48 protein-coding genes (1 of these 48 running past the window's edge) are annotated in these 57,671 nt (G+C 56.6%); 32 read left to right on the forward strand and 16 right to left on the reverse strand.

All coding sequences use genetic code 11. The features are described 5' to 3' along the window. Positions 1–75: 75 nt before the first annotated feature. The 4 genes from moaC (at position 76) to GS12_RS06055 (ending at position 2,464) form a co-directional block, all read left to right on the forward strand. The gene (gene moaC / locus GS12_RS06040; RefSeq protein ID WP_034913529.1) at positions 76–561 is read left to right on the forward strand and encodes a cyclic pyranopterin monophosphate synthase MoaC; all 486 of its coding nucleotides are present in this window, start codon (positions 76–78) and stop codon (positions 559–561) included. Next, the gene (moaD, locus tag GS12_RS06045) at positions 554–799 is read left to right on the forward strand and encodes a molybdopterin synthase sulfur carrier subunit (protein WP_034913531.1); all 246 of its coding nucleotides are present in this window, start codon (positions 554–556) and stop codon (positions 797–799) included. The genes moaC and moaD overlap by 8 nt, the downstream gene beginning before the upstream one ends. A 1-nt stretch (position 800) precedes the next feature. Then, a complete protein-coding gene (gene moaE, locus GS12_RS06050; protein WP_034944879.1) occupies positions 801–1,274 on the forward strand; it encodes a molybdopterin synthase catalytic subunit MoaE in 474 nt (157 codons plus the stop codon). An 83-nt stretch (positions 1,275–1,357) separates the two neighbouring features. Next, entirely contained in the window at positions 1,358–2,464 is a 1,107-nt protein-coding gene (locus tag GS12_RS06055) for a DUF1615 domain-containing protein (RefSeq protein WP_034944989.1), read from the forward strand. Between the two features lie 8 nt (positions 2,465–2,472). On the opposite strand, the gene GS12_RS06060 is transcribed toward GS12_RS06055, so the two are convergent. Next, positions 2,473–4,410: a methyl-accepting chemotaxis protein gene (locus tag GS12_RS06060; protein ID WP_034944881.1), complete on the reverse strand. Its 1,938-nt coding sequence runs from the start codon at positions 4,408–4,410 to the stop codon at positions 2,473–2,475. Positions 4,411–4,618: 208 nt separating this feature from the next. Here GS12_RS06060 and GS12_RS06065 point away from each other — a divergent pair, with 208 nt between their 5' ends. Further along, the gene (locus tag GS12_RS06065) at positions 4,619–5,323 is read left to right on the forward strand and encodes a Bax inhibitor-1/YccA family protein (RefSeq protein WP_034919015.1); all 705 of its coding nucleotides are present in this window, start codon (positions 4,619–4,621) and stop codon (positions 5,321–5,323) included. A gap of 52 nt (positions 5,324–5,375) precedes the next feature. On the opposite strand, the gene GS12_RS06070 is transcribed toward GS12_RS06065, so the two are convergent. Genes GS12_RS06070 through GS12_RS06080 form a run of 3 tightly spaced genes read right to left on the reverse strand, consistent with a single transcriptional unit; the run spans position 5,376 to position 8,346 of the window. After that, on the reverse strand, positions 5,376–6,344 hold the full coding sequence (locus tag GS12_RS06070; protein ID WP_152601362.1) for a lysylphosphatidylglycerol synthase domain-containing protein: 969 nt from the start codon (positions 6,342–6,344) through the stop codon (positions 5,376–5,378). Then, positions 6,341–7,588: a cardiolipin synthase ClsB gene (gene clsB / locus GS12_RS06075; RefSeq protein ID WP_034944885.1), complete on the reverse strand. Its 1,248-nt coding sequence runs from the start codon at positions 7,586–7,588 to the stop codon at positions 6,341–6,343. Before clsB ends, GS12_RS06070 begins: the two co-directional genes overlap by 4 nt. Continuing rightward, on the reverse strand, positions 7,585–8,346 hold the full coding sequence (locus tag GS12_RS06080) for an endonuclease/exonuclease/phosphatase family protein (protein WP_034944887.1): 762 nt from the start codon (positions 8,344–8,346) through the stop codon (positions 7,585–7,587). The genes clsB and GS12_RS06080 overlap by 4 nt, the downstream gene beginning before the upstream one ends. 181 nt (positions 8,347–8,527) lie before the next feature. Here GS12_RS06080 and GS12_RS06085 point away from each other — a divergent pair, with 181 nt between their 5' ends. From GS12_RS06085 to dusC, 3 genes are all read left to right on the forward strand, one after another. Beyond that, positions 8,528–8,917: a YbhQ family protein gene (locus GS12_RS06085; RefSeq protein ID WP_034944888.1), complete on the forward strand. Its 390-nt coding sequence runs from the start codon at positions 8,528–8,530 to the stop codon at positions 8,915–8,917. A 204-nt stretch (positions 8,918–9,121) separates the two neighbouring features. Next, positions 9,122–10,513, forward strand: a complete 1,392-nt coding sequence (gene rhlE, locus GS12_RS06090; RefSeq protein ID WP_034944894.1) for an ATP-dependent RNA helicase RhlE — start codon at positions 9,122–9,124, stop codon at positions 10,511–10,513. 59 nt (positions 10,514–10,572) lie between these two features. Beyond that, positions 10,573–11,520: a tRNA dihydrouridine(16) synthase DusC gene (gene dusC, locus GS12_RS06095; RefSeq protein WP_034944896.1), complete on the forward strand. Its 948-nt coding sequence runs from the start codon at positions 10,573–10,575 to the stop codon at positions 11,518–11,520. A gap of 11 nt (positions 11,521–11,531) precedes the next feature. Here dusC and GS12_RS06100 read toward each other — a convergent pair whose 3' ends face one another. Continuing rightward, positions 11,532–13,133 carry an inorganic phosphate transporter gene (locus GS12_RS06100; RefSeq protein ID WP_034944898.1) on the reverse strand — a complete coding sequence of 534 codons (1,602 nt, stop codon included), beginning with the start codon at positions 13,131–13,133 and terminating at the stop codon, positions 11,532–11,534. 230 nt (positions 13,134–13,363) lie between these two features. On the opposite strand from GS12_RS06100, the gene GS12_RS06105 reads away from it, so the two are divergent. Next, complete coding sequence (locus GS12_RS06105) at positions 13,364–15,025, forward strand: methyl-accepting chemotaxis protein (RefSeq protein ID WP_034944900.1); 1,662 nt, start codon at positions 13,364–13,366, stop codon at positions 15,023–15,025. Positions 15,026–15,144: 119 nt separating this feature from the next. On the opposite strand, the gene GS12_RS06110 is transcribed toward GS12_RS06105, so the two are convergent. Both GS12_RS06110 and GS12_RS06115 read right to left on the reverse strand, forming a co-directional pair. Continuing rightward, positions 15,145–16,380 carry a L,D-transpeptidase family protein gene (locus tag GS12_RS06110; protein ID WP_034944901.1) on the reverse strand — a complete coding sequence of 412 codons (1,236 nt, stop codon included), beginning with the start codon at positions 16,378–16,380 and terminating at the stop codon, positions 15,145–15,147. 200 nt (positions 16,381–16,580) lie between these two features. After that, the gene (locus tag GS12_RS06115; RefSeq protein WP_034944903.1) at positions 16,581–18,395 is read right to left on the reverse strand and encodes a glycoside hydrolase family 15 protein; all 1,815 of its coding nucleotides are present in this window, start codon (positions 18,393–18,395) and stop codon (positions 16,581–16,583) included. Between the two features lie 122 nt (positions 18,396–18,517). On the opposite strand from GS12_RS06115, the gene GS12_RS06120 reads away from it, so the two are divergent. After that, positions 18,518–19,300 carry an SDR family oxidoreductase gene (locus GS12_RS06120; protein ID WP_034913563.1) on the forward strand — a complete coding sequence of 261 codons (783 nt, stop codon included), beginning with the start codon at positions 18,518–18,520 and terminating at the stop codon, positions 19,298–19,300. A gap of 14 nt (positions 19,301–19,314) precedes the next feature. Here GS12_RS06120 and GS12_RS06125 read toward each other — a convergent pair whose 3' ends face one another. Further along, a complete protein-coding gene (locus GS12_RS06125) occupies positions 19,315–19,902 on the reverse strand; it encodes a DedA family protein (protein ID WP_034944905.1) in 588 nt (195 codons plus the stop codon). 205 nt (positions 19,903–20,107) lie between these two features. On the opposite strand from GS12_RS06125, the gene GS12_RS06130 reads away from it, so the two are divergent. From GS12_RS06130 to GS12_RS06140, 3 genes are all read left to right on the forward strand, one after another. Continuing rightward, positions 20,108–20,695 (forward strand): Yip1 family protein, encoded by a 588-nt coding sequence (locus GS12_RS06130; RefSeq protein WP_034944907.1) that lies wholly within the window; start codon positions 20,108–20,110, stop codon positions 20,693–20,695. A gap of 172 nt (positions 20,696–20,867) precedes the next feature. Continuing rightward, the gene (gene pbpG, locus GS12_RS06135; RefSeq protein ID WP_407637851.1) at positions 20,868–21,812 is read left to right on the forward strand and encodes a D-alanyl-D-alanine endopeptidase; all 945 of its coding nucleotides are present in this window, start codon (positions 20,868–20,870) and stop codon (positions 21,810–21,812) included. Positions 21,813–21,852: 40 nt separating this feature from the next. After that, complete coding sequence (locus GS12_RS06140; protein WP_034944911.1) at positions 21,853–24,282, forward strand: DUF3772 domain-containing protein; 2,430 nt, start codon at positions 21,853–21,855, stop codon at positions 24,280–24,282. Positions 24,283–24,320: 38 nt separating this feature from the next. On the opposite strand, the gene dld is transcribed toward GS12_RS06140, so the two are convergent. Then, positions 24,321–26,036 (reverse strand): D-lactate dehydrogenase, encoded by a 1,716-nt coding sequence (dld, locus tag GS12_RS06145; protein WP_152601363.1) that lies wholly within the window; start codon positions 26,034–26,036, stop codon positions 24,321–24,323. Between the two features lie 191 nt (positions 26,037–26,227). Here dld and bglX point away from each other — a divergent pair, with 191 nt between their 5' ends. From bglX to GS12_RS06180, 7 genes are all read left to right on the forward strand, one after another. Next, on the forward strand, positions 26,228–28,525 hold the full coding sequence (gene bglX, locus GS12_RS06150) for a beta-glucosidase BglX (RefSeq protein ID WP_034944914.1): 2,298 nt from the start codon (positions 26,228–26,230) through the stop codon (positions 28,523–28,525). Between the two features lie 4 nt (positions 28,526–28,529). Next, positions 28,530–29,396, forward strand: coding sequence for an oxygenase MpaB family protein (locus GS12_RS06155; protein ID WP_034944916.1), 867 nt, complete (start codon positions 28,530–28,532; stop codon positions 29,394–29,396). Positions 29,397–30,121: 725 nt separating this feature from the next. Beyond that, positions 30,122–31,405, forward strand: a complete 1,284-nt coding sequence (locus GS12_RS06160) for an HAAAP family serine/threonine permease (protein ID WP_034944918.1) — start codon at positions 30,122–30,124, stop codon at positions 31,403–31,405. Positions 31,406–31,464: 59 nt separating this feature from the next. Then, positions 31,465–32,832: an L-serine ammonia-lyase gene (locus GS12_RS06165; protein WP_034944920.1), complete on the forward strand. Its 1,368-nt coding sequence runs from the start codon at positions 31,465–31,467 to the stop codon at positions 32,830–32,832. Between the two features lie 497 nt (positions 32,833–33,329). After that, positions 33,330–34,394: a mechanosensitive ion channel family protein gene (locus GS12_RS06170; RefSeq protein WP_034944921.1), complete on the forward strand. Its 1,065-nt coding sequence runs from the start codon at positions 33,330–33,332 to the stop codon at positions 34,392–34,394. A gap of 172 nt (positions 34,395–34,566) precedes the next feature. Further along, positions 34,567–35,595 (forward strand): LLM class flavin-dependent oxidoreductase, encoded by a 1,029-nt coding sequence (locus GS12_RS06175; RefSeq protein WP_034944923.1) that lies wholly within the window; start codon positions 34,567–34,569, stop codon positions 35,593–35,595. Positions 35,596–35,797: 202 nt separating this feature from the next. After that, entirely contained in the window at positions 35,798–36,043 is a 246-nt protein-coding gene (locus GS12_RS06180) for a YmjA family protein (RefSeq protein WP_034944925.1), read from the forward strand. A 118-nt stretch (positions 36,044–36,161) separates the two neighbouring features. Here GS12_RS06180 and GS12_RS06185 read toward each other — a convergent pair whose 3' ends face one another. Further along, the gene (locus GS12_RS06185; protein ID WP_034913594.1) at positions 36,162–36,602 is read right to left on the reverse strand and encodes a helix-turn-helix domain-containing protein; all 441 of its coding nucleotides are present in this window, start codon (positions 36,600–36,602) and stop codon (positions 36,162–36,164) included. A gap of 287 nt (positions 36,603–36,889) precedes the next feature. Between GS12_RS06185 and GS12_RS06190 the strand changes: the two genes are divergently transcribed. Both GS12_RS06190 and GS12_RS06195 read left to right on the forward strand, forming a co-directional pair. Continuing rightward, positions 36,890–38,017, forward strand: a complete 1,128-nt coding sequence (locus GS12_RS06190) for a suppressor of fused domain protein (RefSeq protein ID WP_034944927.1) — start codon at positions 36,890–36,892, stop codon at positions 38,015–38,017. Positions 38,018–38,111: 94 nt separating this feature from the next. Then, positions 38,112–40,004, forward strand: a complete 1,893-nt coding sequence (locus tag GS12_RS06195; RefSeq protein WP_034944930.1) for a methyl-accepting chemotaxis protein — start codon at positions 38,112–38,114, stop codon at positions 40,002–40,004. A 76-nt stretch (positions 40,005–40,080) separates the two neighbouring features. Here GS12_RS06195 and GS12_RS06200 read toward each other — a convergent pair whose 3' ends face one another. Further along, positions 40,081–41,550, reverse strand: coding sequence for an MFS transporter (locus GS12_RS06200; protein WP_034944932.1), 1,470 nt, complete (start codon positions 41,548–41,550; stop codon positions 40,081–40,083). 217 nt (positions 41,551–41,767) lie between these two features. On the opposite strand from GS12_RS06200, the gene osmF reads away from it, so the two are divergent. The 4 genes from osmF to GS12_RS06220 all read left to right on the forward strand — a co-directional run bounded on the left by osmF (position 41,768) and on the right by GS12_RS06220 (position 45,550). Continuing rightward, entirely contained in the window at positions 41,768–42,688 is a 921-nt protein-coding gene (gene osmF, locus GS12_RS06205) for a glycine betaine ABC transporter substrate-binding protein OsmF (protein WP_034944992.1), read from the forward strand. 94 nt (positions 42,689–42,782) lie between these two features. After that, on the forward strand, positions 42,783–43,892 hold the full coding sequence (locus GS12_RS06210; RefSeq protein ID WP_052118366.1) for an ABC transporter permease: 1,110 nt from the start codon (positions 42,783–42,785) through the stop codon (positions 43,890–43,892). Next, positions 43,889–44,821: an ABC transporter ATP-binding protein gene (locus GS12_RS06215; protein WP_034944939.1), complete on the forward strand. Its 933-nt coding sequence runs from the start codon at positions 43,889–43,891 to the stop codon at positions 44,819–44,821. The genes GS12_RS06210 and GS12_RS06215 overlap by 4 nt, the downstream gene beginning before the upstream one ends. A 3-nt stretch (positions 44,822–44,824) precedes the next feature. Continuing rightward, entirely contained in the window at positions 44,825–45,550 is a 726-nt protein-coding gene (locus tag GS12_RS06220) for an ABC transporter permease (protein WP_034913605.1), read from the forward strand. On the opposite strand, the gene GS12_RS24240 is transcribed toward GS12_RS06220, so the two are convergent. Both GS12_RS24240 and GS12_RS06230 read right to left on the reverse strand, forming a co-directional pair. Further along, positions 45,537–45,641: a protein YohO gene (locus GS12_RS24240; protein ID WP_034944941.1), complete on the reverse strand. Its 105-nt coding sequence runs from the start codon at positions 45,639–45,641 to the stop codon at positions 45,537–45,539. The two genes, GS12_RS06220 and GS12_RS24240, sit on opposite strands and share 14 nt — an antisense overlap. Before the next feature lie 108 nt (positions 45,642–45,749). After that, positions 45,750–46,499: a MerR family transcriptional regulator gene (locus GS12_RS06230; RefSeq protein ID WP_034913607.1), complete on the reverse strand. Its 750-nt coding sequence runs from the start codon at positions 46,497–46,499 to the stop codon at positions 45,750–45,752. A gap of 485 nt (positions 46,500–46,984) precedes the next feature. On the opposite strand from GS12_RS06230, the gene GS12_RS06235 reads away from it, so the two are divergent. The 5 genes from GS12_RS06235 to ybiB all read left to right on the forward strand — a co-directional run bounded on the left by GS12_RS06235 (position 46,985) and on the right by ybiB (position 52,506). After that, entirely contained in the window at positions 46,985–47,467 is a 483-nt protein-coding gene (locus GS12_RS06235) for an Ail/Lom family outer membrane beta-barrel protein (protein ID WP_034913609.1), read from the forward strand. Positions 47,468–47,644: 177 nt separating this feature from the next. Continuing rightward, positions 47,645–48,442, forward strand: coding sequence for a DUF3750 domain-containing protein (locus tag GS12_RS06240; protein WP_051937053.1), 798 nt, complete (start codon positions 47,645–47,647; stop codon positions 48,440–48,442). A gap of 279 nt (positions 48,443–48,721) precedes the next feature. Further along, complete coding sequence (locus GS12_RS06245; RefSeq protein ID WP_034944995.1) at positions 48,722–49,204, forward strand: Ail/Lom family outer membrane beta-barrel protein; 483 nt, start codon at positions 48,722–48,724, stop codon at positions 49,202–49,204. A 147-nt stretch (positions 49,205–49,351) separates the two neighbouring features. Next, positions 49,352–51,514, forward strand: a complete 2,163-nt coding sequence (gene dinG / locus GS12_RS06250; protein ID WP_034944942.1) for an ATP-dependent DNA helicase DinG — start codon at positions 49,352–49,354, stop codon at positions 51,512–51,514. A 17-nt stretch (positions 51,515–51,531) separates the two neighbouring features. Beyond that, complete coding sequence (ybiB, locus tag GS12_RS06255) at positions 51,532–52,506, forward strand: DNA-binding protein YbiB (RefSeq protein ID WP_034944944.1); 975 nt, start codon at positions 51,532–51,534, stop codon at positions 52,504–52,506. Positions 52,507–52,509: 3 nt separating this feature from the next. On the opposite strand, the gene GS12_RS06260 is transcribed toward ybiB, so the two are convergent. The 3 genes from GS12_RS06260 to hutH form a co-directional block, all read right to left on the reverse strand. Then, positions 52,510–53,664, reverse strand: a complete 1,155-nt coding sequence (locus tag GS12_RS06260; RefSeq protein ID WP_034944945.1) for a M20 aminoacylase family protein — start codon at positions 53,662–53,664, stop codon at positions 52,510–52,512. Between the two features lie 124 nt (positions 53,665–53,788). Next, a complete protein-coding gene (gene hutU, locus GS12_RS06265; RefSeq protein ID WP_034944947.1) occupies positions 53,789–55,474 on the reverse strand; it encodes a urocanate hydratase in 1,686 nt (561 codons plus the stop codon). 27 nt (positions 55,475–55,501) lie between these two features. Next, a complete protein-coding gene (hutH, locus tag GS12_RS06270) occupies positions 55,502–57,046 on the reverse strand; it encodes a histidine ammonia-lyase (protein WP_034944950.1) in 1,545 nt (514 codons plus the stop codon). A 354-nt stretch (positions 57,047–57,400) separates the two neighbouring features. Here hutH and hutC point away from each other — a divergent pair, with 354 nt between their 5' ends. Further along, positions 57,401–57,671 carry the 5' end (the start) of a histidine utilization repressor gene (gene hutC, locus GS12_RS06275; protein WP_034944953.1) on the forward strand. The gene runs 485 nt beyond the window's last position, so 271 of the gene's 756 nt are visible here — the first part of the coding sequence; its start codon is at positions 57,401–57,403; its stop codon lies off the right edge, out of view.

The raw sequence follows: 57,671 nt of genomic DNA on the forward strand, positions 1-57,671 counted from the left end.
AGATCATCATGCAGCAGCTCGACGCGCGCACCCGCCCGTGTAACTTTGTCGCTCATCTGAAGAAGCCGTAACGCTATGTCACACCTTACCCATATCAACGCCGCAGGCGAAGCGCACATGGTGGACGTTTCCGCCAAAACCGAGACGGTGCGTGAAGCGCGTGCCGAAGCCTTTGTGGTCATGAACGCCGACACGTTGCAAATGATTATCGACGGCAGCCACCACAAGGGCGATGTCTTTGCTACCGCGCGCATTGCCGGTATTCAGGCCGCCAAGCGAACCTGGGAGCTCATCCCACTTTGTCATCCGCTGCTGCTCAGCAAGGTTGAAGTCACGCTGGAAGCAGAGCCGCAACACGGCCGGGTGCGCATAGAATCCCTCTGCCGCCTGACGGGTAAAACCGGCGTGGAGATGGAGGCGCTCACCGCCGCGTCGGTGGCGGCGCTGACCATTTACGATATGTGTAAAGCGGTACAGAAAGATATTTCAATCGAGCGCTGTCGGCTTTTAAGCAAAAGCGGCGGCAAATCCGGGGATTTTCAGGCGGTAAGCAATGATTAACGTGCTGTTTTTTGCGCAGGTGCGCGAGCTGGTTGGCACCGCCAGCCTGGCGATCGAGGATGAGTTTTCCACGGTGGAGGCGCTGCGGGCGGCGCTGGCGGCGAAGGGCGACCGCTGGGCGCTGGCGCTGGAGTCGGGCAGGCTGCTCTCTGCGGTCAACCAGACGCTGGTTTCCCCACAGCATCCGCTGAGGGCAGGGGATGAAGTGGCCTTTTTCCCGCCGGTGACCGGAGGCTGACATGGAAACGCGCATTCGGGTCGGTCAGGCTCCTTTTGATATGGCTGAAGAGTACCGCTGGCTGGCCGCCTGCGATGAAGACGGCGCGGTGGTCACCTTCACCGGTAAGGTGCGAAATCACAACCTTGGCGATAACGTCTCTGCGCTGACGCTGGAACACTATCCCGGCATGACCGAAAAGGCGCTGGAGGAGATCGTTACTGAGGCGCGGACGCGCTGGCCGATGCAGCGTGCTACGGTCATTCACCGTATTGGTGAGCTGTTTCCCGGCGACGAGATTGTGATGGTCGGCGTCAGTGGCGCGCATCGCGGTAGCGCTTTTGCCGCTGCGGAATTTATTATGGATCACCTGAAAACCCGCGCGCCCTTCTGGAAGCGCGAGGCGACGCCGGAGGGCGAGCGCTGGGTTGAATCGCGCGACAGCGACCGTGATGCGGCCTCGCGCTGGCAGCAGGCGAAAAATGTAGCGAAATGAACCGCGCGGCAGGGGATTTTTATTGGATAAAAGCCGCCTCGCTGTGTAACCTCAGCGCTTTCCTCAAAAATTCAGGGAACGCGATGATTTCCTCCGCGATTCGACGTGTGTCGCTACTGGCGCTGCTGGTGTTGGCAGGCTGTAGCAGCGAACCAAAAAAAACGCAGCCTGAACGCCAGCCTGCCGACGTGAAAGCGCAGATTGTGGCGCTGCTTCCGCCGCAGGCGAGCGATCGCCAGGGCTGGGCAAACGATATCTTTGCCGCCTTTAACAGTCAGCAGTTGGATCCGACCAGCGCCAACCTCTGTTCGGTGATCGCCGTCACCGGACAGGAGTCCAACTTCAGCGCGGATGCCAACGTGGCCGGCCTGCCGAAAATCGCCTGGGGCGAAATTGATCGCCGCGCGGGAAAGCTGCACATCCCTGCTTTCGTGGTGCGTACCGCCCTGATGATTAAATCGCCGAACGGCAAAAGCTACACAGACCGCCTCGACAACGTGCGCAGCGAAAAAGAGCTGAGCGCCATTTTTGATGACTTCATCAACATGGTGCCGATGGGCCAGACGCTGTTCGGCAATCTTAACCCGATCCATACCGGCGGCCCGATGCAGGTCAGCATCGCCTTTGCCGAAGCGCATGCCAGGGGCTATCCGTATCCGGTTGACGGATCCATTCGCCGGGAGGTGTTCAGCCGACGCGGCGGGATCTGGTTCGGCACGCTTCATCTGCTGGGTTATCCGGTTAGCTATACCCGACAGATTTATCGCTTTGCGGATTTCAATGCCGGCTGGTACGCCAGCCGAAATGCGGCGTTTCAGGCGGCAGTCTCGCGCCTCAGCGGTATTAAACTGGCGCTGGACGGCGATCTGATTGTTTATGGTTCCGACACTGCCGGATCGACCGAGCTGGCGGTGCGAACCCTCGGTAAACGCCTGGATATGAGCGAACGGGCGATCCGCAGCGCGCTGGAGAAGGGTGACAGCGAGGCGTTTGAAAAAACCGATCTGTGGGAGAAGGTGTTTGCGCTGGCGGACAAAAACGGCGGCGCGCGGCAGCCGCGCGAAAGGCTGCCCGGCATTACCCTGAGCAGCCCGAAGATCACCCGCAATCTGACGACGGCGTGGTTTGCGCAGCGGGTTGAAAGCCGCTACCAGCGCTGTATGTCGCAGGCCAGCGCAGCGCAAAAGTAAACCGGGCCTCAGGCGGCGTTGAGCCTGAACAGCTGAACGGTCTGGGCCAGCTGCTGCGCCTGGTCTTCCAGCGAGGCCGCCGCGGCGGACATCTGCTGTACCAGCGCGGAGTTCTGCTGCGTGGTGCCGTCCATCTGATTCACCGCGATGGTGACCTGGCCGATACCCTGCGACTGCTCGTCTGAAGCGTTTACGATTTCATTGATAATGGTTTTCACTGAGCTGACCGCGCCGCTCATCTCCTGCATGGTTTTCCCGGCATCCTGCACCAGCGTGACGCCCTGATCGACGCGCTGGGTCGATTCGTCAATCAACGCGGAAATATCTTTTACCGCGTTGGCGCTGCGCTGCGCCAGGCTGCGCACCTCTGAGGCGACCACCGCAAAACCGCGCCCCTGTTCTCCTGCGCGCGCCGCTTCTACCGCAGCGTTAAGCGCCAGAATATTGGTCTGAAACGCGATGCCGTTGATAATGCTGGTAATGGCGCCTATTTTCCGCGAACTCTCATCGATTTGTTGCATAATCTGCACAACCTGCTGCACCAGATCTTCACCGCGTTTGGCGATATCGGTGGCGGTATTGGTCAGTTTGGTGGCGTGATGGGCGTTGTCGGCGTTGTGTTTAACCGTTGCCGTCAACTGTTCCATGCTGGCGGCAGTCTCTTCCAGCGCGGCGGCCTGCTGTTCAGTACGCGAGGCAAGATCAAGATTGCTGGCGGCGATTTCACCTGCGCCCTGGCGAACGGAGTCGCTGGCGGAGATGATTTCACCCACCATGGTACGAAGCTGATGCTGCATGGTTTGCATGGCGTAAAAGATGCTCTGACGATCGCGGCCTTCAACCGGAATGGTGGCGGTCAGGTTGCCTTCCGCCACGCCAAGCGCAATTTCAGCCGCCTGAGACGGCTCGCCGCCGATTGGTTTTGCAATCTTGCGGTTAAAGATCACGCCCAATACCGTGCAGACCAGAACGATACTGATAACCATCATGATCAGCGCATGCATCAGTTGGCGGTTCGCCACCGCCATCACTGCGCTCACCGGCGCGACCACACCGAGATACCAGGGACGATCGCTGGTGCCAACCAGCACAGGACGCCACATTTCCAGCACGTCTTCACCCAGCGACGCGTCAAAATGCTGGACTGCTTTGGTGGAGAAATTATTGGTTTCACCCTTATAGGCTTTGCCCGCCTGCGCTTTGTCAGGGCTGGAGAACACCAGGCCGGTATTAGAAAGCAGCAACGCATAGCCGCTGCCCTGCCAGGGTTTAATCGCACCAACGGTTTTTTGCAGCGAGGCGAGAGAAATATCCGAGGTGATCACTGCCTTCAGCTTACCGTCGTCAATCACCACCGCCGCCACCGAGGTCAGCAGGGTCGGCACGCCGTTATAGGCGTAGCTGTAAGGTTCGATCAGCACGTCTTTTTGCAGCTTCTGCGGGATCAGATAGTAATCGCCCTGGCCCGGCGTCAGAAAGGAGTCGAGATTGTGCAGGGCGAATTTACCGGCGCTGTCGCGATCGACAAAACGGGCAAAACGCCCTTCCGGTGCCGAGTCGGAAAGTTTAGCAAACTCAGCATCTTTACCATCAAACGCATTTTGCTCAAAAATCACCGACATGGAGAGGTAGTCCGGGTTCTGCTTGAGTGAGTATTTCATCAGCTCTTCGCCCACTTTGCGATCGGTGATCCCGCTGCCGGGCAGGGCGATCAGGCTCTGACCAAGATCCTTCGCCACCGTACGCGCATATTCCAGATCTTTCTGCACGCTCAGCGCGTTGCTTTCGGCGATCTGTCCGAGATAGTCTTCGGCGAGCGCGCGCTGCTGCTGGCTGGACTGCCAACTGAGCAGACCGATAGTGACGGTAAAGCCAAGGGTGATTGTTAAGGCGCCCGTCAGCAGCATCATGGTACGGGTGCTCATTTTCTTTTTTTGACTGTTCATGGAAGTTCCCCGGTAAAAGAAGGCTAAGTTAATGGACTTCCTGTACAGCGATCTCACTGTATCTGATTTATCGGCATTTGACCACGCACCTTTAATTGCGGCGCGTGACCGTTTGCGCGCTGCGCTGAAAAAACAGCCGGACAGGCTGGCAAGCTCGCGGGACTGTGCCAGACTTGCGGAGAGCTTAATTCTGGAAATGGAGACAACCATGGCACTGCGTCCCAACGACACACTTGTTTCTTCGGCCCGTACCGGCCTGCAAACCTACATGGCACAGGTCTATGGCTGGATGACCTGCGGCCTGCTGCTGACCGCGTTTGTTTCGTGGTTCGCCGCCAATACGCCCGCCGTGATGGAACTGGTTTTCGCCAACCGCATTACCTTTTATGGCCTGATTATTGTCCAGCTTGGCCTGGTGTTTGTGCTGTCTGGCATGGTGCATAAGCTGAGCGGTGCGGCGGCGACCGGGCTGTTTATGCTCTATTCGGCGCTGACCGGCCTGACCATGGCCAGTATTTTCCTGATGTATACCTATTCGTCCATTGCCAGCACTTTTCTGGTGACCGGCGGCATGTTCGGCGCGATGAGCTTCTGGGGTTACACCACAAAGCGCGATCTGAGCGGCATGGGCAGCATGCTGTTTATGGGGCTGATTGGCATCGTGCTGGCGTCGCTGGTGAATATCTGGCTGAAGAGCACCGCGCTGATGTGGGCGGTGACTTATATCGGCGTGGTGGTGTTTGTTGGCCTGACGGCTTATGACACGCAGAAGCTGAAAAATATCGGGGAAGGGATTAACGTTGACGATAAAGAGAACCTGCGCCGCTACTCCATCATGGGCGCGCTAACGCTTTATCTGGACTTTATCAACCTGTTCCTGATGCTGTTGCGTATTTTCGGCAACCGTCGTTAATGTCGCCGATACACATTAAAACCCCGGCCTGTAACCGGGGTTTTTGTCTCTGTCAGACGGACTTTTCCATCTCCTGCACGTTCTTTTGCCTGAGCGACTTCGCCTTGCTTTCCAGCAGCAGATAGAGCACCAGCGCCAGCAGCAGCGGGGCAATAAAGTAGAGAACACGGTAGGCCAGCAGCGCGGCAATGATCGCGCCGTGAGAAACGTGTTCGCCGCCCAGCAGCGCCAGGAACACCGCCTCCAGCACGCCGATCCCGGCCGGAATATGAATAATCACCCCGGCAATACTGCTGATCAGCAGCACGCCCAGCACCTGGGGATAATCCACTTTCTCTGCCAATAGCAGCCAGATAATCATTCCCATCACCAGCCAGTTGGCGCTGGAGACGACGAACTGAATCCCCGCCATGCGCAGTGAGGGAAGCGCCAGCGTATGGCCCTTCACCGTCCAGCGGCGACGTTTTGAAAACGCGCAAAAGGCAAGATAGACCACCACAAACGCCAGCAGGCCAATGCCGATAGCCCGCAGGGTGCCTTCACCAACAAACCAGCCGGGGGGGATTTCCACCATTCCGGCGCTGAACACCACGCCGGACACCAGCACGTAGCCCAGCCAGTTGGTGGCGATGCTCAGCGAAAAGATGCGTGTAATAGTGCTGCCGTCGAGGCCGAGGCGCGAGTAGAGACGATAGCGCATCGCCACGCCGCCAACCCAGGTGCTGAGCGTCAGGTTAAAGGCATAGCAGATAAACGACACCAGCATCACCTGTCGCTTCTGCAATTTGTGTCCGCAGTAGGATTGCCCGATCAGATCGTAAATGCCATAGGTGAGGTAACTGATCACCACCAGCGCCACCGAGGCGAGGATCGCCAGTCGGTTGTAGTTGACCACCACTTCAATCACGTCGTGCCAGTTAACTTTGCGGGCGTAGAGCACCAGCAGCACGATAACGGCAATGAAAAACAGCCAGGTGAGGATTTTCTTCGCCAGCTTCCAGCGTGGATGATCGGCCATCAGGATTTCACCCTCTCATTATCGTTTTTCACGCGATCCTGCGTTTCCATTTCGGGATGCACCGGCGGCGAAATCTGTGCCAGCTTTGGCGTGTGCGCGGGTAACCAGCCGGCAATGGCCGGGAAGTGGCGCAAAAAGTGGAAAACCACCACGCTTTTACTTAACTGCCACCAGTTTTGTTTTGGCAACTGGTTCTCCTCAACGCGCTGACAGTCTTCCGTCAGCAGACGGTTGAGATTGTCACGCAGCGTCTGGTTAAAGGCGCGATCGTGCACGATCAGGTTGGCTTCCAGGTTTAATGACAGGCTCAACGGGTCAAGGTTGCTGGAGCCTACCGTCGACCAGTAGTTGTCCTGTACCGCGATTTTGGCATGCAGCGGGCGGCGGATGTATTCATAAACCTCAACGCCGCCGCCCACCAGATAGTTGTAAAGCAGTTCGGCGCCCACTTTCACAATCGGCATATCCGGTTCGCCCTGCACGATCAGCTTTACCCTGACGCCGCGCTGGGCCGCGCTGCGCATTTCGCGCAGCAGCCGGTAGCCGGGGAAAAAGTAGGCGTTGGCAATGATCACTTCCTCTTTTGCTTCATGCAGCATGTCCATATAGTGCTGCTCAATATCGTCGCGGTGCTCGTCGTTGTCGCGCCGGACAAACAGCACCTGCGCATCGCCAGGCGTTGCGTTTCGCGCCATGCGATGTGAACGCTGATTCCACCAGTGACGCCGCACCGGCTGCTCGCTGTTGATTGCCTGCTGAACAAAGCGGGTGATGTCGTCAACAACCGGGCCTTTCACCTCCACGGCATAGTCCTGCTTGGCCTGGGGGCCGTAGCTGCTGTTATGCTCGGAAGAGAAGTTGATGCCGCCGACAAAGGCAATCTCGCCATCACACACCACGATTTTGCGGTGCAGGCGACGGAAGATATTGGTACGCATACCGAAAACCAGCGGGCGCGGATCGTAATAGATGAAGCGCACGCCTGCCGTGATCAGGCTGTGGACAAACGTCTCTGAGAGATCGTTTGATCCGTAGCCATCAACCATGATTTCAACCTTGACGCCGCGTCGTGCCGCTTCAAGGATCACGGTATGCAGTTCATTGCCAACATCATCCTCAAAAAGGATAAAGGTTTCCAGCAGCACGTTCGCCTGCGCGCGGCGTATCGCTTCAAAAACCCGAGGGAAAAAGGCTTCGCCGTTTTCCAGCAGGCGCAGGTGGTTACCATTGCGCCATTCCATATTCATAGGTGGATCTCCACCGCCAGCGGCGCGTGATCGGATAAGTGGGACCAGGGCCGCAGCGGGATAGTCTGCGGATGGCTGGCGCCTGCATTTTTAACATAAATGCGATCGAGACGCAGCAGCGGAAAACGCGCCGGGAAAGTGCGTGCCGGGCGTCCGCTATGCTGGCTAAAGACTTCTGTCATACCGGCTTCATTTTGTAAAATCGCGTTCGCCTTTTGTTGCCAGTCGTTGAAGTCGCCAGCCACCACGACGGGCGCATCGGCCGGCAGACTGTTCACCAGTTCACTCAGCATCTTAAGCTGCGCGTGACGGTGCGCGTCACGCAGGCCGAGATGCACGCAGATAGCATGAAGCGTGACGTCGTGATGGGGCAGGGTGAGCCGACAGTGCAGCAGCCCGCGCTTTTCGGTTCCTTCCACGGAAATGTCGCGGTTCTCATATTCTGCAATCGGAAAACGAGACATGACGGCATTGCCGTGGTGGCCTTCCGGGTAAACCGCGTTGCGGCCGTAAGCAAAATCGTTCCACATGGTATCAGCTAAAAATTCGTAATGAGGTGTGTCCGGCCAGTTCTCAACCTTAAGTTGATTCACATCGTGGCTGCCCATTACCTCCTGTAAAAACACAATATCCGCCGAGGTTGCGCGAACGGCATCACGCAGTTCAGGCAGGATGAATCGGCGATTAAAGGCGTTAAAACCCTTATGGGTATTGATTGTCAGGACTTTTAATGAAAATTTCCCCGGGTTTTGTGACATACTGTGCGCGCTCTCCTTTTCGGCGAGAAAAGGTAAAGTGTAGTCTTTGTCACAAAAGAGTGCTTTGAACCTGCGAAGGTTGCGGCATTATTCGACAACTGCGTTAGTCTGAGGAAATTCGTTAATACGTTTCGTGTTAACAAAGCTGGGCGACCTCTGTTGGGTCTGCCAGGAGAAGAAAATGAAATGGTCTAATCGTATCCAGATTGTCACCGGACAAACCTGCGTACACATCATGCTCCACCTGCTGCTTCTGGCCGCACTGGTGTGGGGATGGAAGCATCAAGCCTTGCTACAGGTCAGCACGGTGCTACTGGCAATGTACGCCAGCATCTTTGCCGCCATGCTGCTGACCCAGCGCCTGCCTCGCTTACGCCGCGTTGGCGACTTCTTTGAAGACGTGACCACCACGTACTACTTCGGCGCTGCCATGCTGGTGCTCTATCTGCTCTCCCGCGTGATCCACAACAACCTGCTTTTGGGCTGTGTTGGCGTGCTGATGCTTACCGGACCCGCCGTGGTCTCGCTGCTGGTGAAAGAAGCGCCGCGCGCGCGTCACCGCCATCGCTGATGCACCACAGGCCACCCGCGTGGCCTGTTTCTTTTCCTTACTAAAAATAGCCCCTTAACCGCATCACTTCTGTTATAATCCGCCGCTTACGCACCGTGGTTTGTGCTCCCTTTCAAACGTCAGGCGAAGCCTGGCGTCATATTTCTCCCCCCGGAAACTACATCGCTGAGCGCGATCGGGGCGGATCTGGAGTCAGTCAACTTTATGTCATTCGATTCTCTCGGCCTGAATGCCGATATTTTGCGCGCGGTAACCGAACAGGGCTACAGCGAGCCTACGCCTGTCCAACGTCAGGCGATCCCCGTGGTACTGGCAGGTCGCGACCTGATGGCCAGCGCCCAGACCGGCACCGGTAAAACCGCCGGTTTTACGCTGCCTCTTCTGCAAAAATTAAGCAGCAGCGACACGAATCCAAAAGGACGTCGTCCGGTGCGCGCCCTGATTTTAACGCCGACCCGTGAGCTTGCGGCGCAGGTTGCGGAAAACGTGCGTGATTACAGTAAATACCTGAATATCCGCTCACTGGTGGTCTTCGGCGGCGTCAGCATTAATCCACAGATGATGAAGCTGCGCAGCGGCGTCGACGTGCTGATCGCCACGCCGGGTCGCCTGCTTGATCTGGAACATCAGAACGCGGTAGACCTTTCTCAGGTAGAAATTCTGGTACTGGATGAAGCCGACCGCATGCTGGACATGGGCTTTATTCATGACATCCGCCGCGTGCTGGCTAAGCTGCCGGCCAAACGTCAGAATCTGCTCTTTTCCGCCACGTTTTCTGATGAAATCAGAGGGCTTGCCAGCAAGCTGCTGCACAATCCTGAAGAGGTTTCCGTGGCGCGTCGCAATACCGCGTCAGAGCAGATTGCCCAGCACGTGCACTTTGTTGATAAGAAACGTAAGCGGGAACTGCTGTCGTTTTTGATTGGCCGCGACAACTGGCAGCAGGTGCTGGTTTTCACCCGCACCAAGCACGGCGCCAACCATCTGACCGAGCAGCTGAGTAAAGACGGCATCACCGCCGCTGCTATTCACGGCAACAAAAGTCAGGGCGCGCGCACCCGCGCGTTGAGCGACTTCAAAGAAGGCAAGATCCGCGTGCTGGTGGCGACGGATATCGCCGCGCGCGGTATTGATATTTCCGAGCTACCGCACGTAGTGAACTATGAGCTGCCTAACGTGCCGGAAGATTACGTTCACCGCATTGGCCGTACCGGACGCGCGGCCGCAACCGGCGAAGCGCTGTCGCTGGTTTGTGTCGATGAGCACAAGCTGCTGCGCGATATCGAACGCCTGCTGAAGCGTGAGATCCCACGCATTGCTGTGGATGGCTACGAGCCGGACCCGACCATTAAGGCCGAACCGATCATCAACGGTCGTCAGCAGCGTGGCGGCGGCGGACGCGGCGCGCCTCAGGGCAACCGCGGCGGCGGTCAGGGCAACAGCCGCGGCGGCGAGCGTAGCAACGCCAGCGGCGAACGCAGCCAGAGCACCGGCCAGCGTCGTCCGTCGGCAGGCGCAGGACGTGGCGCAAAACCAGAAGGCGCCGGTGGCGCAGCGCGTAATAAAACCCGCCAGCGCCGTTCTAATCCGGCGTAAACAGGTTATCATTCAGGGGCCATTCGGCCCCTTTTTCAACGCTTCGAACAGGTTGCATCATGCGCGTTATACTGGCCCCGATGGAGGGCGTCCTTGATTCTCTCGTGCGAGAGCTGCTGACCAGCGTCAACGATTACGATCTCTGCATCACTGAATTCCTGCGCGTTGTCGACCAGCTTCTGCCGGTTAAATCCTTTTATCGCCTTTGCCCTGAACTTCGCCATGCCAGCCGCACGCCTTCCGGCACGCTGGTGCGCGTGCAGCTTCTCGGCCAGCATCCTGACTGGCTGGCGGAGAACGCCGCGCGCGCGGTGGAACTGGGTTCTTATGGCGTCGATCTGAACTGCGGCTGCCCGTCGAAAACGGTTAACGGCAGCGGCGGCGGCGCCACCCTTCTGAAAGATCCTGAACTGATTTATCGCGCCACCAAAGCGCTACGCGAGGCAGTGCCCGCTGCGCTGCCGGTGACGGTGAAGGTGCGTCTCGGCTGGAACTCAGGCGAGCGTCAGTTTGACATTGCCGATGCGGTGCAGCAGGGCGGCGCCAGTGAGCTGGCGGTGCACGGTCGCACCAAAGAGGAGGGTTATCGTGCCGAGTGCATCAACTGGCAGGCGATTGGCGAGATCCGCCAGCGTCTGCGCATTCCGGTCATCGCCAACGGCGAAATTTGGGACTGGCAGAGCGCGCAGCGCTGCCTGGCGGTAACCGGTTGCGATGCGGTGATGATCGGTCGCGGCGCGCTGAACGTGCCTAACCTGAGTCGGGTGATTAAACAGAACGCGCCGCGCATGCCGTGGCCGGGAGTGGTAGCGCTGCTGCGTCGCTACACGCAGTTGGAGAAACAGGGCGATACCGGCCACTATCACGTGGCGCGCATCAAACAGTGGCTCGGCTATCTGCGCAAGGAGTATGAAGAAGCGTCCCAGCTTTTTGCGGAAGTGCGCGCGCTGAAGAAATCGCAGGAGATTGCTCAGGCCATTGAGCGCATCAGCTACACGCTGGCTTAATCCGCTCGTCGTTAAAAATGCGTGAACAGCCAGTAAAGTGACGCAGAGAGTAGAATCGATATTGGCAGCGTCAATATCCATGCCATCAGTAAATTACGTACCGTAGCCATTTGCAGACCTGACCGGTTTGCCGCCATGGTGCCCGCCACGCCGGAAGAGAGGACGTGCGTGGTGGAAACCGGCAGACCGAAACCGTCAGCGGCACCGATGGTCACCATTGCCACCAGCTCTGCGCTGGCGCCCTGAGCGTAAGTCAGGTGCGATTTACCGATTTTTTCGCCAACCGTGACCACTATCCGCCGCCATCCCGCCATCGTGCCTGCACCCAGCGCAACAGCGACCACCACTTTTACCCACCAGGGAATGAAGCGTGTCGCATTATCCAGCTCGGCTTTGAGCGCGTCGAGATCCTGCTGCGTCTGTGCAGGCAGCTTCAACTGCTTCTCGTTTTTCAACTGCTGGATGGTTTCGGAAACCAGATACATCGAGTTGCGGGTATTGGTTACTGCCTGCGCCGGGATTTTTTCCACCGTACCATACTGTCGGATCTGCTCGCCAATGGCGCCGCTGATCTGTGCCAGCGCGGGCAACACCGACGGCGTCAGCGTACTGGTACGCACATAGGTGGTCAGCGTGTTGTAAGAGGAGGCGGGCGGTGCGGCGTTGTTCGATTCTTCTGTCAGCGCCTGCTGTGTAACCGTTGCCAGCGCGGCAACGCGAGGGCTCTGCTCCTGCGGGATAGACCGGTTCAGCGCATAAGCCATGGGCATCGTGCCGACCAGAATCAGCATAATCAGCCCCATTCCTTTCTGGCCGTCGTTGGAGCCGTGGGCGAAAGAGACGCCGGTGCAGGTGAGGATCAGCAGGCCGCGGATCCACACCGGAGGCTGGTTTTTACCGTCCGGCGCGCGATAAAGCGTACGGTTCTTCACAACGCGTCGCATCACCAGCAGCAGCCCCGCTGCGCAGACAAAGCCGATGACAGGGGAAAGCAGCAGCGCGTAACCGACTTTCAGCGCCTGATCCCAGTCGACGCCGCTGGTGCCGGTACGGCCATGAATGAGCGCATTTGCCACCCCAACGCCAATAATAGATCCAATTAGCGTATGAGAAGAAGATGCGGGCAGGCCAAACCACCAGGTACCAAGATTCCAGATAATCGCTGAGAACAGCAGCGCATAAATCATGGCAAAACCGCCGCCGGTGCCAGCCTGGAGAATCAGCTCAACGGGCAGCAGGGAGATAATGCCAAACGCCACCACACCCGATGAAAGAAGCACACCTAAGAAATTAAAAAAGCCGGACCAGATAACCGCCACCGTTGGCGTCAGGGAGTGGGTGTAGATAACGGTGGCAACGGCATTGGCCGTGTCGTGAAAACCGTTTACGAATTCAAACCCCAGAGCAATCAGTAGCGCCATCGCCAGTAACAGGAACGGTACATAGCGCGTGAGGTCACCGCCCGCGTTGCTGACATCCCGGAACAGGTTAATACCGGCAAAGGCAATGCCCAGAACGATGAGAAGAATGAACAGCGTCACGGAGAGGCGGCTGTTCTTTTTATAGAGCGGAAGATGGCTGGGGCTCTGTTGAATCGCGCTGTCAGGGCTCATAAAACCTCTTTATCTCGTCGGGTGCGATTTTCGCAGTGTCAGGACGGTGATACTCAGGTTTAATGACAGAAAGATGACGCCTCAAATCCTTCACAGCTCGGCTCACGTTAAAAAGAGTTAAATAATTTCACTCCGACATTATCCTTTTGTACAGGTAGTGATTCTTGTTCCTTTGCCGATAAACAGTACAAATAAAAGAAACAATAACGTTGTCGGGCTGGAGAAAAATGATGAAAATACTGAAAAATTATACGATCCGCGCTGTCATGCTGTGGATATTGAGCCTGTTCTGTTTACTTCTGTGCGGCGTGGTTTTTTACAGCGTGAATTCACTGAATAAAATGAGCAGCGCTAATGAAAAGGGCAATATGCTGGTTAGCGAGATGACCACGCTCAGCCAGGGGAACGAACAATATTTTCGTTTTGTTTTGCGTCTCTATCGCGTGGTCAATCAGCGCGAGCAGGGCACGCAGCCGCCGCAGGCGGAAGTTGACCTGGTCAAAAAGGCGCTGGATGGGCTTCAGACGCGGCTTAATGAATTTAAAGCGTATCCCGCAACAACCTTGGATCCTGACCTCAAACAGGCCGTAACGGCGAGTTGGGAAACGCTGATCCAGCAGGGCATTCAGCCACAGTTTCGGCTGGCCCAGGCAGCGGATTTGACCGCCTATCATCATCAGGCGAACCTGGTGACGCCGCCTTTGAGTCGTGACTTCGGAGCAAAAATTGAACACTTTAATCAGGCTGCCAATGCCGCGCTTCAGGCTGCACGGAGTGACGTTGTGCAGCGCAGCGCATGGACAAAGCGTGCTCTGATTGCTGCGGTGATTGTCGGCGCATTAATTCTGCTTTTCACCGATCGCTATCTGGTCGTTATGGTGGTGCGTCCGCTGGATAAAATCCGTCTTTATTTTAATCAGATTGCTGCGGGCGATTTATCACAGCCCTTCGAAGACATTGGCAAAAACTGCGTTGGCAGGCTGATACCGCTGCTGTGCGCAATGCAGGATAGCCTGCGTGGTGCGGTCAGCTCGATTCGTCACGCCAGTGAAAAGATCCATCACGATGCGGGGCAGATCTCCGGGCGCAATAACGACCTTTCCGCCCGTACGGAACAGCAGGCGGCAGCGCTTGAACAGACGGCGGCGAGTATGGAGCAGTTATCCTCTACCGTGAAGTTAAACGCTGAGAATGCACAGCAGGCCAGCCAGCTGGCCGAGGCAGCCTCGGTGACGGCCAGTAAAGGCGGGCAGCTTGTTCAGCACGTGGTGGTCACCATGAAAGGTATCGCAGAGAGTTCTCACAAAATTGCGGATATCACCAGCGTCATTAACAGCATTGCTTTTCAGACCAATATTCTGGCGCTGAACGCCTCGGTGGAAGCGGCCAGAGCGGGTGAGCAGGGGCGGGGTTTCGCGGTGGTTGCCAGCGAGGTACGCAATCTTGCACAGCGTAGCGCGAATGCCGCAAGAGAGATTGAAGCGTTGATTGCCGAATCGGTCAGTCGGGTGGATAGCGGCACGCAGCAGGTCAACAGCGCGGGCAGCACCATGAGCGAAATGCTGGCGTCGGTAGAGGCCGTGACCGATTTGATGAAGCAGATTGCGGGCGCCACCGAGGAGCAGAGTAAAGGGATTAATCAGGTCGGGCTGGCGATGACTGAAATGGACAGCGTGACGCAGCGTAATGCGTCGCTGGTCTCTGACATGGCGGCGGCGGCCGGCGCGCTGGAGCATCAGACCAATGAGTTGACGCATTCCGTGGCGCATTTTCGGCTTGAAGAGCAGGCTTCTGGCCCGTCGGTGAGAGTTACTACACCGCGTTCGCCGGTGGTAAAACCGGATGCCCGCGCACGCAAAGGAGCAGCGTCAGAAGAGTGGGTTGCGTTTTAAACACGTACAGGCAACGCCATTCACAAAATCTCTGTTTACTGTCACTTCCATAAAAAAAAGCCATTCGCCTGCGCGAATGGCTTTTCTGCCGATATCCTTCAGCTTTTCAAGCAAACAGCTTAGTTTGCCGCCGTTTTTATGCGTGCGGCTGAGGTCGTGTTCTCATAAACCGGGCCCGGCTGGGAAGGCACGACGAAGGTGCTGTCACCGTTCTCTTCTGACGGCGCCTGAACCGGTGCCGGCGCGGCTTCCGCTGGCGCATCGCCGGTGGTATCGCCCTCAACAGGCGCAGAATTATCAACCGGCGCCGGTTCGGTGCTCTGGCTGGCGTCATGCGCGCCCTGCGGCGTGGCTGGCGTCATCGGCTGCTCGTTCGGCATGTTGCCATCGGTGGCCGGTGCAGCGATCGGGGCGGCTGGCGTATTGTTTGCCTCACCGTTCACTTTGATCGGCATACCAGAGCGGGTTTTCATTGCCGCATCAACCGCAGCAGGGTCGACGCTGGCATCGCCAATCACTTTGTTTACGACGGAAGTGATGGTCAGCGGCACCGGCTCGCGTGAGTTGAACTGCTCTTCGGTCTGCGACAGCGGATTATGCACTTCCATCAGGCGCGAACCGTCCGGCTCAACGCTGGCTTTCACCGGCTGATCGATAAACTGTACGCGCGTGCCCACCGGCACGTTATCGAACAGCCATTTAATATCTTCCGTACGCAGACGCACGCAGCCGTGGCTTACGCGCAGGCCAATACCGAAGTTGGCGTTGGTGCCGTGAATAGCATACAGGCGGCCAATATAGAGCGCGTAAAGACCCATTGGGTTATCGGGGCCGGCAGGAAAGACCTCGGGCAAATTCTCGCCGCGCGCAGTGTACTCTTCGTGCATCTTCCTGGTGGGCGTCCAGGTCGGGCCGTCTTTCTTGCGCTCAACGCTGGTCGTCCAGTTAATCGGCGTATCTTTACCCAGCTCACCGATGCCAATCGGCAGCACCACAACGGTTTTTGTGCCTTTAGGATAATAATAAAGGCGCATCTCCGCGCTGTTAATCACAATGCCTTCACGCGGCGCGTCAGGCAGCAGCAGCTGCTGAGGAATAATCAGCTTACTGCCGGGCTTAGGCAGGTAGACGTCCACGCCCGGATTAGCTTCCAGCACGTTGCTCAGGCCCATTTGATACTGAGCGGCAAAGGCTTCCAGCGGGAGCGTACTGTTGGCGGGTACGGTGATTTCAAGATTCTCACCCACCAGGCGGCTGTTAGCGGCCGGAAGGGAATAAACCACGGCAGAAGCGGAGTGGCTGTATGCTGTGATGGCCAGAACTAAGGTTGCTAACGCGCGAATGCTTATTTTCATATTGTTAAGGTAAAGCGCCAGATTAGGGGTGGATAAACAACTCAGAGCCTGAGCAAACCGGCTCAAAAGCCGCTCCGTTGTGAGCGGCTGCACATTATATGGTCATTTGCGAGCCGGAATAAACCAGCATTTATAACAATCGAACTAATTTTACGTAAAGTTGTCGTCAAAAATTAACGCTGGCTTAAAAAAGAACACATTCAGGGCTGCCAGAGCGGATCATCGCCGCTGAGTTTGCGGTTGAGAAAAAATGCCGCGCTGATTAAGGCCAGATGGCTTAACGCCTGCGGTGTATTCCCCAACGCGCGGCCCTGTTTATCAAACTCTTCCGCGTACAGCCCCAGCGGATTGGCATAGCTTAACAGCTTTTCAAACTCAAAATGCGCTTCGCTTACCCGTCCCGCGCGGGCCAGACATTCCACGTACCAGAAGGAACAGGCCACAAAGGCGCCTTCTTCGCCTTCAAGCCCGTCGGAAGGCGTCTCAGCAATGTTATAGCGCTTCACCAGACCATCCGTCACCAGCTTCTCTTTGATGGTATCCAGCGTTGCCAGCCAGTCGGGGTCCGTCGCACCGACGAAACGCACCAGCGGCATCAGCAGCATCGAGGCATCGACAAAATCGCCGTGGCGGGTGGCGACAAAATGGCCGCGATCGGCATTCCAGAAGTTTTGCCAGATATCGTCACGAATAGCATCTCTGGCCTTGCCCCAGCGCTCCCAGTTGACCGACAGCGAGCGCTTATCACCGAGGCGCAGCGCACGATCCAGGGCTACCCAGCACATCAGCCGCGAATGAAGAAAGTGTTGCGGTTCGCCGCGCATCTCCCAGATGCCGGCATCAGGCTGATTCCAGTTATCGCAAACGTAGTCAATCATTTTACTGACGTGAAGCCAGCCGCGATGCGAAATCGCTTCACCATATTTATTGGCTAAATAAACGGCATCCATCAGTTCGCCATAAATATCCAGCTGGGTCTGATTCCAGGCGTCGTTACCAATCCTGACCGGCGTCGAGTCAGCATAGCCGGACAGGTTCAACAGCTCGGTTTCATGCAGCTCGGTGCCGCTGTCCAGACGGTACATCACCTGAAGCTTTTCAACATCGTGATGGCTGTTCTCCACGCAGCGACCCACCCAATGGGTGAAATGCTTTGCCTCTTCGATGTAGCCCAAACGCATCAGCGCATAAACGCTGAAGGAAGCATCGCGCAGCCAGGTGGCGCGATAATCCCAGTTACGCTCGCCGCCCGGCTCTTCCGGCAGGCCGAACGTTGCCGCTGCCGCGATAGAGCCATGTTTCCACGAGGTCAGCAGCTTCAGCGTCAGCGCCGAACGGTTAACCATCTCCTGCCAGCGGCCTTTGTAATTGCTTTTGGCGCTCCAGTTGCGCCAGTAATTGAGCGTCTCTTGAAAGCAGCGTTCGGTCACCTCTTCATCAAGATGCTTATCGTCGGCGCATCCAAATATAAACTCACGGTGCTCGCCGTTTTTGAGCGTGAAGCGCGCTTCCGCAGCGTTGCCGTTAAGGGTGAACGCCACATTGCCGCACAGTCGCAGCGTCGGTTGATCTTCGGCGCTGAACAGCACGCTGCCCTCTTTTTGGCTGGCCTGCGTGTTGGCGCGCGCATAGTCATGTACCGGTGCGCAGCGCAGGGTGAAACTCGCTTCGCCATGCACCATTTTTATGCGGCGAATAATACGCGGCCGATCGTCCTCCTGGTGGCAAATCGGCATGTAGTCGGTGATTTCCGCCACGCCGTCATCGCCAAGCCAGCGGGTTTGCAGCAGCGTGGTATCGGGCAGGTAAAGCTGTTGTCGACGCGCGTCCGGCCAGTCTGGCGCGATGCTGAAAATACCGGCTTCATCGCCGTCAAGCAGCGCGGTAAACACGGAAGGACTGTCGAGATCGGGCCAGCAAAAATAATCAATGGTGCCGTCGTTGGCGATAAGTGCGCAGGTTTGCAAATCGCCTATTACGCCGTGGTCTTCAATCTTACGTTTTATTTCACTCATGCTTTTCCCCGGTTACGGCAATAGTTAAGGCGGCAGCAGTAACTATAGTCACTGCCGCTGGGGCTGGCGTAATGACGCGATCATCTATACTCACTGGCTTACCACTGAATAAGGAGACACCCATGAGCACGACAGCTAACAGAGTGGCCATCGTGACCGCTTCAGATTCGGGCATTGGCCAGGCCTGCGCCATCATGCTGGCAGAGCAGGGGTTTGACGTTGGCATCACCTGGCGCTCTGACGAAAAGGGCGCACAGCAAACGGCGGAAGCGGTGCGCAAGCACGGTAAAAAGGCGGAGGTTGCCAGGCTTGACCTTGCCGATCCGCAGAAGGGCGGCGAAATGCTGGAGGCGCTGATTGCCCGCTTTGGCCGCATCGATGCGCTGGTGAATAACGCCGGCACGAATGTTAAGGCCGATTTTCTGGAAACCACCTTTGAGGACTGGCGCAAAGTGTTTTCCGTCGACGTGGATGGCGCATTTATTTGCGGGCAGATCGCCGCGCGCCACATGGTTAAGCAGGACGAAGGCGGCAGAATTATCAACATCACCTCCGTTCATGAACACACGCCGCTGCCGGGCTCGGTTGCCTATACCGCTGCCAAACATGCCATGGGCGGTCTGACAAAATCGATGGCGCTGAGCCTGCTGCCGCACAAGATCCTCGTTAATGCCGTGGCGCCTGGCGCGATTGCCACGCCCATGAATGAGATGAGCAATGACGATGCTCACAACATCAGCATGCCGGAGATCCCGGCGGGACGGCCTGGCGATACGCGTGAAATCGCCAGCATGGTGGCCTGGCTGTGCTCACAGTGGTCGAGCTATACCACCGGCCAGTCGTTTGTGATCGACGGCGGTTTCACGCTGGCGAACCCGCAGTTTTTTATGCAAAAAGCGAAGTGACGCCGGGGGGAGCGTTACTCGCTCCCTTCCTCTTTCTCACGCTCTGCACGGCGCTTCAGCCAGAGCCGCACGCTCCATACCAGCAGCAGGATCAACGCCAGCCAGACGAGATATTTCAAATGGTGATTCAGCGCATGCAGCCACGGCGCGACGATCTGGCCGCCCATGTAGCCCAGCGAAACGAAAATGAGCGCCCAGGCGATGGCGCCTGCCACGTTAAGCAAAAGAAACTTCTGCGGCTTCAGCTTGCTGGCCCCGATGATCACCGGCCCGACAATGCGCAGGCCATACATAAATCGCACGCCAATCACAAACAGCACCGGCCGCCTGCGGATCATACGGTTTGCTTTTGCGATCTGCTTCTGGTGTTTTTTGAAACGTTTAAGAATCGGTTCGCCATAGTAGCGACCCAGAAAAAACAGCCCGGTATCGCCCAGAATGCCGCCCAGCATCGCCACCAGCAGCACCCAACCGTAATGCAGTAACCCTTCATGTGCCGCCACGCCGCCCAGCAGCGTGAACGTTTCCCCTTCGGCAATGCAGCCGATAAAAAGCGCCAGATAACCGTACTGGACAATCAACTGGTTTATATCCATATGCAAATCCCTTCCGGTTTGTGCGCTAAAACCCTAAGTCTAACGGCTTTACCGCAATTCGCGTCCGGGAAGATCATTTTTTTAGTGTAATCAGAAGGGATTAGCGCAAAGTTGCAGTGATTAAAAAATAAACACTGCACAACCGCTTATACTTGAGGAACTGCCGTCTGACGGTCGTCAGGCGGGGCGTCAGTTACAGAGGAGTCATAAGATGAGCCATGTATGGGGACTTCTTGCGCATCCCAATCGGGAGATGCGTAGCATCAGGCAAGAGAACGAAACGCTTTCTTATCACTACACCCATCACGTTCTGCTGATGGCGCTGATCCCGGTCGTCTGCGCGTTTATTGGCACTACGCAAATTGGCTGGGACGTGGGCGCCCGGCAGACTATCCCGCTGACGTTATTAAGCGCGGCCGCTCTGGCGATACTGTTCTATGCGCTGATCCTCGGCGGTGTGGCGGTCATGGGGCGGGTGATCTACTGGATGGCGAGGGATTATCCCCAGCGGCCTACGCTGCGTCGCTGCACGGTGTTTGCCGGTTACGTTGCCACGCCGCTGTTCCTCAGCGGGCTGGTCGCGCTCTATCCGCTGGTCTGGCTTTGCGTATTTGTCGGCGCGCTGGCGCTGGTCTATACCGGCTATCTGCTCTACGTGGGTATTCCGCTGTTCCTGAACATCGATCGTGAAGAGAGCCTGCGTTTATCAGGTTCAACGCTGGCCATCGGCGTGCTGGTATTTGAAGTGCTGCTGGCGCTGACGGTGGTGATTTGGGGCTATGGCTATCGGCTGTTCTGATTTTTACGCCGCCGCGCGCGTCGGCGGCTTTTTGGTAATGCCCGGAAATGATTATCATGTAGTCAACATGTTAACGAAAAGCGTATGATGCGCGAGCCAGCTCCCGCTACGTATGCATGGGAGCAGCGTGTGGGATCTCCGCACCTGAATCACTCTCGCTAAGTTTTGAATGATGCCTGAAAAAATTCGTCTCCTCTGGTCCGCACTGGCACTGATGGTTGCCGCCCCTGCCATGATGACTCCGGCCGCCGCCAGTCCGTATCAGGCCAGCGTGGTTGCTGCCGCGCAGCCTGAAATCGCCTCCGGCAGCGCCATGATTGTCGATCTCAATACTAACAAGGTGATCTACGCCAGCCACCCCGACCTGGTGCGACCGATGGCCTCTATCACCAAGCTGATGACGGCGATGGTGGTGCTGGACGCGCGCCTGCCGCTGGACGACATGCTCAGCGTGGATATCAGCCATACGGCAGAGATGCGCGGCATCTATTCACGCGTGCGACTGAACAGCGAAATCAGCCGGAAAGAGATGCTGCTGCTGGCGCTGATGTCGTCGGAGAACCGCGCGGCGGCCAGCCTTGCACATCACTATCCCGGTGGCTACGACGCTTTTATTCGCGCCATGAACGCCAAAGCGCAGTCGCTGGGCATGACCCACACGCGCTACGTTGAGCCGACCGGACTCTCAACGATGAACGTCTCCACGGCGCGCGATTTAACAAAGCTGCTGATCGCCACCAAACGCTATCCGTTGATTGGTCAGCTCAGCACCACGCACGAAGACATGGCCACCTTCCGCAGCCCGAACTATACGCTGCCTTTCCGCAATACCAATCATCTGGTCTACCGGCCGGACTGGAACATCCAGCTCACCAAAACCGGGTTTACCAATCAGGCCGGACATTGCCTGGTGATGCGCACGGTGATCGGTAAACAGCCCGTTGCGCTGGTGGTGATGGACGCTTTCGGAAAATATACCCACTTTGCTGATGCGAATCGCCTGCGTTCATGGATAGAAACGGGTAAAATTTCGCCGGTGCCAGCCGCTGCGTTGAGTTATAAAAAGCAGAAGGCTGCCGAAATGGCGAATATCGACGCATCGGCGTCCAACGAGTAGCGGCGCATGCCGCCAATCTGTTATCCGGGAATGTAGCGTTATGTTCAGGTTAGTTCTTTTTCTTCGCGTCTGTCTGCTGGCGCTGTTGGTATTATCGCCGGTTGTTGCTCAGTCGGCCGGGGCGGATAATTCACAGGGCGAAGAAGCGCCCGTCAAAATCAATGCTGCCGTTGAACTGCCTAAGATGCAGAAAGTGCTGGATAAAATTAAGCAGCAGGTATCGGGCGAAACCAACGACAGCAAACTCAGCGCGCTGGACGATCTGGCGAAGGAGCTTTCCGGCGATGCCGATACGCTGATCCAGAGCATCACGCCGCAGCGCGAACAGCTTCACGCGCAGCTGGCGGTGCTGGGCCCGGCGCCCAAACCGGAAAGCGGGGTGAAAGAGACGGCGGAAGTCACGCAAAAGCGTAAAAGTCTTGAAAGCCAAAAAAGCAAGATGGACGACCAGATCAAACAGGCCGAAGCGATTAAGAGCGGCGCGATCAATCTGTCATCACAAATCGTCAATCTGCGCCGCGACGCGCTGAAAACGCAGCTGGCGCTGAACGCGGGCAGTATTTTCGGCCCGCGCTTCTGGGCGCCGGTGTTTAACGACCAGAACGGCGACGGCGACAAACTGCGCAGTTTTTGCGATGAACTGCTGGGCACCGCCGCGCTCTCATGGGAGCCAGGCTGGCGCGCGGGCACCGCATTATGGATTGTCGCGGCGCTGCTGGTGGCCTCGCTGGGACGCCGCTACCTGGAGCAGTTTCTGGCCTGGGTCGGCATAAATCTGCTGCCGGAAGGACGTCTGCGCCGCAGCTTCCTGGCCGCCGCCACCGCCCTGACCACGCTGGTGGCTATCGTGCTGGCCTTTAACTTTCTCGATCTTGCGTTTACCCGACATGATGAAGTGGGCGACGGCGTCAGAAACTTTGGCGATAATCTGGTGCGCCTGAGCGTCTCCTGCGGGCTGATTGCCGGGCTGGGCAGGGCGTTTCTCTCCACGCGTCGCCCCTCATGGCGACTGCCGAACATCTCTCATGACGTGGCGCTGGCGCTGAAGCCTTTTCCACCGCTCACCGCCGCGCTGGTATTTATTTTCCAGATGGTCGAGGCGCTCAACAGCAGCGCCAATACCAGCGTGAGTACCACGGTATTTGCCAACGGCCTGACCGCGCTGCTGATTGGCGCGACGGCGCTCTCGATCAGCTTTCGTACCAAACGCGTACGTCGCCAGATGATTCTGGCCGGTACGCCGCCGGAGGCGAAATCGACGCTGGTGGGCCTGATCCAGATGGCGATCACCCTGGTGGGCGTCGCAATCATGGTGACGCTGGTCATCGGCTACGTCACCTTCGCCCGTTTTCTCAGCTATGAGCTGATCTGGATGGGCGTCGTATTCGGTTCGTTCTATATACTCACGCAACTGGTGACGGACGGCTGTGAAAGTCTCTTCTCCATGAACACCGCGTCCGGTAAAAGTATTCAGCGATCGCTGAATATCGACGAACGCCACCTTCAGCAGGTTGCGGCGGTGCTGGCGGCGCTGGGTAAAACGTTCCTGGTGCTGGCTGCGGCGATGGCGGTGCTTAACGGTACATTCAGCAGCGCCACGCCGATTGAGCTGGTGCAAAAAGCCATTGAGTTCTGGGGCGGTAAAGGACTTGAATCGCTGAATATCGTCCCGGCCCACGTACTGAATGCGCTGCTTTGTCTGATCGTCGGCATCTACATACTGCGTTCGGTAAGGCGCTGGCTGGAACATGACTTCCTGCCTAAAACCACCATGGACGTCGGCATGCGTGTGTCACTGACCACGCTGTTGAGCAACCTTGGCTACGTTACCGTCTTCCTGTTGGCGCTGTCGGTGATGGGGCTGCAATGGAATAAACTGGCATGGATCGTCAGCGCCCTGTCGGTGGGTATCGGTTTCGGTCTTCAGGAGATTGTGAAGAACTTTATTTCCGGCCTGATCCTGCTGACCGAACGACCGGTGAAAGTGGGCGATCTGGTAAGCATCAGCGGCATCGAAGGCGATATTCGTCGCATCAACGTGCGCGCCACGGAAATCCAGCTTGGCGACAAATCAACGGTAATTGTGCCGAACTCTCAGCTGATCTCGCAGAACGTGCGCAACGCCACCATGGGCAACGCGCAGGGCGTGGCGACCATCACACTGACGTTTCCGCTGGATATCGATCCGCAACAGGTGCGTGAACTGCTGCTGGACGTGTTCAACCAGAACGAACGCATTCTTGAAAACCCGGAGCCGTCGGTCACCTTTAAAGATCTGACGTCGACAGGCATCGTGATGTCGGTTACCGGCAACGTCGCCAGCCCGCGTCAGGTGGCGGGCGCGAAAAGCGATCTGCTGTTCGATATTCTGACGCGCCTGCGCAAAGAGGGCGTGGTGCTTTCCACGCCGCAGACGATGATCGTCGAACAGCGCAACGGCAATGTGGTGATGAAAGAACCCGAAGCCTGACGCCAGAGCCGGGCGGTGTGGATTGCCGCCCGGCGCGCTCAGTGGGGCTTCCCGCAGCAGCCCCAGCCTTTGGCCTTGCTGGTTTTACCAATGCCAGGGTTAAAGCTGTTGGTGGGATCGAGCTGCTGATAAAATGCCTTAAGCTGCGGTTTCGCTTCGTAAAGATGACCAACGTTGTGCTCGGCGGGATACTCCGCGCCCCGTGCCGCAAGGATCGCCAGCATTTTCTCTTTCAGCGCATGCGCATCAACGCCTTTCTTCACGATATAGTCCTGATGGAAGACATGGCAGAAAAAATGGCCGTAGTAGAGTCGATGCACCAGCGCGTCATCAAACTCAGGCGGCAGCCGTTCAAACCAGTCGCGATCGTTACGGCGTAGCGCGATATCCAGCGCCAGAATATCCTCCACCTCATCGTGATGCACCGCGTGGTAGCGCACGGCGGCCCCGGCGGCGGCAAAGCGATGCAGAAAGGCCTTCGCGCCCTCTTCCGGGGTACATTCAAAAAACTCGCCGTCCGCCTGGCTGAAAAACTGATTTAAATAGCGGCGCGCCTCGTCGACGCCCGGCCCGGACATCTTCAGCATCAGGTGATGTTCAAAACGATCGCGATACTGTTTCAGCCGCTTCGGCAGATGCGCAGGCAGCAGCGCGCTGAGTTTTTGCAGCAGGCGATCGCTGAAATGCGGACGCACAAAAGAGAGATTATTGAGCAGCGCGTCCACGCGCCCTTTCAGCGAAAAGAACAGCGGCATTTTGTCGGTGCCGAGCTTGTCGATCATCACAAAGGTATCTTTGCCATAAACGTTGGCGATATCGAAAATATCGCGATGCAGGTACTCGCCGGCGACCGGCAGTTCACTGAATTCGCTCAGAATGTGGCGACGGATTTCGCCCAGCGCCTGCGTATCGTTGGTGCCGATATAGAAGACCTGCTGAGCGCGTTCGGCGGCAAATGTATCAAGCCGTACCGCAAACACCGCCAGCTTGCCCGCGCAGCCGGAGGCTTCGTACAGCCTGCGCGCATCGGCGTTGAAGCGCGATGGCGTGTCCGCTGCCACATCGCGCACCCGCGCGGCGTAATCGTGGTCGGAGGCGAGCCGCTGGTCATGGCGCACGTCGCCCGGTTGCCAGGCTTCATCATCCAGGCGGCGTAATATCTCCTCCGGCGAGCTGCCGAGTTCGATGCCGAGATGGTTGACCAGTCGCAGCCTGCCCTGTGGGTCGATTTGCGCAAAAAGCGCCATTTCGCTGTAGGCCGGACCGCGTTTCACCAGTGCGCCGCCTGAGTTATTACACACGCCGCCGAGGACAGACGCGCCGATGCAGGAGGAGCCAATCACCGAATGCGGCTCGCGTCCCAGCGGCTTCAGCACTTTCTCTAACTGGTAAAGCGTGCTGCCCGGAAAGGCCAGCACCTGTTTCCCTTCCTCAATAAGCTGAATTTTATCCATTCGCCGCGTGCTGACGATCACAATGTCGCGATCGTAATCGTTGCCATTCGGCGTGGAGCCTTCCGTCAGGCCGGTGTTGGCCGCCTGCATTAATATAATCACGTCGGCCGCCACGCAGGCCTGCAATATTCGCCACTGCTCCAGCAGCGAACCGGGAAAAACCACCGCCAGGGCATCGCCCTGACCGGAGCGGAAGCCTTTACGATAGCGTTCTGTTTTGCGGGGATCGGTCAGTAAATGCGCGCCGCCGACGATGCGGCGCAGGTCTGCTATCAGCGGTTGTCCTGAAGCGTTCTGCATATCCATTGTCCTCTGAGATGTCACGCCTTTACTTTAGCACCACTTCATCGTTCACTCAGGAGCAAAACCTGGAGCCAGATCGCGGCAATCGGTAGAAAACTATCTGCTATCCTCAACTTATGGCACACTGCAACGGTGATTTTGCCAATTCGTGATTTCCTGTCCGACTCTATTTGAGAGAAACCAACCTGATGAAATGGATTTGCTCTGTCAGCCTTGCTGTGACCCTGGCGCTGCAACCTGCGTTTGCTGAAAATCAACCCGTTAAACATCCGTTAACACCGGAAGCGCGCGACGCATTCGTAACCGATCTGCTGAAAAAAATGACGCTTGATGAAAAAATTGGTCAGCTCAGGCTGATCAGCGTTGGGCCGGATAATCCGAAAGAAGCCATTCGCGAAATGATCGGGAAAGAGCAGGTTGGCGCCATCTTCAATACCGTTACGCGCAAAGACATTCGCGCGATGCAGGATCAGGTCATGCAGCTCAGCCGCCTGAAAATCCCTCTGTTTTTTGCCTATGACGTGATACACGGACAGCGTACCGTTTTCCCCATTCCATTAGGGCTGGCGGCAAGCTGGGATCTGGACGCGGTGGCGACAGTCGGGCGGATTTCCGCTTATGAAGCAGCCGATGATGGCCTGAATATGACCTGGGCGCCGATGGTAGACGTCAGCCGCGAGCCGCGTTGGGGCAGGGTGTCGGAAGGTTTGGGTGAGGATACTTATCTGACCTCAAGCATGGGCCGCACGCTGGTTGAATCCATGCAGGGCAAAAGCGCGGCCGATCGCTATTCGGTAATGACCAGCGTGAAGCATTTCGCCGCCTATGGCGCGGTGGAGGGCGGGCGTGATTACAATACGGTGGATATGAGTCCACAGCGGCTGGCGCAGGACTATTTGCCGCCTTATAAAGCCGCGCTGGACGCAGGCAGCGGCGGCGTGATGGTGGCACTGAATTCGCTCAACGGCGTGCCTGCGACCGCCGACAGCTGGCTGCTTAAAGATGTGCTGCGCAATGACTGGAAGTTTAAAGGCATCACCATCAGCGATCACGGCGCCATTAAAGAGCTGATCAAACACGGCGTGGCCAGCGATCCGCAGGATGCGGTGCGCATTGCGATCCAGTCCGGCGTCAACATGAGCATGAGCGATGAGTATTACAGCAAATATCTGCCGGATTTAGTGAAACGCGGCAGGGTGAGCGAGCAGGAAATTGACGATGCCACGCGCCACGTGCTGAACGTAAAATATGACATGGGCCTGTTTAACGATCCCTACAGTCATCTGGGGCCGCAAGAGAGCGATCCGCAGGATAATAATGCCGAAAGCCGCCTGCATCGCGAGGAAGCGCGAGACGTTGCGCGTAAAAGTATCGTGCTGCTGAAAAACCGCCTCGAGACGCTGCCGCTGAAGAAATCCGGTACCATCGCGCTGGTCGGGCCGCTGGCGGACAGCCAGCGCGATATCATGGGAAGCTGGTCTGCGGCGGGCAGGGCAGAGCAGTCCGTTACCGTGCTCCAGGGGCTGAAAAACGCCATTGGCGACAAAGCAACCCTCCTTTATGCCAAAGGCGCAAACGTCACCGATAACAAAGGCATTCAGGAATTCCTTAACAAATATGAACAAGCGGTAACGGTCGACAGCCGCTCGCCGCAGCAGATGGTCGACGAAGCGGTTGAGATCGCGAAAAAAGCCGATGTGGTGGTGGCGGTGATCGGCGAGGCGCAGGGCATGGCGCATGAAGCGTCAAGCCGCAGCGACATTACTATTCCGCCGAGCCAGCTGGCGCTGGTCGATGCGCTGAAAACCACTGGCAAACCGCTGGTGCTGGTGCTGATGAACGGCCGCCCTCTGGCGCTGGTGAAAGAAAATATGCAGGCCGATGCGCTGCTGGAAACCTGGTTTAGCGGCACCGAAGGCGGCAACGCCATCGCCGACGTGCTGTTCGGCGATTACAATCCATCGGGCAAGCTGCCGATGTCCTTCCCGCGCTCGGTGGGGCAAATCCCGATTTATTATAATCACCTCAACAGCGGCCGCCCTTATGACGCCGACCATCCCAATAAATACACCTCGCATTACTACGATGCGGCAAACGGCCCGCTGTTCCCGTTTGGCTATGGGCTGAGCTATACCACCTTTACCGTTTCGCCCGTAACCCTGTCGTCGAAAACCATGGCGCGTGACGGCAGCGTTAACGCCAGCGTGACGGTCACCAATACCGGTAAACGCGAGGGTGCAACGGTGGTGCAGATGTACCTGCGCGATCGGGTCGCCAGCATCAGCCGTCCGGTGAAAGAGCTGAAAGGCTTTAAGCGTATTATGCTGAAAGCGGGTGAGGCGCAAACGGTCACCTTCCCGATTGACGTTAAGGCGCTGTCGTTCTGGAATGCAAAAATGCAGCACGTGGCGGAGCCGGGTAAGTTCAGCGTGATGATCGGGCTGGATTCGGTACGCACGCGCGACGCTGAATTCGACTACCGGTAGCATCATGCCGTCGCTGCGGGACAGAATTCAACAGCAGGTGTTTCGCCTTAACGGGCTGGCGCTGAACGAATTCGATCTCTCACAGCCGCCGGGCGATCCGGGCCTGTATGGCCCGGAAAGCGTTATCTGGCGCGTACATGGCGATTTCCCCTCAATGCTGTGCGGCGGGATTTCTGCGCTGCTGATGCAGATGCTTCATCCACTCGCGCTGGCGGGCGTATGGGATCACTCCACCTTCCGGCAGGATATGATGGGCCGCCTGCGGCGCACCAGCCAGTTTATTGCCGTCACTACCTTTGGCAACCATGCCGATGCGCAGACGCTGATTGAGCGTGTCAAACGTATTCATTTGCAGGTGAGCGGCACTGACACCGAGGGCGTTCCCTATGCCGCCAGCGATCCCGCGCTGCTGACCTGGGTGCATGTTGCCGAAACCAGCCGCTTTCTCGCTGCCCATCTGCGCTATAAAAATCCCTGCCTGAGCCTGGCGGAACAGGATCGCTACTATGAGGAAGCGGCGCGCGTAGCGGAAGCGCTGGGCGCAACGGCGGTGCCAAAAACGGTGCGCGACGTGAATGATTATCTGCTGGCGATGCGGCCTGCGCTACGCTGCGATGCGCGTACGCGTGAAGTTCTGACGCTGCTATTAAACGTACCCGCGCCCTCGTGGCAGGCGCGTCCGGCGATGAGCATGATGATGATGGGCGGTATTGAACTGCTGCCCGACTGGGTGCAACAGCAGTTTGGTTTCCACTTTTCACGCTCGCGACGCTGGTTTATTCAGCAGCGTATGCGCCTGCTCGCAGTGACGCTGCGTTGGGCAATCCGACGCGGCGCTTATCAGCGGGCGATGGAAAGAGTGGGGCGATGAACTTAAGACCACTCTACTGATGTAAGCAATGCGCAACATCCGAAAGAAAAATACCTTAAAAATTTTTTCCACGCGGCTGATTATTGGATATTGATTCGCGAAGCGTATGATATATGGCATTGTCATTTGGGTCGTTTTATAAAATACAGGGCGGAAAAGAAAAAATAGTAAAAAAGTACGATTAAATTTTGAAAGGTTATTTACAGTGCCTGTGAGTATGAAATAGTAGATTATCATCTGCACGATTGTTCTTTCCGGTTGTCACGGTTATAAATATCAGGTGCCGCAAACTTATCGCGCTGACGCTCATATATAAAGATACCGTCTGTGCTAGCGTCGCCCCTGGTGACGACGGGAAATCAGCTTTCCATTAAGCTCACTTCGCCACTTGAACAAAGGAGAAGTATATTTCCTTCAGATCGTCATTTTTCAACTTTCTTTTACTCATCACCGGTAAAGAAGATCACAGTAAACGTAGAAAGTGATTGGCAGGTTGTTTTTTGTTCTGATAACAGGATGCAATGGTAATCTCAGTGGATAAAGTATTAAAAGTGATACCGAGAAGAAATAATTATTTTACGTATTAGTTTTGATGCGTTAATAGTACCATCAATGAACGATGTAGTGTGATCTGTATGCATATTTACGAACGGTAATTTGTATTACTATAGTGAAAGTTAAATATACCACTATTTTATTCAAAATATAGATATCACAGAGGTTTTATGGATACCGTTCAAAATACGCTTGCCACGCATAAGGCCAGTAGTTGGAGAAAAAGCGATATCGTCTGGATGTTGGGGCTGTACGGAACCGCCATTGGTGCAGGCGTGCTTTTCCTGCCAATTAATGCTGGCGGCGGTGGAATGCTGCCGCTGATGGTGATGGCCGTGCTGGCTTTCCCGATGACGTTCTTCGCCCATCGTGGGCTTACGCGCTTTGTACTGTCGGGAAAAAATCCGGGAGAAGATATTACTGAAGTGGTTGAGGAACATTTCGGTATTGGCGCAGGCAAGCTGATTACCTTGCTCTATTTTTTTGCTATCTATCCCATCCTGCTTGTTTACAGCGTGGCGATCACCAATACGGTTGAAAGCTTTTTGTTGCACCAGCTTCACCTTACGCCGCCGCCCCGCGCTGTGCTTTCACTGATTTTAATCCTCGGAATGATGACCATTGTCCGCCTGGGCGAGCAGATGATTGTTAAAGCGATGAGCGTACTGGTTTTTCCCTTCGTTGCCGCGCTGATGCTGCTGGCCTGCTATTTGATCCCGCATTGGAACAGTGCCGCTTTCGACACGCTCTCCTTCAACAGCGCGTCGTCTACGGGCAACGGCCTGTGGATGACGCTGTGGCTGGCCATCCCGGTTATGGTTTTCTCCTTTAACCACTCGCCTATTATCTCCTCTTTCGCCGTGGCGAAGCGGGAAGAGTACGGCGAAAATGCCGAACGAAAATGTTCGAAAATACTGGCCTGCGCGCACGTTATGATGGTTCTTACCGTGATGTTCTTCGTGTTCAGTTGCGTACTCAGTCTCTCGCCTGCGGATCTGGCTGAAGCAAAAGCGCAGAATATCTCTATTCTCTCTTATCTCGCGAATCACTTTAATGCGCCGGTTATCGCCTGGATGGCGCCGATCATTGCCATTATCGCCATAACTAAATCTTTTCTTGGTCACTATTTAGGCGCCCGTGAAGGTTTTAATGGCATGGTGATTAAATCACTGCGCAGCCGGGGTAAAAGTATTGAGGCAGGCCGTCTCAATAAGCTAACCGCGCTGTTTATGCTGGTGAGCACCTGGCTTGTCGCAACGCTTAATCCAAGCATCCTCGGAATGATTGAGACGTTAGGTGGGCCGATTATTGCCACCATTTTGTTCCTGATGCCAATGTATGCCATTCAGAAAGTCCCTGCGATGCGCAAATACAGCGGTCATATCAGTAACGTCTTTATCGTGGTAATGGGACTCATCGCCATTTCGGCCATTGCTTATTCACTGGTTAATTAATTTAACTTCCTCTTCAGGGATACCCTCTGCGTGTCCCTGTTATTGCACACAGGTGCTTTATGATCAGCGTTTTCGATATTTTCAAAGTCAGTATTGGCCCGTCCAGTTCACATACCGTCGGGCCAATGAAAGCAGGAAAACACTTTACCGATTGTCTGCGTGAAAAAGGTCTGTTGGATAACGTGACGCGACTGGTGGTCGATGTCTATGGTTCACTTTCATTAACCGGCAAAGGTCATCACACCGATATTGCTATTATTCTCGGTTTGTCCGGTTATCTGCCCGATACGGTCGATGTCGACGCCATATCGGTGATGATTAAAGACGTTAACGACAAAAATCGTTTAATTATTGATGAAGGTCGGCGTGAAATTGCCTTTCCCGTTACGGAATGTATGCGATTTCATAATGAATTTCTTCCGCTGCATGAAAATGGCATGAGTATTACCGCTTTTAGTGACGGCAGAATGATGCATTCTCAAACCTATTATTCCACGGGCGGCGGATTTATTGTCACGGAAGAGGAGTTTGGTAAAAATCAGGAAGCGGAGTGCGCTATTCCGTTCCCTTTTTATTCCGCACGCAACCTGCTGGCGCATTGTCATGATAATTGTTTATCGATTTCAGCCGTAATGATGAAAAATGAAGTTGCCCGCCACGGCAGAAGCGACGTCGAGCAACAGATGGCGGCGATCTGGGAAACGATGAAAAATGCGATTCATCGGGGAATGAAAACCGAAGGTACGCTCCCCGGCCCGTTGAAAGTGCCGCGTCGGGCTTCCGCACTGCATCGCGTATTAGAACCCCAGGGACAGCATGTAACGCCGCTGAGCGCGATGGACTGGGTGAATATGTTTGCGATGGCCGTCAGTGAGGAGAATGCCTCTGGCGGGCGGGTAGTCACCGCCCCCACCAATGGCGCCTGCGGTATCATTCCGGCGGTCATCGCCTATTATGATCGCTTTGTACAGCCAGTGACGCCTGAAATTTATACGCGCTATTACCTGACCGCCGGTGCCATCGGGATTCTTTATAAAATGAATGCCTCTATTTCCGGCGCGGAAGTAGGCTGTCAGGGCGAGGTGGGCGTGGCCTGTTCAATGGCGTCTGCTGGCCTGGCCGAACTGCTTGGCGGCAGTCCGGAGAAAGTATGCATCGCGGCGGAGATCGGCATGGAACATAACCTGGGGCTGACCTGCGATCCTGTTGCAGGCCAGGTTCAGGTGCCGTGCATTGAACGCAATGCTATCGCCGCCGTAAAGGCCATTAATGCAGCAAGCATGGCGATGTACCGTACCAGCGATCCTAAAGTCTCGCTGGATAAAGTCATTGAAACCATGTTTGAAACCGGCAAAGACATGAACGCCAAATACCGTGAAACGGCGCGGGGCGGCCTGGCGATTAAAGTTGCCGTTTGCGAAGCCTGAACAGGCGAACAACCGTCTCGCTGGCAGGCGGTTGTTCTTTGTTGCCAGTCAGAACGACAATCCTTCCCTCAATCCCCGGGTATATTCCTGTAATGAAGCAACGGGCGCAAAGTGTGGACATGCACAGCCTTGCTGACATTGCGGCCTTCGACTTTTGACATTTTTGGCCTGTCGCGCTCCGGCGTGCCCAACCGGCGCCTCCGGCCATCGCGTCCGTTACAGGCCGATGACGCCGGGGCGGTTTAAGCGCACCCATCCTGCTACCCTGACAGGGAAATAAGAATTTCTCATAAATTTCAGTAGATTGTGATTGCGCGTTCATAAAACATCGATTTCTGTGTTAGGTTTTATGGGTTAAGGAAGTTAATTAATTAGATTTTTGATAAACTAATGTGCATTAATTATATAAACCTCAGATAACCGTGAAGACAACGGTTACTGGATTTTCGTGACTTATCAGACAACTACAGGTTGTTGGCTGAATATAAGGGAAAATAATGCCATTAATATTTGGTGAGTTATCTGGCGCTCCAGTATGGGTGCCTGCTGTATTGCTCGTCACTCTCTCATTCGCACTGGGTTTCCTGGCCCGGTTTATACTTCTCAGGTTCATCCGCTACTGGCAGAATCGTGACAGGAAGTTATTCAAATCGCTTGAAAAACATCTTCGTGGATCAATGTTTTTTTTCATTCCCTTAATGTTAATAAACGTAGGGATTAATTATTTTAACATTCATCCAGACTCCCTTGCGTTTATTACAACCATTATTAATGTTTTTATAATATTATCCTTTTGCTCCGTATTAATTCGATTAACTAATGTTGCGCAGGATATGCTTTTTATACGCTATGATATTAATCTCTCGAATAACCTTCGTGCGCGGAAAATTCGCACTCAGATAATATATGTCAAAAAGGTCGCTATTGTAATTCTGGTGGCCTTCTGTCTTTCTCTGATTCTACTCAGCTTTCCTGGTGTTCGAAAATTTGGCACGACAATTCTGGCCGGTGCCGGGGTTGCAGGAATAATCATTGGGTTTGCCCTTCAGAAGTCTCTTGTCAATCTGTTTGCCGGTATTCAGATAGCCTTTACACAACCTATAAAAATCGATGATGCCGTGGTCGTTGAAAACGAATGGGGCTGGATTGAGGAGATAAATCTGACCTATGTTGTTGTGCGTATCTGGGATCTGCGCCGACTGGTCTTGCCCATTACCTACTTTACAGAAAATGCCTTTCAGAACTGGACGCGTAATAACGCACAAATATTAGGATCTGTTTTTCTTTACCTTGATTATTCGATGCCATTAGAACCTCTCCGTAAGCATTTTGAAAAAATACTCAGTGAAACAAAACTGTGGGATCAACAGACTCAGGTGCTTCAGGTTACCGATGCTAATGACAAAACCATGACCATCAGATTGTTAATGACTGCCCAGAATTCCCCCATCGCCTGGGATTTACGCTGCCATGTCCGGGAAAAAATGATTGAATTTATTCAGCAAAATTATCCGCAGAGCCTGCCTCACGTAAGGGCTACGCTGACCGATTCCAGTGTTTGATAGTCCGGGAGCTCACTCGGTCAATTTATTTGATGCATTATGTTAAACAAACGATATTTATTCTCATCAGGTAACGCGTAAAGTAGGGATAACACGAGGCGGGGAAGGCTTGTTTGAGCATCAACACTGCCAACCTGCTGAGAATTTCCCGCGAGATCAGGATAAATACGTCATGAAAAAGATTGGATTTTTGTCATTTGGTCACTGGACGCCGTCGCCGCAGTCCGGAACCCGTTCGGCCGCTGACGCGCTGCTGCAATCCATCGACCTGGCGGTTGCCGCTGAAGAATTGGGGGCGGACGGCGCGTATTTCAGGGTGCATCACTTTGCCCGACAGCTCAGCGCGCCGTTTCCTCTGCTGTCCGCGATCGGCGCAAAAACCCGCCGTATTGAAATCGGCACGGGCGTTATCGACATGCGCTATGAAAACCCGCTGTATATGGCGGAGGATGCAGGGGCAGCGGACTTGATCGCCGGTGGACGTTTACAGTTGGGGATCAGCCGCGGTTCCCCGGAGCAGGTGATTGATGGCTGGCGCTATTTTGGCTATGCCCCTTCCGAAGGAGAAAACGAGTCTGATATGGCGCGCCGTCACACCGAGGTGCTGTTGGACGTGCTGCGTGGCGAAGGCTTTGCGAAACCCAATCCGCAGCCGATGTTTCCGAACCCGCCAGGCCTGTTACGCCCTGAGCCACATTCTGAAGGTTTGCGCGACCGTATCTGGTGGGGCGCCGGTTCAAATGCGACGGCGGTGTGGGCCGCGAAACTGGGCATGAACCTGCAAAGTTCCACGCTGAAAGACGATGAAACAGGTGAACCTTTTCACATTCAGCAGGCAAAACAGATCCGGGCGTACCGCGAGGCCTGGGCGGAAGCGGGGCATACACGTACGCCACGCGTCTCGGTCAGCCGCAGTATTTTTGCCCTGATGGACGATCGTGACCGGATGTATTTTGGTGCAGGCCGTGAAGATAATGATAAGGTCGGTTTCCTGGATGAGAAAACGCGCGCGATTTTCGGGCGCAGCTATGCCGCAGAACCGGACAAGCTGATCGCACAGTTGAAACAGGATGAGGCAATTGCCGAAGCGGATACGCTATTGCTGACCGTGCCGAATCAGCTGGGCGTGGATTACAACGTCCACGTTATCGAGTCCATTCTGAAGCACGTCGCGCCGTCAATGGGCTGGCGCGAGGCATAAGTCTGGCAGGAAAAACGCCGCGCATGTTGTACACTATGCGCGGCATTTAATCGCAACCCGCAGGCTGGATTATCTTATGGCGCAGTCAGTAACGGATAAATCGCCTCCGGTGCCCTTGTTGAGCCCACAGATATTTCCTCTCCTCAAGCGACCTGATACCAGAAGTAAATACTCGCCATCACTTACCCTTCAGAGGTGACTTATGACTAAAGATGTACCGCTTAAATTTTATGACATCGTGGATGAGTATTCGACGGAATCTGCAACACCGGTGAGCGAGTCAGAACGTAAACATCTGGCCCATTATTTTCAGTTACTGATCGCCCGCCTGATGAATAATGAAGAAATCAGTGAGAATGCGCAGGCAGAGATGGCCAGCGAAGCCGGCATTGACGCGCTTCGTATTGATGAGATAGCGACGTTTTTGAATCAATGGGGCAATGAGTAGCGCCTGGCGGGTTCATGATGCGCACCCTGCGAAGTAGCCAGGGTTATCTCCGCTCCGTGCCGATCATCAGCTTTTTTTTCAGGAGATTTCGGCGGTTTTATTCATTACGTCGCCGCCTTTATTTTTCCGGCTCTTTTGAACCAAAAGACCAGACCAGATTGCTGGTCGCCGAAGAAACAAACCATTCATTGATGCCGCTCTCGTTTTTTGTTCCCTCTTCTTTTGTTAAAGCAGAGCAGCGCTCTTTCAACGGCGTCTGTTTTTTACGGATCCGGATCCGCGCGCATGAATCCTTGCTGAACTGCGCGTTAAACGTGCGAATATGCGAATCAAATAAAATCGACTCCAGCTGATGCAGGCTCTCCAGACCACGCAGGAGACCTATCAGCGTGCTCAGCGTCACCGATTCACCTAATTCAACGCGCTTGATCGTGGCAATACCTACGCGCGAACGTTCCGCCAGCTCAATTTGCGAAAGCCCCAGCTGCATGCGAGTTTCTTTAATCCGGTGACAGAGTTCAGCAATAATTTCACTGTCCGACATGGTGCTGAAACGCATCTTAACTCCTGTAGTGTTTTCTCAAACAAGCGCGGTATGGCCTGCAAAGTGAACGGCAGCGATCATAACAGAGCCATTTTCCTCAACGGAATTTTTCAGCGCAATACTTAACCAAAATCAGAAAAGGACAAAAAACAGGCGTTGTGAAGGTGATCAGGCGCGATGTGGCGCCAGCACCGCGCGTTTTGAGACTCTTCTCCTTGTCGTGATATGGCGTGACATATCATCCTTCTTTACGCTAAGGGAAACTTCAGGAAAAGGATTCCGCCCTATCACGTCGAGGCTTTATGACACAGTCGTACCGCATTGCTGAGTTCCCTAATCAGCAGCAAACGCTTATCGCTACGGTTGAACAGGATGAGCGCACCGCCTATTTTTATATCTGGCCAGCCGAACCGTTTCGTACGCAGTTTGCCGTGCGCGGTTGTTGGTTGCGTAACCTGCTGCCCGCACCGGCTCGCGAAGACGTTGAAGCGATGGAGCAGGGCATTGCGCCGCTGTTAAGCGCGGAACATTGCCGCACGCTCGAAGCGGAACCTGCGCTGGACCCCGCCGGTTTGCAGGTGATATGGGAACCGGCCGATGACGGCGCCGCGCTGTGGTATCAGGGGCAACTGCTGGCGGTGATCCCCGGCTGGAGCCTCTATCAGAATCGACAGGTCAGCTTTTCCGCAGGCTGCATCAGGGAAAACCGGCTTACCGCGCCGCTCGGTTCGGCCTCCACCAATGACTACTACGCCCGAGCCGAGTCGCATCGTCACTTCTGGCGCGACTGGCACGATGGACACCTCTGGGAACCGCTTCAGCGGGAACTGCTTAAGCGCTATGAATCACGCTATGGCGATTCGCTCAAATACTACACCATAGACCAGGGCAGCTGGCCACCGATGGCCATCTCTCAGCACTTTCATCAGGGCTGCTGGTATTTTCTCACCGTTGGTATGTGCATCCGCCCGATGCCGTGGGTTGATTTTCTTTACGAGGATCTGGCGCCTCAGTATCGGCGCACCGAGCTGGCGATGGCGATTGATGCAGAGGTGATGACCGAAGAGAACGCGGTACAAATGGCCAGCGCGCTGGCGGGTTTTGCGCACTATCCCTGGGCGCGGCTCAGCTGGTTAGGTGAAGGGCACACGCTGGAATCTGCCGTTGCGCCGGTCGGCTTCGACGGCTTTATACTGTCTGGGGCGCTCGCGGGCGAAGCGGGGCAGCTTGCGCTGCCGAAGCGTGACGGTGAGAAGGTTAACCTGCTGTGGACGACGCCCGTCACCGCCGCCGAGCGCGAATTTGCCGAGGCCGGTGACAACGGCGGTCTGCGGTTGATCGAGAAACTGCGGGAATACGGCGCACACCATATTTTCCTTCCCCGTCAGCAGGTGGTGGAGCCGCCAGCGCCAGGCGCCACCGCGTCATAAAGAAAATCTGACGCCGTCCTCTCAAGTTATTTTCCGCTGCGCCGTTAACTCGATCAGGCAATCATGCCTGATTGAGTTGATCGGGGCTTATACTATGTTAAAAACAACCCAGGCCAGATTTACCCTACTGATCGTTGGTTTCTTCGTGTTGCTGCTACTGATCACGGTGACGGTGATCAAAATGTTTGTCGCGCCACAGCTCAGCGCCAGCGAAAGCCGTCTGGTGCGCTATGAAGTGGAGACTATTGGCGCGCGCATCAGTGAAATGATGAACCGTATTCAGGCGCAGCAGCGCAGCATTACCGAATCCGTCGCGGTACTCGATAGCGACAATATCGATAAAGTGCTGCCCGCGCTGGTGAATCAGTACAAAGATGTGAACGTATTTGGCGGCGGCGTCTGGCCGTTGCCGAAAATGCGCGATCCGGCAAAGGATAAGTTCAGCACCTTCTTTGCCCGCGACAGCAGCAATACGCTCCAGGTCAACACCTTCTGGAACTCTGCCGACGCGCCCAACTACTATGAGCAGTCATGGTATAAAGACGGCCAGAACGCGCCGGAAGGGCAGTGTGCCTGGGCAAATGCCTATCAGGATGCGGCCAGCCCGCAGCCGCGCACCAACTGCGCGATGGCGATTTATCGCAACGGTGCGGTATGGGGCGTGACCACCATCGACGTTACGCTTGGTTTCTTCAATCATCTCGCCAAAGAGATGGGCGAGGCGATCCACGGCAAGGTGCTGATTGTTGAAGCGGACGGCAAAGTGGTTGGCGACGCCGCTCTGGCCGACGCAACGCCAAAACTGAGTAATCTGAGCGAACAGTCCGATCCGATGGCGGTTTCACTGCGGGCGATGCTGAGCGGCACAGGCGACGGCAGAGAAAGCACTTACGAGGGCAATGACGGCGAGCATACGCTGATGGTGCAGCCGATTGCCGGCAGCCCGTGGTTAATCGCCAGCGACGTGCCCACCGCGCTGCTCGCCGCGCAAACAAACTCCATTTTAACGCGCCTTGGCCTGGTACAGATCCCACTGGCCATTATGCTGCTGCTGGTGCTGCTTGGCTTTGTCCGCGCCATGATGAAACGGCTTAACGGTCTCAATGATAATATCCTGGCGCTCTCCTCCGGCGGCGCAGATCTGACGCAGCGTCTGCCCGCCAGCAGCAGCCCGGAATTTAATGCGGTGTCGCAAAGCTTTAACAACTTCATCGGCTATTTACAGGAACTGCTGCGTCAGGTGGGCGACAGCGCGACGGCGATCACCTCTGCGTCGCGGGAGATCGCCAGCGGTAACCTCGATCTCTCTGCGCGGACAGAAAGCCAGGCCAGCGCGATCGTCGAAACGGCGGCGTCGATGGAGCAACTCACCGGCACCGTTCGTCAGAACGCCGACAACGCCACGCACGCCAACCAGCTGGCGGGCGATGCGTCGCAGGTGGCAAATCGCGGCTCGAACGTGGTGAAGCAGGTGGTCAGCACCATGGGCGAAATCAACGCTTCCTCCCGCAAGGTGGTCGATATTATCAGCGTCATCGACAGCATCGCTTTCCAGACCAATATTCTGGCGCTGAACGCGGCGGTTGAAGCCGCCCGCGCTGGCGAGCAGGGCAGAGGGTTCGCCGTCGTGGCGTCGGAGGTGCGTAACCTTGCGCAGCGTTCCGCAAACTCGGCGCGGGAGATCAAAAAGCTGATTGAAGAGTCCGTCGCCAATATCGATAAGGGCAGTCATCTGGTGAATGAAGCAGGTAACACCATGGATGAACTGATGAGCGGCGTCAGCAACGTGACCACGCTGATGGCGGAAATCATGTCCGCCAGCCGCGAGCAGAGTATCGGTATCGATCAGGTGAATACCGCCATCAACCAGCTTGACAGCACCACGCAGCAAAACGCCTCACTGGTTGAGCAGGTCTCCTCGGCGGCACAGGCGATGGATGAGCAGAGCGTCCGGCTGGCGCAGGTCGTTGGCGGCTTTAAACTGTAACGCGCGGGTCGGGGAGCAGCGGGCTCCCCGACGATGGTCTCAGGCAGCGTCATGCTGCCTTTTTTTCGCCTGATGTTTACGGCGCAAAATCTTCCGCGTCTACGTCATAACCTGACGGCTCCCAGCGAATCGCCAGCAGCGCTACCAGCCCGGCCAGCGGCGCCAGGGCAATCACCCAGAACACATCGGTACTCAACGCCGCCGACAGCAGCGGAAAGGTAAACAGCGACACCGTTGAGCTTCCGCGCATCAGCGTCTGGTTAAAGCCGACGCCGACGCCGCGCAGCGACGTCGGGTAGCTGAGCGAGGCGAATGTCATGGTGTGCGAACCCGGTCCGAAACCCTGGCCAAGTAAAAACAGCGCCAGCATGGCGATGGAGATCGCCGCTTCTGCGCCGCTGTCCGGCTTGCCGATCAGCGCCAGGCCGAGCAGCGCCGCAAACTGACAGACGTAACCGAGCACGGTCATTTTCCACGCGCCGAAGCGCGGCACCAGCCGGACGGCCAGCAGGCCGCCGGTAAAGGCGAACAGCAGATTAAGCGCCAGCGAAACCAGAATGGTGCTCAGCATCGACTGCGCAAGAAAGCTGGAGAGAATAACCGGCAGGCCAAAGGCCACCGCGTTATAGGCGAATGCGGAAGCCACGGCCGTAACGGTGGCCAGAATGGTGCGCCGCAGGTACACGCCTTTCAGCAGCTCGCCGTAGTTGCGCCAGCCCGCACGCCGCGTTGGCGCAGCGGGCGTCAGGTCGGCGTCGTCGGCGACGTGGGCATTGATACCGTAAGAACTGCACAGGATCGCCGCCGCGCCGTGCAGGTTGCCCTGATTCGCCGCCCACACCGGCGACTCGCTCATATAGCGGCTGCGAATGGCGATGATCAGCAGCGCAGGCACCGCACCAAAGCCAAGAATGATGCGCCACAGCCAGCCTGCGTGCTCATCCGGCAGCACGGCGTAGAAAAACAGTACCAGCAGATAGGAGACGGAGATCGCCGCGTACCAGGTGGGGCACCACATGGCGATACTTGATGCCTTATTACCACGCCCCTTCAGTTTTGAAAACTCCGCCAGAAACGCCATCGCCACGGGCAGGTCGATGCCCACGCCAAGGCCCATCACGAAACGGGCGCCCGCCAGCACATACTCATTTGGGGCCAGCGCGCAGGCAATCGCGGCAACCACGAAGAAGAACATATCGGCCATGAAAACCCGGTAGCGGCCAATTTTGTCCGTCAGGTAACCGCCAATCAGCGCGCCGACGATCGCGCCGAAAGCAATGGCGGATGCCACCATCCCTGCGCCGCCGGGCGACAGACCAAACTCGCGCGTCACGTCCTTCATGCCAAAGGCCAGCGCGCCGAGATCGTACGCGTCGAGAAAAACACCGCCCAGCGCGATGCCGATGACAATCCGCGCGTTACTGCGCGCCTGGGTGCTGGTATTGACGAGCCGGGAGACGTCAGCGGCCCGGCGAATCGTTACCGATTCGCCGGACGGCGCCGTACCTGCGGTGGCGACGTGCGCCGAAGAAGTGAGATCGGTCATAATGTGATGTTCATTTTTTAGAAGTAGCGTCAAGAATACGCCGCGCTTATGCAGAGTTAAATTCCAGCTGGTTATAAGTTACAACCGATTAAACGTTGAAATTATCGTGATAACGGGTTCCTCTTGATCTTAGCGCTTCAGGGTTTTGGTCCGTCTGATTTTACCTGGCGATGAATTAGGCTACGCTTTTAATTATTCTGAAAAAAAGGAAAAGAAAATGGCGAACAAAGCAGGGCGTATCGGCGGGTTGGCGTTGGCGGTGTTACTGGCGCTGGCGGGCACGGCGAAAGCGGCTGAACCGGTAAAAGTGGGCTCAAAAATTGATACGGAAGGATCGTTATTAGGGAATATTATCCTGCAAGTACTGGATAAACACGGCGTGAAAACCATTAATAAAGTCCAGCTCGGCACGACCCAGGTCGTACGCGGCGCCATTACCGCAGGCGAGCTGGATATCTACCCTGAATATACCGGCAACGGCGCGTTCTTCTTTAATGATGAGCACGACGCGGCCTGGAAAGATGCTAAAGCGGGCTACGAAAAGGTGAAAAAGTTAGATCAGGATAAAAATCAGCTCACCTGGCTGACGCCCGCCCCGGCCAACAATACCTGGACCATTGCGGTTCGCAGCGATCTGGCGCAGAAAAACAAGCTTAACTCGCTGGAGGATCTGAGCGCGTGGCTGAAAAAGGGCGGAGAATTCAAACTGGCCGCGTCGGCTGAATTCATTGAGCGCCCGGACGCGCTGCCTGCCTTCCAGAAAGCCTATGGCTTCACCCTGAAGCAGGATCAGCTGCTGTCGCTGGCGGGCGGAGACACGGCGGTCACCATCAAAGCGGCGGCGCAGCAGACCTCCGGCGTGAACGCCGCGATGGCCTACGGCACGGACGGCCCGGTCGCCGCGCTTGGCCTGCAAACGCTCAGCGATCCAAAACACGTGCAGCCGATCTATGCGCCCGCGCCGGTGATCCGCGAGTCAGTGTTAAAAGCCAACCCGAAAATTGCCGAATGGCTGAAGCCGGTTTTCGAATCGCTGGATGAAAAAACGCTTCAGGCGCTGAACGCAAAAATCGCCGTTGATGGTCAGGACGCCAAAAAAGTGGCCGCAGACTATTTGCAGCAGAAGCACCTGCTCTGAGCCAAAGGCCGGGTAGCCGGCCTGTTATTTCTGCGGAGAAATTTTGCGCCATACTCTCTCAAACCGCGTGTTGCTGACGCTGGCCGTGCTGCTGATGGCGGCGGCAACCGCACTCCCTTTCCTGAATTACGCGCCGAATCGCCTGGTCTCCGGCCAGCCGCTTTCGCTGTTTCAGGCGCTGCATGGCATAAGCTGGGCGATCCTGCTTCCCGCTCCGGCTTTGCTGCTGCTTGCTTTTTTTCGTGGTTCGGCACGGGTATTGATCCTGACGCTGCTGCTCAGCGAACTGTTATTCATTCTGCTGCTGATGCAAAGCGGCATGGAAGCCACGCGGCTGGCGCAGACGGGCAGCCCGCTGGCACGGACGTCCTTCGGCAGCGGCTTCTGGCTGGCGTCGGCGCTCTGCCTGCTGATCGCGGCGGATGCGGTTTCGCGCCTGACGGCGAAACCGCTGTGGCAATTACTGCTTAACGGGCAGATCTGGCTGCCGGTTATCTTTCTGCTGCTGAGCGGCACGCTCGATCAGTTGGCCTTACTGAAAGAGTACGCCAACCGCCAGGAGGTGTTCGATCAGGCGCTGACGCGACATCTGCTGCTGCTGGTGGGAACGCTTATTCCAACGCTGGTCATCGGTATTCCGCTCGGCTGGCTGTGCGCGCGCAGGGCCTCCGTGCAGTCGCCGGTCTTTGCCGTGCTTAACGTTATCCAAACCGTACCGTCCATTGCGCTGTTCGGCCTGCTGATTGCCCCGCTGGCCGGGCTGGCGAAAAGCTTCCCGGCGTTATCGAAAATTGGCGTCAGCGGCATCGGCATGGCGCCCGCGCTGATTGCGCTGGTGCTCTACGCGCTGCTACCGCTGGTGCGAAGTGTGGTGGCCGGCCTGCAACAGGTGCCGAAAGACGTGACCGAAACGGCGGTGGGCATGGGCATGACGCCAGCTCAGATCTTCTGGCATGCCGAGGTGCCGCTGGCGCTGCCGGTACTGCTTTCGGGCCTGCGGGTGATCTCAGTGCAAACCGTCGGCATGGCGGTGATTGCCGCGCTGATTGGCGCTGGCGGCTTCGGCGCCATCATTTTCCAGGGGTTGCTAAGCAGCGCGCTGGAGTTGGTGCTGCTCGGCGTCATCCCGGTTATTGCGCTGGCGGTCATCATCGACGCACTGTTCAAATTTCTCATTTCTGTGATCGAGGCGGAGCGCCAATGATTAACTTTAACAACGTGAGCAAACACTTTGCGGGCAAGGCCGCCGTCAGCGATCTCTCGCTGAATATTGCCAAAGGCGAGTTCACCGTGCTGATCGGCACCTCAGGCTCCGGAAAGTCCACCACGCTGAAAATGATCAACCGCCTGATAGAGCATGATGAAGGCACCATTCAGTTTGCCGGTGAAGAGATCCGCAGCTTTAATCCGCAGGTGCTGCGTCGGCGCATGGGCTACGCCATTCAGTCAATTGGCTTGTTTCCTCACTGGACGGTCGAAAAAAATATTGCCACCGTGCCCGCGCTGCTCAACTGGCCGAAGGGCAAAATTTCAGCGCGGATCGGTGAACTGCTCGCATTGCTGAACCTCGACGAGCGCTTTCGCCATCGCTATCCGCATCAGCTTTCCGGTGGTCAGCAGCAGCGCGTAGGCGTGGCGCGTGCGCTGGCCGCCGACCCGGAGGTGCTGCTGATGGATGAGCCGTTTGGCGCGCTCGATCCGGTGACGCGCGGCGCGCTTCAGCAGGAGATTGTGCGTATTCACCAACTGCTGGGCCGAACCATTGTGTTGGTGACCCACGATATTGACGAGGCGCTGGCGCTGGCAGACAGGCTGGTGCTGATGGACGGCGGTCAGGTGATCCAGCAGGGCACGCCGTATGAGATGCTTACCCGGCCGAAGAATGACTTCGTGCGTGATTTCTTCGGGCGCAGCGAACTGGGCGTGCGGCTGCTTGCGCTCGGCAATGCAGGCGCGGCCGCCCGACGCGGCGAATGGATTGAGGAGGAGGCGATCCCGGAAAGCATGACGCTGCGTGAAGCGCTGTCGCAGTTTATCGCCAGGCAGACCGATCGTCTGGCGGTGCTCGACGCGCAGCAAAAGCCGCTGGGCGTGCTGCACTTTGCCGATCTGCTGCGGCAGCGGGGGAATTAGATCATGCGCATATTACGCGATCCGCTACTGTGGCTGATCCTGCTGTTTTTCGCATTGTTATTAGCGATGCCCTGGAGCGAACCGCTGTTCGCCCACTGGTTTCCCGAGCTGGCCCGCCCGCTTTATCAGCAGGACAGCTTTATGCAACTGGCGCTGGCGCATATCCGGCTGGTGGCGTTGTCGAGCCTGTTTGCCATTGTTATCGGCATGGGCGCGGGTATTATGGTGACCCGCCGCGCCGGGCGCGAGTTTCGCTCGCTGGTGGAAACGCTGGTGGCGGCCGGGCAGACTTTTCCGCCCGTCGCGGTGCTGGCCGTTGCCGTTCCGGTTATGGGTTTTGGCGAAGAACCCGCCATTATTGCGTTACTGCTTTACGGGCTGCTGCCGATCCTGCAAGGCACGCTGGCCGGACTCGGCGCGGTGCCGGCCAGCGCGAAGGAGATTGCCGAAGGCGTGGGGATGAATGGCTGGCAGATCCTGACGAAGGTTGAGCTGCCGCTGGCCGCGCCGGTGATCCTTGCCGGCGTGCGCACCTCGGTGATCATTAATATCGGCACGGCAGCGATTGCCTCGACCGTCGGAGCAAAAACGCTGGGATCGCCGGTGATTATCGGCCTGAGCGGCTTTAACACCGCGTATGTGATTCAGGGAGCCTGCCTGGTGGCGCTGCTGGCTATTGTTACCGACCGGCTTTTCGAGCGCCTTCAGAAGCGTTTTAAGAGTGGATAATAATGGAGTAACCCATCAGCATCACGCCGCCGATGCCGCCAAGGGCCATCAGCAGAAAAAGGATAACTACGCTGAATTTTTGCACGTTCATGCCGTTGCCTGTTCGTCGTAAGCGGGGAAGAGCGTAGTATATCGCATACGTTTGCGCCAGGCCATCTCTCTGCCCGCGTCCACTCACGGGCTGTCCTGCACAGGGCGCTCAGTTCGAAGGGGGATACTGTGGGCCGGTATAGGTGACCGGATAACCCTGTTCGCGCCAGTGCGTCATCTGTTCCTGCTGACGTCGGGAGAGCGGTTTGCCGGTAAAGACGAAGATCTGCTGACCGGGGAAAAGCTCAGGACGCGGCAGTTCTAATGGCTCCGCCAGCACGTCAATACGCCAGCCCTGCTGAGAAAGGCGCCAGGCCTCCAGCCATAAGCGCGTGCGATCGTCGATTGCCCAGCCCATCAGCAGCGCGTCTTTACCCTCTTTTTTACGCGATCCGGTTAAGCAGAATGCCGCATAATCTATCAGTGCGCCGTCAAGGAGGCTGCACATCGCGCGAGCGGTGGTCTGATCGAGTCCTAAGCGCTGCCTGACCGGTAAATAAACGTGATCGATCAGATCGCTGGCGGGATGCTCCCGGCCCATTGTGGCGATTTTTGTTCTGATGCGCGACGGCTTAACCTGACGCAGCACTTTCATGATCTCTTCCTGAAGCGTAGTCCAGCCGTCATGGACGCTGACGTTTTCACCTTCAAGAAGCGCCTTAACTTTACCTACCGGTACGCCGCTGCCTATCCAGCGTTTAATTTCTTCAATGCGCTGGATATCCTCATCATCAAACTGACGATGACCTCCCTCGGTCCGTTGAGGTTTCAATAAGCCGTAGCGACGTTGCCATGCGCGAAGCGTAACGGGGTTAATCCCGCATCGCTCGGCGACGTCACCAATACTGTAAATTGCCATTCATTCTCTCTTAAACTAATCAGCTACACTAACCCTAGCGGACTCTTCATTTCTGTACAAGATTTTTTTGGTTGTACAACTTAGCCTGTACGACAGAAATGGTCAAAATTGTACATGCGGACAGATGCAGATATCCATTCCAGGCTGTCCGGGAAGTGTCTTTCCAGTAGCGGACTTTTCTCATCATCCGTAAAGCTGCCTGAGCGGGCATGCAGCATCACATCGCAAATCGTATTATTCGTCAATATTCCCCTTCAGGCAAAATGAAAAATCTCTTTCTTCCGCAAAGCGGAACGTCACCTTTCTCCCATTCCCCGCAGATAATATCGACATTTTACGACATGCGTCTCACACCTCAGTGGATATAATCACCGCGCGCGGCGGCCTGCCGCCGTACCGTTTTGTAAAATGAACCTGTCGGGCAGCGAAGGGTGCCATCCGTTGCGCTTCAGGAAGCACTCTCAGTTCTCATTAAGGAAGATGTGATGAAAAAGTTAATTATTGCCGGGATGATGATGTCTGGCGTCCTGTTTTCAATGCCGGTATCTGCTGAAAGCCAGACTATTTCTCTGGGTTATGCGCAGAGTGAAGTGGAAGATTTTAAAGATATCAGCGGCATCAGCGCGAAGTATCGCTACGAGGGCAACGCCTCAGCGGTGGGATTGATTGGCTCGTTTAACTGGCTGTCGGGCGAAAAAAGCAACGTTAACGTAAGGCACTACGCATTAATGCTCGGCCCGGCCTGGCGCCTTAACGATCTGTTCAGTCTGTATGCCACCGGCGGCGTCAGCTGGAGCCGTGCCACCTTTGGCAGCTATGGATCTGAGAGCAAATCCGCTTTTGCCTGGGGTGCTGGCGCGCAGTTCGATGTGACTCATAATATCGCCATTGATGTCGGTTACCAGGGCGGTGATATTTTTGATTCATCCAGCCACGGTTTCAACCTTGGCGTAGGCTATCGTTTCTGAGGCCACCACGGAGCCTCAGGGCTCCTTCTTTTTACCAATAATGCCGCGCCCCGGAAAAGAGGTTGAAGGTTTGCGCCGCTTTCAGTAAGGTCTTTCGAACGTATTTCACACAATCTTCTCCACGTCACCCGGTTGTCATCACCTCTTTGCCCGCTACAGCGCGCGGAAAACGGAACTATGGTCTGTCTGAAAGTATGTAGCCTTGCTTTTATCTGTATTCTCCTGCTCTCCTTCGGGCAGAGTTATGTAAAAGCTACCCACAGCGGCGTCAAAATTACCGGCGGCGACTGGGCCACGGCCCGACGCGACTCTGCCGGCATCGCGCCCGATCCCGTCGCGTTAAAAGATACCGCGATTGTGCAGGTTTATACGGCCACCACGTTCGGCTGGCGCGGCCTGTTCGCGGTACATCCGTGGATCATCTTCAAAAGAGCCGGAGAAACGCGCTTCAGCCGCTATGAAGTGATCAGTTGGGGCAGCAACAACGTTGTGCGGCGAAACTACGCGCTGCCGGATGGCTACTGGTTTGGCGCGCGTCCGGGCCTGCTGCTGGAACACCGCGGCAGCGCTGCCGAAGCGATGATCCCGCACATTGAGGCGGCGATAAAAAGCTATCCGTGGCCGCACACCTATCGCGTCTGGCCGGGGCCGAACAGCAATACGTTTCTGGCCCACATTGGTCGGGAAGTGCCTGCGCTGAAGCTGGATATGCCTGCGAACGCTATTGGTAAAGATTTCCGGCCCCTGACGCGCCCCGTTGGGCTGCCGCCGTCCGGACGCGGCGTACAGCTCTCCCTGTTTGGCATAGCGGGCGTGACCCTGGGTATTGAAGAGGGCATTGAGCTGAACCTGCTGAGCCTGAACCTGGGCGTGGACGTGAAGTCGCCCGCGCTGCGGCTGCCTTTTATTGGGCGTTTAGGGGTGGATAAATCGCCGGCAACACCGTTGACTGATAAACCGGTTGTGCGTAATTAATCCGGTGACGGTGAAAAGAGAGAACGGGCCAGAAATAATAAATTAAGCGACAAAATTATTGGTTAATAAAGACAGATTATCATTAATCTGTCTTTTTTTTAGTTATTTGATCTGTATTAAATATTATTACGCCAAACAGACTGTTTCGACGAAAATATAAAATGCAACAATGGTACACTGCCGGTTGGTATTCTACTCATCGCATTTAGCCATGCTGAAGTAAACTGCGTTTATTATCGCGCGGATAGCGCATTAATGGATTTAATTAAGGACGATTTCATGAAGATAACGGCATTAACTCTCCTTGTGGCCGCGGCGGCTGCACTCTCCATGCCTGCTCTGGCAGACAATCACACCTACACCCTGGGCTATGCGCAGAGTGAAGTAAATCACTTTACGGAGATTCAGGGCATGGCGTTGAAATACCGTTATGAAAAAAGCGCGTCGCCCGCGGGTGTGATTGCCTCTTTTATCTGGATGCAGGGCGATAAAGACGAGAATAAATTAGAACGCTATTCTTTCTTGGTTGGGCCGGTCTGGCGGCTGAATGATTATGTCAGCCTTTATGCTAACGGCGGCGTAAGCTGGAATACATTTAAGGGCAGATATGATAATAGCGATTCAAAGAACGCGTTTGCTTACGGTGCAGGCGCGCAGTTCAATCCGGTGGATACGCTGGCAATCGATGTCGGCTATCAGGCGGGTAAAGCGTTTGGATTAACAACACGCGGCGTTAATATCGGCATCGGCTATCGTTTCTGATCTCTCCCGCCCCGATGAAAATCGTCGGGGCGCTTCACCTGCCTGTGTAACCCACCACGCAATAATTTAACCCTGGGTGATAAGAAGGCTGACGTCGGCCCCTGTACTGTGTAAAAATACAGGCCATTCTGATCAAAAGTGGTTGTTATGGCGCTTACTGCCGCGTTAAAAACGCAAATTGCTGAGTGGTATAAAACGCTCCAGCAGCAAATTCCCGACTTTATCTCCCGTGCGCCGCAGCGACAGATGATCGCCGAGGTGGCAAAAACGCTCGCGGGTGAAGAAGGGCGCCATCTTGCCATTGAGGCTCCCACCGGCGTGGGAAAAACGCTCTCTTATCTGATCCCCGGCATTGCCGTCAGCCGTGCGGAAGAGAAGCCGCTGGTGGTCAGCACCGCCAACGTGGCGCTTCAGGATCAGATTTTCAGCAAAGACCTGCCGATGCTGAAAAAACTCATTCCCGACCTGCGATTCACCGCCGCCTTTGGGCGCGGTCGCTACGTCTGCCCGCGCAATCTTTCCGCGCTGGCGACCGATGAAGAGAAGCAGGGCGATCTGCTGCTGTTTCTGGATGACGACATGACCGCCAGCAAAGATGAACGCGCGCTTTGCACCTCGCTGGAAACATCGCTCAACCGACATCAGTGGGATGGCCTGCGCGATCACTGCGACGCGTCAATTGAAGAGTCGCTCTGGCAGCGTTTAAGTACTGACCGGGCGAACTGCCTGGGCGCTAACTGCCACTGGTTTCGCGAATGCCCGTTTTACGTGGCGCGGCGCGAGATCGAGCAGGCGGACGTGGTGGTCGCGAATCATGCGCTGGTGATGGCGGCGCTGGAGAACGAGTCGGTGCTGCCGCCGCCGAAAAATTTGCTGCTGGTGCTCGATGAGGGACATCATCTTCCCGATGTCGCCCGTGACGCGCTGGAGATGAGCGGCGATATCACGCCCGGCTGGACGGTGCTTCAGCTCGATCTCTTTTGCCGCCTGGTGGAGCAGTGCATGGCGCAGTTCCGGCCGAAAAAACCGCCTGCGCTCAGCCATCCTGATAAGCTTAAAGCTCATTGCGAAGAGGTGCGCGAACAGCTTCAGATGCTGTCGACGCTTATGACGCAGTGGCTACCGGCAGATAACCACGAAGGCGAATACCGCTTTGAGATGGGGCTGCTGCCGGATGAAATTCTGACGATATGCGCGCGCCTGTTCAAATTAAGCGACGGGCTGCGCGGTCTGGCGGAAGCGCTGCTGAACGATCTCAGTGAAAAATCGGGCCAGTTTGATGTGGTTCGGCTGCACCGCACGCTTATTCAGATCAACAAAGCGCTGGGCTGGTTTGAGGCAAGCACTAAGCTATGGCGGCTGGCGGCGATGACGCAGGCATCCGGCGCGCCGGTGTCAAAGTGGGTACAGCGGGAGATCCGCGAAGGCAGCGCGCATCTGCTGTTTCACTGCGCGGGAATTCGCGTCAGCGAGCAGTTGGAAAAGCTGCTGTGGCGTAAAATTCCGCACGTGGTGGTGACTTCAGCAACGCTGCGTTCGCTGAACAGCTTTCAACGGCTACAGGAGATGTCCGGCCTGCGCGAAGAGATCGGGGATCGTTTTGTTGCGCTCGATTCGCCGTTCAACCATCCTCAACAGGGAAAACTGTTGATCCCGCTGATGCGCAATGAGCCGACGCTGGCGACTGAGGCACAGCATCTGGCTGAGATGGCGCATTTTTTTCGCCAGCAGATCAAAGAGGCGAAGCACAAAGGACTGCTGGTGCTGTTCGCCAGCGGCCGCGCGATGCAGCAGTTCCTGGCGTTTCTGCCGGAACTGCGGCTGATGATGCTGGTGCAGGGCGACAGGCCGCGCCCGGCGCTGGTGGCGCTGCATCGCAAGCGGGTGGAGCAGGGCGAAACCAGTATTCTGGTCGGCCTGCAATCTTTTGCCGAAGGGCTGGATTTAAAAGGCGACCTGTTGTCACAGGTGCATATTCATAAAATTGCTTTTCCGCCGGTCGACAGCCCGGTTATTTTAACCGAGGGTGAATGGCTGAAAAGCCTCAGGCGCTATCCGTTTGAAGTACAAAGCCTGCCGAGCGCCTCGTTTAACCTGATACAGCAGGTTGGGCGGCTGATCCGCAGTCACGCCTGCTTTGGCGAAATTGTTATTTACGATCGGCGGTTACTGAGTAAAAGCTACGGTTCGCGCCTGCTGGGGGCGCTGCCGGTGTTTCCCATTGAACAGCCTGCGATGCCGGAAGGCGAGCTGCCGAAAGCCAGCCCTGCCCTGAGCGGGAAAAAACCGTCGCCGCGCCGCCGTCGCTAAAAAGTATGAGCAGAATAATGGATTACAGAAAAATCATTAAAGAGATTGGCCGCGGAAAAAATCACGCCCGCGACATTGATTACGCCACCGCCCGTGAGCTTTACCGACAGATGCTGGCCGATGAGGTGCCCCCGCTGGAGCTGGGCGCGATACTGATTGCGCTGCGCATTAAAGGCGAAGGCGAGGAGGAGATGCCGGGCTTCTATGCTGCGATGCAGGCGCAGACGATCCGACTGACGCCGCCCGCCAACCGGCCAATGCCGATCGTTATTCCCAGCTATAACGGCGCGCGCAGGCAGGCCAACCTGACGCCGCTGCTGGCACTGCTGCTGGCAAAAATGGATTTTCCGGTGCTGGTGCACGGCGTCAGCGACGATCCCACACGCGTCACCAGCGAAGCCATCTTTCAGGCGTTGGGCACAGCGGTCGTGCACGATGCGCCGCAGGCTCAGGCGCAGCTTGATCGCGGTGAAATGGTGTTTATGCCGGTCGCCACGCTCTGTCCGCCGCTGGAAAAACAGCTTTCACTGCGCTGGACGCTCGGCGTGCGCAACAGCGCCCATACGCTTGCCAAGCTGGCGACGCCCTTTGACGAGGCGGCGGCGCTACGCCTTTCCAGCGTTTCGCACCCAGAGTATCTGCCGCGCGTGGGGAAATTTTTTCACGCCATCGGCGGCCGCGCGCTGCTGCTGAACGGCACCGAAGGCGAAGTTTATGCCAGTCCGCAGCGCTGTCCCGCCATCAGCCTGATTGCCGGTGGAGAAGAGCCGCAGGTATTGTTGGCGCGCCAGGAAGAGCGCGCGCTGGCGCATGATGCGCTGCCCGCAGCGAAGGACGCCGACACCACCGCCGACTGGACAACGCGCTGCCTGAACCGGGAAGTGCCGGTGCCACACGCTCTCCGCCTGCAAAGCGCCTGTTGTCTGATCGCAACGGGCCGGGCCGCAGATATGGAAAGCGCGCTGGCGCAGATCGCCCGCGCCGGATACTGATCGTTAGCGCGTCACGGGCAGCAACTGTTCCGCCAGCGTGCTCCACACCGCCACGCCGTGCGCCACGATCTCATCGTTGAAGTCGTAATGCGCATTGTGCAGCGGGCGCGACGGCGTGCTGCCGTCGGCGCCAATCCAGAAGTAGGCGCCGGGGCACGCTTCCAGCATGCAGGCAAAATCTTCCGAAGCCATTGACGGATTGACCTGCCAGTGCACCTGATGTTCTGGCAGCAGCGCCAGCGCGCAGTCACGAACTTTACGCGCCTCAACGGCGTTGTTATGGGTTACCGGATAGTCGGTCAGCCAGACAAGCTGGCCCGTAATACCCGGCGGCGAAGCGGAGACAAACTCTGCAATCAGCCCGCGCACCTTTTCTCTTATATCGCTTTGCAGGCAGCGCACGGTGCCGCGCAGCACCACCTTTTCCGGGATCACGTTAATCGCTTCGCCGCCGTTGATCTGCGTCACGCTTACCACCGCCGAAGCCAGCGGTGACAGACGCCGGGCAGGAATGGTTTGCAGCGCAAGGATCAGCTGCGCGGCCGCCACCACCGGATCGTCGCCGTTTTCCGGCATCGCCGCGTGGCAGCTTCTGCCGCTGAGCGTAATTTCAAACGCGTCCAGCGAGGCCATCATCGCGCCGCTGTTGACGGCCAGATGCCCAACCGGCAGTCCGGGCCAGTTATGCAGACCGTAAATTGCCGACATCGGAAAGCGCCCGAACAGGCCATCGGCCACCATTTTACGCGCGCCGCCCAGGTTCTCTTCGGCGGGCTGGAAGACGAAGTGCAGCGTACCGCTGAAGCGGCGCGTGGCGCTGAGATGTTTTGCTGCCGCCAGCAGCATCGCTGTATGGCCGTCGTGGCCGCAGGCGTGCATGACGCCCGGGCGCGTGGAGCGCCACGGCACGCTGCTCAGTTCGGTGATGGGCAGCGCGTCCATATCGGCGCGAAAGCCGATAGCGGGGCCGGGGCCGTTTTCCAGCGTGGCCACCACGCCCGTTCCCGCCAGGCCAGTGTGCGTCTGTAGCCCAAAACCACGCAGCTTTTCTGCCACCCATTGAGAGGTGTTAACTTCCTGATAGCCCAGTTCAGGCTGCGCGTGAAGTTCTCTGCGCCAGGAAATGGCTTCTTCAATCAGTAAATCGGGGATCGCCATCTCTTCCTCTCCTTACAGGATCTGCTATCCGGCTGATTTAAGGTAGCATAAATGGCGGAGTAAAGCGCTTTGCGGCGTGTAAGAACGCGGGAAATGGCCGGGCAGGGCGCCCGGCCAGCAGGCACTATTTCAGCATCGGTAAATTGAGTTCATGCGTCGCAGCGCATGACTGCGCCAGTTCATAGCCCGCATCGGCATGGCGCATCACGCCGGTTGCCGGGTCGTTCCACAACACGCGGCCCAGACGTTTATCGGCTTCTGGGGTGCCGTCACAGACAATCACCACGCCCGCGTGCTGCGAGAAGCCCATCCCAACGCCGCCGCCGTGATGCAGACTGACCCAGGTCGCGCCGCCTGCGGTATTGAGCAGGGCGTTCAGTAGCGGCCAGTCAGACACCGCGTCCGATCCATCCTTCATTGCTTCGGTTTCACGGTTTGGCGAGGCCACCGAACCGCAGTCCAGATGGTCGCGTCCAATCACCACCGGCGCTTTCAGCTCGCCGTTGCGCACCATTTCATTGAATGCCAGCCCGGCGAGGTGACGCTCGCCCAGCCCCAGCCAGCAAATGCGCGCCGGTAACCCCTGAAACGCGATACGCTCCTGCGCCATATCCAGCCAGCGATGCAGATTTTTATGCTCAGGGAACAGCTCTTTCAGTTTGGCGTCGGTTTTGAATATGTCTTCCGGGTCGCCGGAGAGCGCTACCCAGCGGAACGGCCCTTTACCTTCACAGAACAGCGGTCGGATATAGGCCGGCACGAAACCAGGGAAGTCGAACGCATTTTTCACGCCCTCTTCGAGCGCCACCTGGCGAATGTTGTTGCCGTAATCCACGGTCGGAATGCCCATATGGCAGAAGTCGAGCATCGCCTGCACGTGCACCGCCATGGAGGCGCGCGCGGCGGTTGCGACCGCTTTCGGCTGCGTTTTGCGTTCCCCGAACCAGCGCTCCAGGCTCCATCCGGCGGGCAGATAGCCATTGATCGGATCGTGCGCCGAGGTCTGATCGGTAACGATATCCGGTCTCATGCCGCCTGCCTGCGCGCGCTTCACCAGCGCCGGGAGGATCTCCGCCGCATTGCCTAACAGGCCAACGGAAATGGCGCGTTTCTCTTTATTCGCCTGGTCGATTTTTTCCAGTGCTTCATCAATGGTAAACGCCTTGAAATCGAGATAGCGGGTACGCAGACGAAAATCAATGCGCGATTCCTGACACTCAATCGCCAGCACCGACGCGCCTGCCAGCACGCCCGCCAACGGCTGTGCGCCGCCCATGCCGCCAAGGCCCGCAGTGAGTATCCACCTGCCGCTAAGATCGTTATTGTAGTGCTGCCGTCCTGCTTCGACGAAGGTTTCAAAGGTGCCCTGCACGATGCCCTGCGCGCCGATATAGATCCAGGAACCGGCGGTCATCTGGCCGTACATCATCAGTCCGGCTTTATCCAGCTCGTGGAAATGATCCCAGTTGGCCCAGTGCGGCACCAGGTTGGAGTTGGCGATCAGCACGCGCGGCGCATCGGCATGAGTGCGAAACACGCCAACCGGTTTACCCGACTGCACCAACAGCGTCTCTTCCGGCTGGAGCGCCTTCAACGAGCGCAGGATCTGCTCAAAGCATTCCCAGTTTCGTGCGGCTTTACCAATGCCGCCATACACCACCAGATCTTCCGGGCGTTCTGCCACGTCAGGATCGAGATTGTTCTGGATCATGCGGAACGCAGCTTCAATCAGCCAGTTAGCGCAGCTCAGCGTCGTACCGTGCGGCGCGCGGATTTCACGCGCGACGGCGCTTTTTATCGTGTTGCTCATGGTGTGATCCTTTATCGGTCGAAGAAGTTACCCTGCGTTACCAGGAAGAAGGTCGGCAAGCGGCGCAGGCCAGCTTTCGCGCAGCGCCCACAACCGCATCTGCTCAATATCTGGCGCAAGAAGACGGTCTTTATCCAGAAAAGCCACGCGCTGACGCAGTGCGGCGAACTCGCTTTCCATCAGCGCAGAGCTTTGTAACGGACGGAGGAACTCAATGCCCTGCGCGGCGGCCATCGCTTCAATACCCACAACGGCGGCGGTGTTGAAACACATCTCACCCAGCCGACGCGCGCTATAGGTAGCCATGGAAACGTGATCTTCCTGATTCGCAGAGGTCGGCAGGCTGTCGACGCTGCCCGGATGCGCCAGCGATTTGTTTTCGGAGGCCAGCGCCGCTGCGGTCACCTGGGCAATCATAAAGCCAGAGTTGATGCCGCCTTCCTTCACCAGGAACGGCGGCAGGCCGGAAAGCCCGGTATCGAGCAGCAGCGCCAGGCGCCGTTCAGAAATGGCGCCGATCTCCGCCACTGCCAGCGCGATAATGTCTGCGGCAAAGGCGACAGGCTCGGCATGGAAGTTGCCGCCGGAGATGACATCGCCGCTGTCGCTGAACACCAGCGGATTATCCGACGCCGCGTTGGCCTCGATTTGCAGCACGCGCGCGGCATGGTTGAGGTTGTCCAGACACGCGCCCATCACCTGCGGCACGCAGCGGATCGAGTAGGGATCCTGCACGCGGCCGCAATCGGCGTGAGAATCCAGAATCTCGCTTCCTTGCAGCAGGGCGGAAACGGCTGCGGCCACGGCAATCTGTCCTGTCTGGCCTCGCGCCTTATGGATGCGAGCGTCGTAAGGTTTGATGGAGCCTTTGATCGCCTCCAGCGACAGCGCGCCCGCCAGCAGGCCAGCGGCAAACACCTTCTCGCCTTCAAAAAGACCGCGCAGCGCCAGCGCGGTGGAAACCTGCGTGCCGTTCAGCAGCGCCAGCCCCTCTTTCGGCCCGAGTTCAAAGGGCTGTAAACCGGCCAGGCGCAGGCCGTCAACGGCGGCAATCCGCTCGCCATTGACCCGTACCTCGCCTTCGCCCAGCAGCATCAGCGAAAGATGGGCCAGCGGCGCCAGGTCACCCGATGCGCCAACGGAACCTTTCTCAGGGATGCAGGGCATTACGCCCGCGTTGAACAGGGCGAGCAGGCCGTCAATCAGCGCCATCCGCACGCCGGAGTGGCCGCGCGCCAGGCTGATCACCTTGGTGGCCATAATGACGCGCACCACGTTATCGGGCAGCAGATCGCCAATACCCACGCTGTGCGAAAGCACCAGGTTACGCTGTAGTTCAGCCAGTCGCGGCGCGGGAATAGTGGTTTGCGCCAGCTTGCCAAAGCCGGTATTGATGCCGTAGGTAACCGTTCCTGCCTGAACGATGCGGGCAACCGTCGCCTGCGCCTGCTCTACGGCGCTGCGCGCGCCCTCGTCCAGCGTCAGACGGACGTTACCGTGATAGATGCGTTTCAGTGTGGCTAACGTCACCTCTCCCGGCGTCAGCGTGCAGCACTGTGAATCTGTCGGCATAGTATACTCCTGTATAGACAAGTTAGATTGCTGTCATCCCTGCAAGTTAATCCAGGCAGCTTATGATGATCGTTGCTCATGAATAAAATAAAGTGAAGCAGATGTGTATAATCTTGTCTATACAATTAGCAATGCTTGTGCCAGGTCGATCACAAAACTTCTTTTCCGTCAGACGTGGCGGTAGCGCCTTTTGCCGTGGCGCAGACGCATAAAAATTCCCGGTATGCGGCACTACAGCATGCAAAAATGCACCGTCGTGGCGCAGACTGCGCGGCAGGGGTGCAACAGAACACGTCTATACATCCACCGGTCCGCTCAGTAAACTGAACACATTATTCTGATGAGGACGTTTTTATGGTCGAGCAGAGTGCAATCTCGCAACTTTCTGCCGCAATGAGCGATCTGCCCGCGCCGATTTATCAGCGTGTGAAGCAGGCGATTATCAGCCAGATTACCGATGGAACCTGGAAACCTAACCAGCGCGTGCCCTCAGAAAGCGAACTGGTCAACGAACTGGGCGTCAGCCGGATGACCATCAACCGCGCCCTGCGTGAACTGACCAGCGAAGGCTATCTGCTGCGTATGCAGGGCGTCGGCACCTTTGTCGCCGAGTCCAAAGGCTATA

The sequence above is a fragment of the Erwinia oleae genome, assembly GCF_000770305.1.
Taxonomy (GTDB): domain Bacteria; phylum Pseudomonadota; class Gammaproteobacteria; order Enterobacterales; family Enterobacteriaceae; genus Erwinia; species Erwinia oleae.

What these genes read in the sequence shown, in the direction of transcription:
- clsB (WP_034944885.1), bottom strand. Translation starts at nt 7,588, where the DNA reads ATGAATATGGAATGGCGCAATGGTAACCACCTGCGCCTGCTGGAAAAC.
- GS12_RS06165 (WP_034944920.1), top strand. Translation starts at nt 31,465, where the DNA reads ATGATCAGCGTTTTCGATATTTTCAAAGTCAGTATTGGCCCGTCCAGT.
- GS12_RS06240 (WP_051937053.1), top strand. Translation starts at nt 47,645, where the DNA reads ATGGTCTGTCTGAAAGTATGTAGCCTTGCTTTTATCTGTATTCTCCTG.
- GS12_RS06175 (WP_034944923.1), top strand. Translation starts at nt 34,567, where the DNA reads ATGAAAAAGATTGGATTTTTGTCATTTGGTCACTGGACGCCGTCGCCG.
- GS12_RS06215 (WP_034944939.1), top strand. Translation starts at nt 43,889, where the DNA reads ATGATTAACTTTAACAACGTGAGCAAACACTTTGCGGGCAAGGCCGCC.
- hutU (WP_034944947.1), bottom strand. Translation starts at nt 55,474, where the DNA reads ATGAGCAACACGATAAAAAGCGCCGTCGCGCGTGAAATCCGCGCGCCG.
- GS12_RS06065 (WP_034919015.1), top strand. Translation starts at nt 4,619, where the DNA reads ATGGCACTGCGTCCCAACGACACACTTGTTTCTTCGGCCCGTACCGGC.
- GS12_RS06180 (WP_034944925.1), top strand. Translation starts at nt 35,798, where the DNA reads ATGACTAAAGATGTACCGCTTAAATTTTATGACATCGTGGATGAGTAT.
- GS12_RS06200 (WP_034944932.1), bottom strand. Translation starts at nt 41,550, where the DNA reads ATGACCGATCTCACTTCTTCGGCGCACGTCGCCACCGCAGGTACGGCG.
- GS12_RS06100 (WP_034944898.1), bottom strand. Translation starts at nt 13,133, where the DNA reads ATGAGCCCTGACAGCGCGATTCAACAGAGCCCCAGCCATCTTCCGCTC.
- GS12_RS06190 (WP_034944927.1), top strand. Translation starts at nt 36,890, where the DNA reads ATGACACAGTCGTACCGCATTGCTGAGTTCCCTAATCAGCAGCAAACG.
- osmF (WP_034944992.1), top strand. Translation starts at nt 41,768, where the DNA reads ATGGCGAACAAAGCAGGGCGTATCGGCGGGTTGGCGTTGGCGGTGTTA.
- GS12_RS06160 (WP_034944918.1), top strand. Translation starts at nt 30,122, where the DNA reads ATGGATACCGTTCAAAATACGCTTGCCACGCATAAGGCCAGTAGTTGG.
- GS12_RS06220 (WP_034913605.1), top strand. Translation starts at nt 44,825, where the DNA reads ATGCGCATATTACGCGATCCGCTACTGTGGCTGATCCTGCTGTTTTTC.
- GS12_RS06140 (WP_034944911.1), top strand. Translation starts at nt 21,853, where the DNA reads ATGTTCAGGTTAGTTCTTTTTCTTCGCGTCTGTCTGCTGGCGCTGTTG.
- GS12_RS06055 (WP_034944989.1), top strand. Translation starts at nt 1,358, where the DNA reads ATGATTTCCTCCGCGATTCGACGTGTGTCGCTACTGGCGCTGCTGGTG.
- GS12_RS06230 (WP_034913607.1), bottom strand. Translation starts at nt 46,499, where the DNA reads ATGGCAATTTACAGTATTGGTGACGTCGCCGAGCGATGCGGGATTAAC.
- hutH (WP_034944950.1), bottom strand. Translation starts at nt 57,046, where the DNA reads ATGCCGACAGATTCACAGTGCTGCACGCTGACGCCGGGAGAGGTGACG.
- GS12_RS06115 (WP_034944903.1), bottom strand. Translation starts at nt 18,395, where the DNA reads ATGAGTGAAATAAAACGTAAGATTGAAGACCACGGCGTAATAGGCGAT.
- GS12_RS06170 (WP_034944921.1), top strand. Translation starts at nt 33,330, where the DNA reads ATGCCATTAATATTTGGTGAGTTATCTGGCGCTCCAGTATGGGTGCCT.
- GS12_RS06080 (WP_034944887.1), bottom strand. Translation starts at nt 8,346, where the DNA reads ATGTCACAAAACCCGGGGAAATTTTCATTAAAAGTCCTGACAATCAAT.
- GS12_RS06060 (WP_034944881.1), bottom strand. Translation starts at nt 4,410, where the DNA reads ATGAACAGTCAAAAAAAGAAAATGAGCACCCGTACCATGATGCTGCTG.
- pbpG (WP_407637851.1), top strand. Translation starts at nt 20,868, where the DNA reads ATGCCTGAAAAAATTCGTCTCCTCTGGTCCGCACTGGCACTGATGGTT.
- GS12_RS06185 (WP_034913594.1), bottom strand. Translation starts at nt 36,602, where the DNA reads ATGCGTTTCAGCACCATGTCGGACAGTGAAATTATTGCTGAACTCTGT.
- GS12_RS06155 (WP_034944916.1), top strand. Translation starts at nt 28,530, where the DNA reads ATGCCGTCGCTGCGGGACAGAATTCAACAGCAGGTGTTTCGCCTTAAC.
- dld (WP_152601363.1), bottom strand. Translation starts at nt 26,036, where the DNA reads ATGCAGAACGCTTCAGGACAACCGCTGATAGCAGACCTGCGCCGCATC.
- moaE (WP_034944879.1), top strand. Translation starts at nt 801, where the DNA reads ATGGAAACGCGCATTCGGGTCGGTCAGGCTCCTTTTGATATGGCTGAA.
- bglX (WP_034944914.1), top strand. Translation starts at nt 26,228, where the DNA reads ATGAAATGGATTTGCTCTGTCAGCCTTGCTGTGACCCTGGCGCTGCAA.
- GS12_RS06120 (WP_034913563.1), top strand. Translation starts at nt 18,518, where the DNA reads ATGAGCACGACAGCTAACAGAGTGGCCATCGTGACCGCTTCAGATTCG.
- GS12_RS06210 (WP_052118366.1), top strand. Translation starts at nt 42,783, where the DNA reads ATGGCGGCGGCAACCGCACTCCCTTTCCTGAATTACGCGCCGAATCGC.
- GS12_RS06260 (WP_034944945.1), bottom strand. Translation starts at nt 53,664, where the DNA reads ATGGCGATCCCCGATTTACTGATTGAAGAAGCCATTTCCTGGCGCAGA.
- GS12_RS06105 (WP_034944900.1), top strand. Translation starts at nt 13,364, where the DNA reads ATGAAAATACTGAAAAATTATACGATCCGCGCTGTCATGCTGTGGATA.
- GS12_RS06130 (WP_034944907.1), top strand. Translation starts at nt 20,108, where the DNA reads ATGAGCCATGTATGGGGACTTCTTGCGCATCCCAATCGGGAGATGCGT.
- GS12_RS24240 (WP_034944941.1), bottom strand. Translation starts at nt 45,641, where the DNA reads ATGAACGTGCAAAAATTCAGCGTAGTTATCCTTTTTCTGCTGATGGCC.
- GS12_RS06085 (WP_034944888.1), top strand. Translation starts at nt 8,528, where the DNA reads ATGAAATGGTCTAATCGTATCCAGATTGTCACCGGACAAACCTGCGTA.
- moaD (WP_034913531.1), top strand. Translation starts at nt 554, where the DNA reads ATGATTAACGTGCTGTTTTTTGCGCAGGTGCGCGAGCTGGTTGGCACC.
- ybiB (WP_034944944.1), top strand. Translation starts at nt 51,532, where the DNA reads ATGGATTACAGAAAAATCATTAAAGAGATTGGCCGCGGAAAAAATCAC.
- rhlE (WP_034944894.1), top strand. Translation starts at nt 9,122, where the DNA reads ATGTCATTCGATTCTCTCGGCCTGAATGCCGATATTTTGCGCGCGGTA.
- dusC (WP_034944896.1), top strand. Translation starts at nt 10,573, where the DNA reads ATGCGCGTTATACTGGCCCCGATGGAGGGCGTCCTTGATTCTCTCGTG.
- dinG (WP_034944942.1), top strand. Translation starts at nt 49,352, where the DNA reads ATGGCGCTTACTGCCGCGTTAAAAACGCAAATTGCTGAGTGGTATAAA.
- GS12_RS06110 (WP_034944901.1), bottom strand. Translation starts at nt 16,380, where the DNA reads ATGAAAATAAGCATTCGCGCGTTAGCAACCTTAGTTCTGGCCATCACA.
- GS12_RS06235 (WP_034913609.1), top strand. Translation starts at nt 46,985, where the DNA reads ATGAAAAAGTTAATTATTGCCGGGATGATGATGTCTGGCGTCCTGTTT.
- moaC (WP_034913529.1), top strand. Translation starts at nt 76, where the DNA reads ATGTCACACCTTACCCATATCAACGCCGCAGGCGAAGCGCACATGGTG.
- GS12_RS06245 (WP_034944995.1), top strand. Translation starts at nt 48,722, where the DNA reads ATGAAGATAACGGCATTAACTCTCCTTGTGGCCGCGGCGGCTGCACTC.
- GS12_RS06195 (WP_034944930.1), top strand. Translation starts at nt 38,112, where the DNA reads ATGTTAAAAACAACCCAGGCCAGATTTACCCTACTGATCGTTGGTTTC.